General features: G+C 70.5%; 48 protein-coding genes and 1 tRNA gene (2 of these 49 only partly in view). 31 read left to right on the plus strand and 18 right to left on the minus strand.

Annotated features, from left to right (window positions below):
* The 5 genes in view from LCHO_RS15670 to LCHO_RS15690 are tightly spaced (each overlapping or abutting the next) and all read right to left on the minus strand, a layout consistent with a single transcriptional unit that may run on beyond the window.
* Positions 1-673 carry the 5' portion of a (5-formylfuran-3-yl)methyl phosphate synthase gene (locus LCHO_RS15670; RefSeq protein ID WP_012348150.1) on the minus strand. It extends 86 nt beyond the left edge of the window, so only the first 673 of its 759 coding nucleotides appear in the window; the start codon lies at positions 671-673; the stop codon falls past the left edge of the window.
* On the minus strand, positions 673-1,260 hold the full coding sequence (locus LCHO_RS15675) for a DUF447 domain-containing protein (RefSeq protein WP_012348151.1): 588 nt from the start codon (positions 1,258-1,260) through the stop codon (positions 673-675). Before LCHO_RS15675 ends, LCHO_RS15670 begins: the two co-directional genes overlap by 1 nt.
* A complete protein-coding gene (locus LCHO_RS15680; protein ID WP_012348152.1) occupies positions 1,257-2,672 on the minus strand; it encodes a DUF6513 domain-containing protein in 1,416 nt (471 codons plus the stop codon). Before LCHO_RS15680 ends, LCHO_RS15675 begins: the two co-directional genes overlap by 4 nt.
* Positions 2,651-3,304 (minus strand): flavoprotein, encoded by a 654-nt coding sequence (locus LCHO_RS15685; RefSeq protein WP_043704386.1) that lies wholly within the window; start codon positions 3,302-3,304, stop codon positions 2,651-2,653. Before LCHO_RS15685 ends, LCHO_RS15680 begins: the two co-directional genes overlap by 22 nt.
* Positions 3,237-5,354, minus strand: a complete 2,118-nt coding sequence (locus LCHO_RS15690; protein WP_012348154.1) for a sigma-54-dependent Fis family transcriptional regulator — start codon at positions 5,352-5,354, stop codon at positions 3,237-3,239. Before LCHO_RS15690 ends, LCHO_RS15685 begins: the two co-directional genes overlap by 68 nt.
* A gap of 267 nt (positions 5,355-5,621) precedes the next feature.
* Between LCHO_RS15690 and LCHO_RS15695 the strand changes: the two genes are divergently transcribed.
* Positions 5,622-6,152 (plus strand): dihydroneopterin aldolase, encoded by a 531-nt coding sequence (locus tag LCHO_RS15695; protein ID WP_012348155.1) that lies wholly within the window; start codon positions 5,622-5,624, stop codon positions 6,150-6,152.
* A 61-nt stretch (positions 6,153-6,213) separates the two neighbouring features.
* On the opposite strand, the gene fae is transcribed toward LCHO_RS15695, so the two are convergent.
* The 7 genes from fae to LCHO_RS15730 all read right to left on the minus strand — a co-directional run bounded on the left by fae (position 6,214) and on the right by LCHO_RS15730 (position 13,065).
* The gene (gene fae / locus LCHO_RS15700) at positions 6,214-6,723 is read right to left on the minus strand and encodes a formaldehyde-activating enzyme (protein ID WP_012348156.1); all 510 of its coding nucleotides are present in this window, start codon (positions 6,721-6,723) and stop codon (positions 6,214-6,216) included.
* Between the two features lie 151 nt (positions 6,724-6,874).
* Complete coding sequence (locus LCHO_RS15705) at positions 6,875-7,771, minus strand: triphosphoribosyl-dephospho-CoA synthase (RefSeq protein WP_012348157.1); 897 nt, start codon at positions 7,769-7,771, stop codon at positions 6,875-6,877.
* 1 nt (position 7,772) lies between these two features.
* Entirely contained in the window at positions 7,773-8,771 is a 999-nt protein-coding gene (locus LCHO_RS15710) for an ATP-grasp domain-containing protein (RefSeq protein WP_012348158.1), read from the minus strand.
* Between the two features lie 4 nt (positions 8,772-8,775).
* Positions 8,776-9,780: a methenyltetrahydromethanopterin cyclohydrolase gene (gene mch, locus LCHO_RS15715; RefSeq protein WP_012348159.1), complete on the minus strand. Its 1,005-nt coding sequence runs from the start codon at positions 9,778-9,780 to the stop codon at positions 8,776-8,778.
* The gene (locus tag LCHO_RS15720) at positions 9,777-11,024 is read right to left on the minus strand and encodes an ATP-grasp domain-containing protein (protein WP_012348160.1); all 1,248 of its coding nucleotides are present in this window, start codon (positions 11,022-11,024) and stop codon (positions 9,777-9,779) included. The genes mch and LCHO_RS15720 overlap by 4 nt, the downstream gene beginning before the upstream one ends.
* A complete protein-coding gene (locus LCHO_RS15725; protein ID WP_012348161.1) occupies positions 11,021-11,932 on the minus strand; it encodes an NAD(P)-dependent methylenetetrahydromethanopterin dehydrogenase in 912 nt (303 codons plus the stop codon). Before LCHO_RS15725 ends, LCHO_RS15720 begins: the two co-directional genes overlap by 4 nt.
* Positions 11,933-11,937: 5 nt before the next feature.
* Entirely contained in the window at positions 11,938-13,065 is a 1,128-nt protein-coding gene (locus LCHO_RS15730) for a GHMP family kinase ATP-binding protein (RefSeq protein ID WP_012348162.1), read from the minus strand.
* Positions 13,066-13,325: 260 nt separating this feature from the next.
* Here LCHO_RS15730 and LCHO_RS15735 point away from each other — a divergent pair, with 260 nt between their 5' ends.
* The 5 genes from LCHO_RS15735 (at position 13,326) to LCHO_RS15755 (ending at position 17,769) form a co-directional block, all read left to right on the plus strand.
* Positions 13,326-13,913: a GNAT family N-acetyltransferase gene (locus LCHO_RS15735; RefSeq protein WP_190274811.1), complete on the plus strand. Its 588-nt coding sequence runs from the start codon at positions 13,326-13,328 to the stop codon at positions 13,911-13,913.
* Between the two features lie 109 nt (positions 13,914-14,022).
* On the plus strand, positions 14,023-14,877 hold the full coding sequence (locus tag LCHO_RS15740; protein ID WP_012348164.1) for an AAA family ATPase: 855 nt from the start codon (positions 14,023-14,025) through the stop codon (positions 14,875-14,877).
* An 11-nt stretch (positions 14,878-14,888) separates the two neighbouring features.
* Positions 14,889-15,170, plus strand: a complete 282-nt coding sequence (locus LCHO_RS15745; RefSeq protein WP_012348165.1) for a hypothetical protein — start codon at positions 14,889-14,891, stop codon at positions 15,168-15,170.
* Positions 15,167-15,751, plus strand: a complete 585-nt coding sequence (locus LCHO_RS15750; protein WP_012348166.1) for a GNAT family N-acetyltransferase — start codon at positions 15,167-15,169, stop codon at positions 15,749-15,751. Before LCHO_RS15745 ends, LCHO_RS15750 begins: the two co-directional genes overlap by 4 nt.
* Positions 15,752-15,762: 11 nt before the next feature.
* Complete coding sequence (locus LCHO_RS15755; protein ID WP_012348167.1) at positions 15,763-17,769, plus strand: S9 family peptidase; 2,007 nt, start codon at positions 15,763-15,765, stop codon at positions 17,767-17,769.
* Here LCHO_RS15755 and LCHO_RS15760 read toward each other — a convergent pair.
* Positions 17,747-18,769 (minus strand): extracellular catalytic domain type 2 short-chain-length polyhydroxyalkanoate depolymerase, encoded by a 1,023-nt coding sequence (locus tag LCHO_RS15760; RefSeq protein WP_012348168.1) that lies wholly within the window; start codon positions 18,767-18,769, stop codon positions 17,747-17,749. The genes LCHO_RS15755 and LCHO_RS15760 overlap by 23 nt on opposite strands.
* 240 nt (positions 18,770-19,009) lie before the next feature.
* On the opposite strand from LCHO_RS15760, the gene LCHO_RS15765 reads away from it, so the two are divergent.
* From LCHO_RS15765 to LCHO_RS15785, 5 genes are all read left to right on the plus strand, one after another.
* A complete protein-coding gene (locus LCHO_RS15765; protein WP_012348169.1) occupies positions 19,010-20,191 on the plus strand; it encodes a vWA domain-containing protein in 1,182 nt (393 codons plus the stop codon).
* Positions 20,188-22,128 (plus strand): autotransporter assembly complex protein TamA, encoded by a 1,941-nt coding sequence (locus tag LCHO_RS15770; protein WP_012348170.1) that lies wholly within the window; start codon positions 20,188-20,190, stop codon positions 22,126-22,128. Before LCHO_RS15765 ends, LCHO_RS15770 begins: the two co-directional genes overlap by 4 nt.
* A 2-nt stretch (positions 22,129-22,130) precedes the next feature.
* Positions 22,131-26,492 carry a translocation/assembly module TamB domain-containing protein gene (locus LCHO_RS15775; RefSeq protein ID WP_012348171.1) on the plus strand — a complete coding sequence of 1,454 codons (4,362 nt, stop codon included), beginning with the start codon at positions 22,131-22,133 and terminating at the stop codon, positions 26,490-26,492.
* Positions 26,493-26,521: 29 nt separating this feature from the next.
* Positions 26,522-26,596: transfer RNA gene (locus tag LCHO_RS15780), tRNA-Arg, on the plus strand.
* A 187-nt stretch (positions 26,597-26,783) separates the two neighbouring features.
* On the plus strand, positions 26,784-28,073 hold the full coding sequence (locus tag LCHO_RS15785; protein WP_012348172.1) for a tyrosine-type recombinase/integrase: 1,290 nt from the start codon (positions 26,784-26,786) through the stop codon (positions 28,071-28,073).
* A gap of 720 nt (positions 28,074-28,793) precedes the next feature.
* On the opposite strand, the gene LCHO_RS23455 is transcribed toward LCHO_RS15785, so the two are convergent.
* Positions 28,794-29,153: a hypothetical protein gene (locus LCHO_RS23455; protein ID WP_150105495.1), complete on the minus strand. Its 360-nt coding sequence runs from the start codon at positions 29,151-29,153 to the stop codon at positions 28,794-28,796.
* Positions 29,154-29,399: 246 nt separating this feature from the next.
* Here LCHO_RS23455 and LCHO_RS15790 point away from each other — a divergent pair, with 246 nt between their 5' ends.
* The 11 genes from LCHO_RS15790 (at position 29,400) to LCHO_RS22315 (ending at position 40,540) form a co-directional block, all read left to right on the plus strand.
* Entirely contained in the window at positions 29,400-29,984 is a 585-nt protein-coding gene (locus LCHO_RS15790) for a hypothetical protein (protein ID WP_150105496.1), read from the plus strand.
* A gap of 101 nt (positions 29,985-30,085) precedes the next feature.
* Positions 30,086-30,355 carry an AlpA family phage regulatory protein gene (locus tag LCHO_RS23460; RefSeq protein ID WP_150105497.1) on the plus strand — a complete coding sequence of 90 codons (270 nt, stop codon included), beginning with the start codon at positions 30,086-30,088 and terminating at the stop codon, positions 30,353-30,355.
* Positions 30,352-31,535 (plus strand): IS3 family transposase gene (locus LCHO_RS15800; protein ID WP_223210436.1). Its coding sequence is split into 2 segments (ribosomal slippage): positions 30,352-30,622 and positions 30,622-31,535, totalling 1,185 coding nucleotides; the frame shifts between segments, so codons are not numbered across the junction. Before LCHO_RS23460 ends, LCHO_RS15800 begins: the two co-directional genes overlap by 4 nt.
* 25 nt (positions 31,536-31,560) lie before the next feature.
* Positions 31,561-31,908, plus strand: a complete 348-nt coding sequence (locus LCHO_RS15805; protein WP_150105498.1) for a hypothetical protein — start codon at positions 31,561-31,563, stop codon at positions 31,906-31,908.
* A 48-nt stretch (positions 31,909-31,956) separates the two neighbouring features.
* On the plus strand, positions 31,957-32,427 hold the full coding sequence (locus tag LCHO_RS15810) for an HK97-gp10 family putative phage morphogenesis protein (protein WP_012348174.1): 471 nt from the start codon (positions 31,957-31,959) through the stop codon (positions 32,425-32,427).
* Between the two features lie 32 nt (positions 32,428-32,459).
* Entirely contained in the window at positions 32,460-32,777 is a 318-nt protein-coding gene (locus tag LCHO_RS15815) for a hypothetical protein (protein ID WP_190274812.1), read from the plus strand.
* Between the two features lie 563 nt (positions 32,778-33,340).
* Positions 33,341-33,943, plus strand: coding sequence for a recombinase family protein (locus tag LCHO_RS15820; RefSeq protein ID WP_012348176.1), 603 nt, complete (start codon positions 33,341-33,343; stop codon positions 33,941-33,943).
* A 39-nt stretch (positions 33,944-33,982) separates the two neighbouring features.
* Positions 33,983-34,318 carry a type II toxin-antitoxin system RelE/ParE family toxin gene (locus LCHO_RS15825; RefSeq protein WP_012348177.1) on the plus strand — a complete coding sequence of 112 codons (336 nt, stop codon included), beginning with the start codon at positions 33,983-33,985 and terminating at the stop codon, positions 34,316-34,318.
* A 4-nt stretch (positions 34,319-34,322) separates the two neighbouring features.
* On the plus strand, positions 34,323-34,607 hold the full coding sequence (locus tag LCHO_RS15830) for a helix-turn-helix domain-containing protein (RefSeq protein WP_012348178.1): 285 nt from the start codon (positions 34,323-34,325) through the stop codon (positions 34,605-34,607).
* Positions 34,608-34,968: 361 nt separating this feature from the next.
* Entirely contained in the window at positions 34,969-37,059 is a 2,091-nt protein-coding gene (locus LCHO_RS15835) for a sensor domain-containing diguanylate cyclase (protein ID WP_012348179.1), read from the plus strand.
* 217 nt (positions 37,060-37,276) lie between these two features.
* Positions 37,277-40,540, plus strand: a complete 3,264-nt coding sequence (locus LCHO_RS22315) for a response regulator (RefSeq protein ID WP_012348180.1) — start codon at positions 37,277-37,279, stop codon at positions 40,538-40,540.
* Between the two features lie 33 nt (positions 40,541-40,573).
* Here LCHO_RS22315 and LCHO_RS15845 read toward each other — a convergent pair whose 3' ends face one another.
* Positions 40,574-41,503, minus strand: a complete 930-nt coding sequence (locus LCHO_RS15845) for a LysR substrate-binding domain-containing protein (protein ID WP_012348181.1) — start codon at positions 41,501-41,503, stop codon at positions 40,574-40,576.
* Positions 41,504-41,622: 119 nt separating this feature from the next.
* Here LCHO_RS15845 and LCHO_RS15850 point away from each other — a divergent pair, with 119 nt between their 5' ends.
* From LCHO_RS15850 to LCHO_RS15860, 3 genes are all read left to right on the plus strand, one after another.
* Positions 41,623-42,699, plus strand: a complete 1,077-nt coding sequence (locus LCHO_RS15850) for a tartrate dehydrogenase (protein WP_012348182.1) — start codon at positions 41,623-41,625, stop codon at positions 42,697-42,699.
* A 36-nt stretch (positions 42,700-42,735) separates the two neighbouring features.
* Positions 42,736-44,022, plus strand: a complete 1,287-nt coding sequence (locus tag LCHO_RS15855; protein ID WP_012348183.1) for a glycerate kinase type-2 family protein — start codon at positions 42,736-42,738, stop codon at positions 44,020-44,022.
* Positions 44,023-44,123: 101 nt separating this feature from the next.
* Complete coding sequence (locus LCHO_RS15860; protein WP_012348184.1) at positions 44,124-45,110, plus strand: Bug family tripartite tricarboxylate transporter substrate binding protein; 987 nt, start codon at positions 44,124-44,126, stop codon at positions 45,108-45,110.
* Between the two features lie 39 nt (positions 45,111-45,149).
* On the opposite strand, the gene LCHO_RS15865 is transcribed toward LCHO_RS15860, so the two are convergent.
* A complete protein-coding gene (locus LCHO_RS15865) occupies positions 45,150-46,247 on the minus strand; it encodes a DnaJ C-terminal domain-containing protein (protein WP_012348185.1) in 1,098 nt (365 codons plus the stop codon).
* Between the two features lie 230 nt (positions 46,248-46,477).
* Here LCHO_RS15865 and LCHO_RS15870 point away from each other — a divergent pair, with 230 nt between their 5' ends.
* Complete coding sequence (locus LCHO_RS15870) at positions 46,478-48,046, plus strand: methyl-accepting chemotaxis protein (protein WP_012348186.1); 1,569 nt, start codon at positions 46,478-46,480, stop codon at positions 48,044-48,046.
* 24 nt (positions 48,047-48,070) lie between these two features.
* Here LCHO_RS15870 and LCHO_RS15875 read toward each other — a convergent pair whose 3' ends face one another.
* On the minus strand, positions 48,071-48,799 hold the full coding sequence (locus LCHO_RS15875) for an SDR family oxidoreductase (RefSeq protein WP_012348187.1): 729 nt from the start codon (positions 48,797-48,799) through the stop codon (positions 48,071-48,073).
* A gap of 49 nt (positions 48,800-48,848) precedes the next feature.
* Entirely contained in the window at positions 48,849-49,796 is a 948-nt protein-coding gene (locus LCHO_RS15880) for an AraC family transcriptional regulator (protein ID WP_012348188.1), read from the minus strand.
* Positions 49,797-50,777: 981 nt separating this feature from the next.
* On the opposite strand from LCHO_RS15880, the gene LCHO_RS15885 reads away from it, so the two are divergent.
* The 5 genes from LCHO_RS15885 to LCHO_RS15905 all read left to right on the plus strand — a co-directional run.
* The gene (locus tag LCHO_RS15885) at positions 50,778-51,809 is read left to right on the plus strand and encodes a caspase family protein (protein ID WP_012348189.1); all 1,032 of its coding nucleotides are present in this window, start codon (positions 50,778-50,780) and stop codon (positions 51,807-51,809) included.
* 17 nt (positions 51,810-51,826) lie between these two features.
* Positions 51,827-53,236: a hypothetical protein gene (locus LCHO_RS15890; protein ID WP_012348190.1), complete on the plus strand. Its 1,410-nt coding sequence runs from the start codon at positions 51,827-51,829 to the stop codon at positions 53,234-53,236.
* A 39-nt stretch (positions 53,237-53,275) separates the two neighbouring features.
* Positions 53,276-55,210, plus strand: coding sequence for a toll/interleukin-1 receptor domain-containing protein (locus LCHO_RS22320; RefSeq protein ID WP_012348191.1), 1,935 nt, complete (start codon positions 53,276-53,278; stop codon positions 55,208-55,210).
* 80 nt (positions 55,211-55,290) lie between these two features.
* Entirely contained in the window at positions 55,291-57,315 is a 2,025-nt protein-coding gene (locus tag LCHO_RS15900) for a tetratricopeptide repeat-containing protein (protein WP_012348192.1), read from the plus strand.
* A 72-nt stretch (positions 57,316-57,387) separates the two neighbouring features.
* Positions 57,388-57,671, plus strand: partial view of a lipase family protein gene (locus LCHO_RS15905; RefSeq protein ID WP_012348193.1) — the beginning only. Its footprint extends 745 nt past the window's final position; only the first 284 of its 1,029 coding nucleotides appear in the window; it begins with the start codon at positions 57,388-57,390; its stop codon lies off the right edge, out of view.

The raw sequence follows: 57,671 nt of genomic DNA on the forward strand, positions 1-57,671 counted from the left end.
AGCCGGCGAAGTCCGGCGCCAGCCGACGCAAGGCCGGCAGATCGCACAACTGCAGCGCGCCGGCCAGGCCGATCAGGCTGCCGTGTGCACGCACCTGCGCGATCAAACCGGCCAGCTCGACGGCACCCAGGCGCTGCAACAAGGAGCCGCCGCGCTTGTCGGCGGTGTCGAGCATCACGGCAAAAAAGCGCTGGGCACAGACACGCTGCAGCAGCGCCGGCTCGACGCCGTTGTCGGCGATCAGCACCGGCACCAGCGGCAGGCCTTCGCGGTCGAGGCGGCCGAGTTCCTCGACCAAGGCCATCAGCGCTTCAGGCCCGCTGGCCGAGGCCGGATCGATGCCGACCTTGACGTGATCGACCCCACACGCTGCCACCTGCCGCACACGCTCGCGGATCTCGGCCAGCGCGTGCGCCGGCCAGTCGCCGATGGTGGCGCTGATCGGCACGCCGGGCGCCACCTCGCGCAGCGCACGCACGATCTGCGCGATGTGTGCCACCGCCAGGCCACCGAGCGCGCCGTCGTTGGGTTCCTTCAGGTCGATGAAACCGACGCGGGCCTGCGCGGCGAGTCGCGCCTCGGCCAAGTTGCGCACGCTGACCAGTGCGCGCAACGTGGTGACGGGCCCGGCCTCGTCGAGCCGCGCCGCAGGCAGTGCCGGACGTGCGCCCATCACGCTGCTCCTGTCGCTGGCGCGGCAGCGCGATGGCGGGCGATGGCCTGCTGCAGCCAGCCCCAGGCTTCGTGTTCGGCCGCGCTGGCGGTCTTGTCGATGGCGATCTGCAGGTAGCTCATTTCTCGGTCGATGCGTTCGGCACTCAGCATGTGCAGGCGGCTGACCAGCACCGCGCCTTCGATGACGGCGGCCTGGGCGCGGTTGAAGCCGAAGAATGGCGCGTGCGTCACGTCCTCGACTGCGCGCATTGTCAGCACCGGGCGCTGCGGGTCGTCGCTGACGTGTTCGAGTTGCAGCGCCAGGTGGCGCAGCGCGCAGGTCAGGCGCCGGCTGTCGATGGCGGGCACCGGCTCGGTCGGCCAGTCGCGCCGGCCGGTCACGCAGCCGGCGAACACGCGCGTGTCGGTGATGACGTTGAGCACCGCGCTGCGCCGCGCCAGGATGTTGTCGAGCGTGGTCGAGGGTTTGAAGGGCATCACCACCACGCGGTCATCGCGGTAGCGCACGCCCATCGGCGCGACGTGCAGTTTTCCTTCGGCAGAGAGCGTCGTCACGACGGTCTCGAAGATCACGTCATTCGTCATGTCGGATTGGGTTTGGTGTTGACTCGCGTGCTGCCCGGCGCGCACCAGCCGCTCAGGTCTTCGGCGCGGCGCTCCACCGCCACGCCCCAGTCGAGCGGCTGGTCCTGCACGTAGCGTTTGCCGAGTTGGTGGGCGATCTGTGCGCGTGCCAGTTCCACGCCCATGTAGAAGGCGTGGCCGGCGTCGCCCTGCAGGCCGAGCTGGGGCCAGAGTTCGAACGGGTCCTGGCCCAGCCGCAGGCCGTCGCGGTTGTAGACGTGCAGGCCCAGCGGCGAGACCTGCACGCGGAAGTTCGGGTCCTTGACCTGCGCGGCGGTGGCGGCGATCTCGTCGGGCGTGTCGGGCCAGGGCTGCTTGGCGTGCACCGTCATCAGCGCGTCGCTCAGGCCCTTGGGCAGCGTGTTCATGCGCGTGGCGGCGTGCATCACGCGGCGCGCCATGTCGGCCTCGCGCACCGCGCGGCGGGCGTGCGCGCTGACCTGGGTGGTCAGGATCGCGGCCACGTCCAGCTCGGCGGCCATGCCCAGCAGCAGCGCGTTGATGCCGCTGGTGTCGGCCTCGGTCAGCTCGGTCAGGTTGCCCACGCCCATCATGATGGCAACGTCGGGGAAGCGGTCGCGCAGGCGCTGGTAGCGCACGATCGAGCGCGTGAAACCGAAGGGGATCGGGTCCAGGATCGGGTCGGCCAGGAACGGTTTGCCGCGCCGCTGCATCTGCTCGATGGCCGCGTACAGCGCCGCCTCGTCGGCCGGCTCGCGGGCGATCAGCACCGGGGTGGACGGCACCTCGTCGGCGATCCACAGCAGGTCGGGCGGCAGGCTCAGCAGGTAGTCGGCGCCGGCCCGGCCGCCGCGCAGCAGCTCGTCGCTGGCGTGCGAGTCGACGCTGACGCGGTGGCCCGCGGCCTTGAGCGCACGCACGCTGTCTTCGAGGTGATCGAAGCGGGTGTCGGGCAGGCAGCCGAGATCGATCACGTCGGCGCCATCGGCAGCCAGGCTGGCGGCGCGCGCGACGATCGCATCGACCGACAGCCGCGGCGCATCGACGATCTCGGCAAAGATCGCCACCGCGTACGTGCTCAGGTCGACCGGCCGGGCGGCGCGCTTGAAGTGGCGTGGCAGGTCTTTCAGCTCCTCGGGCCCACGTTCGACCGGGATGCCGAAATGCTGCGTCAGCGCCGCCAGATCGCCGCGGCAGCGGCCCGGCACGATGATGCGGTCGGCGGCCACCGGCAGCGCCACGCGGCGGCGAATCAGGTCGGCGGTCATCAGCGCAGCCACCTGCAGGCCGATCTCGCGCACCTCCCAGGTGAAAGGCAAGGCGCCGCCCTCGCCCGACGCACTCATGTCGGCCAGCACCCGGCGCAGGCCCGGCTCGGCCAGCCGGCCGGTCAGGAAGACGATGTGTTCCACGCGAGCGCCAGTTCGTGCAGACGTTGATCGAGCGCGGCTTCGAGCTCGGCCGGCGAGCAGACCACGCGGCAGTGGTCGATGGCGCGCAGGCGCTCGACGTTGTCGAGCTCGATGCGGCGCGGCTTGAGCGTCACCCACTCGTGCGGGGCGCGGGTCACCACCACCGGCTCGGTGTCGCAGGCGAACACGATGCCGGGGATGCCGAGCTTGCCGGCCTGCGCGAACATGTTGGTGGGCAGGCTGTCGCTGAAGCCGTAGGCACACTTGGCCACCGTGTTGCTGGTGGCGGGTGCCACGATCACGGTGTGATAGATGTCGCTGTAGAGCGCACCCACCGGCACCGAGCTGGCGCTCTTGTCGCGAAAGACCTTGAAGCGGGCCTTGAGCGATTCGAGCCTGATCGCGTAGATGCCCAGCACCTCTTCGGCCGCCGCCGACAGGAAGATGTCGACCTGCGGCAGCCGCGCAGCGATCGCGATCGATTCATGCAGGCCGTGGCCCGAGCCGGTCAGGCACCAGGCAAAACGCGAGCGCGCCGCGGCGTCGGGCTCCCGGACCGTGACGTCAGTCGGGGTGGGAGATCCGGATGTGCAGTTTGTGCAGTCTTCGGTACAGGGTGTTGCGGCTGACATCGAACGCCTTGGCGACGTTGCTCACATTCCAACGGTGCTGTTCGAGCATCTTCAGCAGCACCTGCCGCTCGTTGGCAAGGATGGGGTTGAGTTTGAGGGGCGGCTCCTCGGCGGGCTCGTCGGCGCGGTGATCGGCAGCAAGGCCGGCGCTGTCACCCTCCGCAGGCAAGTTCGGTGCCGCGTCGTGAGGCGGTGCGACCAGGCGCGCCACAACGGCCGGGCTGGCAATCGAAGGCAGGGCGCCACTCACACCGTACTCACCGGCCGCGACGGTCTTGCGCAGCGCCAGCGGCAGGTGCTCGACCTCGATCGGCTCGCCGTCGGCCAGCGCGCAGGCCGAGCGCAGCACGTGGCGCAGCTGGCGCACGTTGCCGGGCCAGGGGTAGGCCATCAGCAGGTCTTCGGCCGCGGGCGACAGGCGGGCGTCGGTGCCACCTTCGGCCACCAGCAGGCTGCGCATCAGCTCGTGGCGATCGCTGCGTTCACGCAGGGCCGGCAGGTTGACCTCGACCCCGGCCAGCCGGTAGTACAGGTCTTCGCGGAAGGCGCCCTTCTCGACCAGATCGAGCAGGTTGCGGTGGCTGGCGCTGAGCAGCTGGAACTGCACCGAGATCGTTTCCTCAGAGCCCAGCGGCGTGACCTGGCGCTCTTCGAGCACCCGCAGCAGGCGGGCCTGCAGCTCGGGCGGCATGTCGCCGATCTCGTCGAGGAACAGCGTGCCGCCGTCGGCCTGCAGGATCTTGCCGCGCCGGCCGCTGCGCTGCGCGCCGGTGAAGGCGCCGGCGCGATAGCCGAACAGCTCGGCCTCGATCAGGCTCTCGGGCAGGCTGGCGCAGTTGACGGCGACGAAGGCGCCGTTCGCGTTCGGGCTGCCCTCGTGCACCAGGCGCGCGAAGACCTCCTTGCCCGAGCCCGTTTCACCGCACAGCAGCACGGGCGTCTGGCGGGCGATGACACGCCGCGCCACATCGAGGTGGCGCGCCAGCTGCGGGTCGGCCAGCGTGGCCACGGTGCCGGGCGGGCGCGCCGCCGCAGCCTGCGCCGCCGCGCGGGTCGCCACGCTGCGGCCGGGCCCGGCCGGGTGGATCAGCACGGCGCCCTGGCCCTGCAAGGCACCGGCCTCCAGCGCCGGGCGGCGCATCACGGCGAAAAAGCGGTTGGCGGCGTTGGCGCGGTAGGTCACGACCGGGTGGAAGGACGACAGGCTGCTGCGCTGCAGCAGGTCTTCTTGCGAGGTCTGGAAGATGTCCTCGATGCGGCGCGAGCGGATGTCGTTGACCGACTGCAGGCCGAGCTGGAACAGCGCGCTGCGGTTGGCCGCGAGGATGCGGCCGTCGTCGGACACCGCCAGCCGCCCCTCGTGCAGCGTGTAGACGAACTCCGGCCGGCTGTGGAAATGCAGCGGGTGGGCGTGGCGGAAACACTGGTCGATCAGGCGGTTCTCGATCATGCGCGCGGTCATGCCCAGCAGCACCAGCAGGTGCTGCTGCATCAGCGTGGAGCGGCTCGACACATCCAGCACCGCGGCCATCTCGCCCGAGGGGTTGTAGACCGGCACGGCCGAGCAGGTCAGGCCGGTGAACTGGGTGTAGAAATGTTCGTCGCGCTGCACCGACACCGGACAGGCGGCGGCCAGGCAGGTGCCCATGCCGTTGGTGCCGGCTTCGGTCTCGCTCCAGACCACGCCGGTGCGCAGGCCCAGCGGCGCGACCTCGCGGGCGAAATCGGGCGAGGCCACCATGTGCAGGATCACGCCGTCGGTGTCGGTCAGCACCACCGCCGATTCGTCGTCGGCGAGCTGCTGGTAGAGCGTGGCCATCTCGTGGCGGGCGCAGTCGACCAGCGTGGACATGCGGTCCAGCCGGGCCTCGATCGCGGCCGGGTCGAGCGCGCGCAGGTCGCGCGGGCGGTCGGGGTGCAGCAGGTACTCGTCCATGCAGCGCCGCCACGAGCGTGCGACGACGTCGTTGCTCTCTTCGCCGAAGCTGCCGCGCACCACGTCAAAAACACGTTCGGCGTGCCGCCCGGTTCCAAGAAGACTGACCGCCATCGTTTTGCTCCTGCAGAGGACTTCAGCCGACGATTCTGAGCGTGCCATCCATCACGAACAACGGTGTTTGCACCCAAGCCGAAGACGCACGACACCGCTCGACAGTGCCCCGCAGTGAGCTTGCTCAATCTGTCGTTCAGTTTCGTTCTCACGACGCACCCGATCGCGTCGACACCTGTGGCTCAGGCCCTGAGCCAGCAAGGGCACCGCACGACGGTGGGCGCACATCTTGCAGCCACGCCGCCCACGACACACCCGAGGAGACCCATGTCCGCCCTGCCCGCCTTGCTCGATTCCCTGCCGCCACAGCCGCACGGCCACGCGCCGGCGGCCGCGCCGATGGACCTGATCTTCATCAGCGGCTACACCGGTCAGACGGTGATCGGCATCCACGAATCCGAGCTGCACCACACCCAGCCGCTGGTGATCGACATCCACGCCGGCCTGCCGCGCGCGCGGGCCTGCGACACCGATCACATCGGCGACACCATCGATTACGGCGTGGTGCGCAACCGCCTCGACGCGCTGATGCACGACCACGGCGTGACGCTGCTCGAAGCGCTGGCCGAACGCATCGCACGCATGCTGCTGATCGACTTTGGCGCGGCGTGGGTGCGCGTCAAGGTGGTCAAGCCGCGCAAGTTCGACAACGTCGACGCGGTGGGCGTGCAGATCGAGCGTTGCCGCGCCGACCTGCGTGACGTGCCGATGGCATCGACATCAGCTGCCGCATCGACCCCACGCAGCGCGCAGATCCTGAGCTGGATGGGCTCGGGCCTGGTGCCGCAGGATCGGTAACGCGCAAGACACCGCGCGGGCCATCGGCCCGCGCGGTGAACTCGACGTCAGCGTGTGGCCGTCAATGGGTGGCGAACGGGTGCGACGAGCCGCCCTTGGCCGCAACCACTTCGGCCGCGGTGGGCTTGCCGGCCACGGCGCGCTCGATCGCCTCCTTGGTGGCGGCGTAGTTGTAGTCCTGGATCTTGCGGTCGTCGTCGGCCAGCCAGTGGATGAACACGCCCACGCAGATGAACAGGTTGTCGGCCTCGGCGACCGGGATGGTGCCGGCCTCGACGCAGTCGGCCACCGCCATCGCCACGCCGCGCTGGGCCGGGCCGAACATCTGCACCGCCTGCTTGGCGCCCTTGATGGTCACCTTGTTGAACAGCACGGTGGCCGGCTTGGTGAGCAGGTTGGGGCCCAGCACTGCCAGCAGCGAGGTGAAGCCGTCCTTGTTGTTGGTCAGCGCGTTGGCGAAAGCGGTTTCGACGGCGCTGCCACGCGGGCCGATCAGGAGGTCGATGTGCGCGACCTCGTTGCCTTCACCGACGAGCGATTCGCCCACCATCATGCGATCGATTTTGGCCATGATTGTTCAGTCTCCTAAAGCAGTTTCTGTGATCCGTCCGGACCCCGCGAGGCCCGTCCCCGAGGGCAGGTCTGCCGGTACGAAAACCGGCCACCCCGGGAGCAATAAACACGTTCCGTGCCACCTCGGCCGTCACGCGGCGCAACACGGTTCAGGCCAGCAGGCCGGCGCACATCAGGGTGAGCACGCTCAGGTCGGCGCTGGTTCCGGGGTTGATCGAGGCGCTTTTGAGGGCCTGATCCCACTGCGCGAACGCGGCATCGCCATCGAGCACCTCGCCGGCCTGCGCACGCCCGGCCCAGGGTGCGGCCTGCCTCAGGACACTGTGTGCCAGCGCGGCCCCGTGCTTGCGAACAATGTGTGAATCGAGATCCGACGCCAGCCAGGCCAGGTACACCCGCTGCACCGCCGCGGCCTGGGCCGGCGCGGGCCGCTCGGGCACCGGCTGCAGCGGATCGAAGGCCTCGCGCGCAACGATGGCCGGCAGGCCCAGATCGAACAGTTCGGCGTAACCGTCGCGGTACTGGCGCGCGATGCGGTCGCGGTCGGCGGCCAGCGCCATCGCCTGGCGCAAGGTCATGGTCGGCGGCTGGTGGACGTCCTGGTCGGGCGCATCGCCGAGCCCGCCGGGGCTGGCCATGACGATGGCGCGAAAGGCCGCCTCGGCGTCGGCCACGTCGAGCCCGGCCAGCACGTGCTGCAAGGCGTCGCGCAGGGAGGTGGCCGTCACCGCCACGCCCGCGTCGACCACGCGCTCGAACGCGGCGGCCAGCGGCGCGCACAGCAGCACGATGCCGAGGTTGGTGTTGCAGCCCACGCACGCCCAGGTGGCCGCCACCGCGCCTTCGATGCGCGCGCCCACCGTGGCGCCACGCTCGCACAGCGCCGCGGCGCAGGCCTGGGCGCTGTCGACAAACGCCTGCGCCAGCATGCCGTGGCCCGGCGAGGCGCGACTGACGTTGCCGGGCTTGCGCACCGCCACGTCCCAGGCGCAGGCGTTCAGGAAGGCCTGGCGGGCGGGCGCGCTGGCGTCGGTGGAGACCGGCACGTCACGCCCGCCGGGCCGGCGCAGCGACGGGCGCCGGTTGTCGGTCGCACCGCGCGGCCAGGCTGGTGGCCAGCTTGCGGTCGATCAGGTCGTCGACCAGGGCGCGCGCGATGTTGAACGGCGTCACCTTCTGCAACCCGCGCCAGGCGGCCACGCCGTTGACTTCGAGCACCTGGATGGTCTCGCGGCCGGCCGCAGGCATCAGGTCGACGCCGGCGTAGTCCATCTGCAAGGCGGCTGCGGCGGCTTCGGCCAGGCGGGCCAATGCGGGCGTGAGTTCGGCCGGCTCGCAGCGTGCGCCTTGGGCGACGTTGTGGACCCAGTGCGCGCTCACGCGCCGCATCGCCGCCACCGCACGGCCGCCGATCACCAGCACGCGCCAGTCGTGGCCGGGCTGGCCGGACGCGCCGATCGGCGGCACGAAACGCTGCAGGTAAGCGAGCCGGCCGTCGCCGGGCGCGAAGTCGGCGAGCGGCTGGAACACGCCGTCGACCTGGCCGATCAGCCGCAGCCCCTTGCCCTGCGAGCCGAACAGCGGCTTCATCACCACCGCGTGGCCGGCGGCCGATTCGCGCATCACGATGCGGCGCGCCTGCGCCAGCGACTCGGTCGCCCAGGTCGGCGGCGCCGGCAGCCGCGCGGCGCGCAGCAGCAGGCTGGTCATCGACTTGTCGACGCTACGCTCGATGGCACGCGCGTCGTTGTAGACCGGCACGCCGAGCGCCTGCAGCGCGTGCAGCACACCCAGCCGCTTGGTGACCTGCTCGAAGCTGCCGCCGGCCACGCCGCGCACGATCACGGCGTCGGGCAGTTCGCGACCGTAGCCGGGCAGGACCAGACCGTGCCAGGCCGCGTCGGTATCGATGTCACAGTCGGCCAGATCGATGCAGCGCCCCACCCCACCGCGCTCGCGCAGCGCGCGCTGCAGCTGGCGGGTGTGCCAGCCGATCTCGTCGGTCATGATGGCCACGCGCAGGCCGGGCGTGGATGGGATCGCCATGCGCTCAGGCCTCGCGATGCCAGTCGGCCAGCAGCAGGTCCATGTTCAGGGCCCCGGCGTGGAAGGTCTGGCCGCTGTCGAGGTGGCTGACCCACACCTCGGCCGGTGCGAACAAGGCCGGGTCGATGCGGTAGAAGTCGTATTCGGCCGCCTTGAAGACCTCGGCGAACGGCCGGCCGTGATCGCGCGAGCCGGACGACGGCAGGCGCTGCGCCAGATCGCGTGCGGCCTCGGCCGTGCCGGTCACGCACAGCCGCACCTGGCCGCCGTAGAGGATCGCGTCATTCGTGCGGCCCATCGCCAACACGCCATCGGCCACCGGCGCCGGCAGAGGCGCGCAGGCCGAGCCGTCGACGATGTGGGCCAGGTCGAAACCCAGCTCGTGCGCCTTGTGCAGCGCCACCTCCAGCGCGCGGCCGACCACCTGGGTGGTGCCGGCGCGGCTGCGGGTGGGCGTGAGAATCAGCGTCAGGCCCTCGGCGGCCAGGCCGCAGTCGCGCAGCACCTTGTCGATCACGACCTGCGGCGGCGCGCGGTCAACCTCCAGCACCAGCACGCCCAGGTCGCAACGGTCGCGGTAACCGAGCTCGTCGAACAAGGCCTCCTTGCCCGCCAGCGCGCGTGCCGGGCCGGAGCCGAGCGAGAAGAACTTCTTGCCGCCGGTTTCTTCCTTGCTGGCCGCCAGGCTCCAGCCGGCGTACTGGCTGGCCAGGCAGGCCAGCACCGGCTGCGCGCTGCTCACCTCCAGCCACACCGGCCAGCCGGCCTGCAGCCCGGTGCGCTGGCGCACGCGGCCGAGGCCGCCCATGCAGATCTCGGCGATCAGCAGGCCGGCGTCGATGCTGCCGGGCGCGTCGATGCCGGCATCGACCAGCGTCACGCCGGTGTCGGTGCGCTGCAGGCGCAGGCCGAGTTCGCCGGCGCGCGCCAGCAGGGCCTGCACCCGGGGGGCGGCGAGCGCGTTGACGCTCAGGGTGCTGCCGGCCAGCGGCGGGGCGCTCGAGCTCATCGTTCGGTCTCCTGGATCAGGTCACTCGACAGTTGCAGCGCCTGCCGCAGCCGGGCGTGGCGCTGGGCCAGCGTCTGCGCCACCGCCTGCGCATCCGGCCCGCGGGCGCTGACGGTGCACAGCGGCTGGCCGGCCTCCAGGCGCAGCGGGAACGCCGGCAGATCTTGCAGGCCGAGCGACGCGGCCAGCGCATGCAGCCGGTGCCACGGCAGTTCGTCGAGCTGCCACGGCGCGCGCAGGTAGACGACCTCGAAGCCGCTCACCTCGCCGTCGACAGGAGGGCTGCGCAAGGCCGACAAGGCGTCGCCGCGCGGGAGGCGGGCGTGCCGGCAGGCCTCGACATGCGCGCGCATCAGCCCGCCCGCGCCGCCGTACAGCGCCAGGCTGCCGGGCAGGCGCGGGTTGACCTCGAGCACCTGCAGCGTCTCGCCCTCGTCGAGCAGCGGATCGGCGATCTGCAGCAGGTCGATGCCGCACAGGCCGCGCAGGTCGAAGTGCGACACCAGCCGGTCGGCGATGCCTTGCAGCCGGGTCTGCAGCACGCCCGACCACGGCAGCGGCCCGATCAGGCCGCCGAAACGGTAGGGCCGACCCGGCGCCGGCGCCAGCAGCTGGCGATTGATGCCGAGCAGCGCGGCCTGGTGGCCATCGGCCAGCAGCGTCAGCGACAGCGGCTCGCCATCGACGCGCTGCTGCCAGTAGGCCAGCGGGGACGACGCACCTGCCACGCCCGACGCCACACCCGCTTCGACCGGCTGCACATGCGCGCCACCGCTGGTGCCGAAGTCCTTGCGCAACCAGCCCGGCAGCGTCACCGGCGTGAACGAGACGGCCGGGTGGGCGATGCCGTAGGCGTCGAGCGCGGCAAAGAACAGCGCCGGATTGCGCACCCGGGCGATCGCCTGCGGCGCGCTGCCGAGCCAGGGCACCGGCAGGTCGGCGAGCGCCGCCGCGTCGGCCTCGAAACCGCCCGTGACGGCCAGGCCGGCGAGCACCACGCCGTCCGCTGCCAGCGCGGCCAGGGCGGCGCGCAAGCTCGTGATGTCGATCTGCCACGGCGCGCCGGCCTGCAGCGCCAGCGGGTGCCAGGCAAGGCTGGCGGCGCGGGTGTCGGCATCGCCGAACAGGTCGAGCGCGATCACCGCAAAGCCGTCGCGCTGCGCCGCCTGCGCCGCGGCGCGCACGCTCTGGCCGGCGATCAGCAGGCGCGGTGCGGACGCGGCGGCGGCCGGTGCGGTGCTCATGCTGCCGCCGGCTGCGCCAGATGCTGGCGCGCCACCTCGAAAGCCTCGGCAAACCCCAGCACCTGCGGCGTGCCGGCCTCGTGCATGCGGCGCAGCAGCAGTTGCTGGGTCTGGTACTTGACGTTGCCGATCGCCAGCGCGCCGATGCCCAGCGCCTGCGTGCCGGCGATCGGCGCGCGGCTGGCCATCACGTCGACACCCGCCACGCCGGCCGGCGGCACCGCGTTGACGTCGGCCACCACGCGCAACGCGCCGGCCTGCGCCACCTCGTCGGCCGACACCACCTGCACGCCGGCGGCGGCGCAGGCCAGGATCACGTCGACCTCGGCGATCGAGGCGCGCATGGCGGCGCGGTCACCGCCGCTGACACCTTCGAGCGCCACGCCGAAACGCAACGCGGTCTGCTGCGCCGCCTCGTCGGCAGCGTCGATGCCGTTGCGGCTGGAGATCGCCACCTGCGCGCCGGCCTGCGCCGCCAGCACCGCGGCGATGCGCCCGACCGGCCCGGTGCCGCCCAGCACCACCACGCGCCGGCCCGCGAAGCCCGCGCCGGCCTGCGCCAGCAGCGCGGCCTCGACGCTGGCCACCATCGCCGCGGCGGTGGTGTAGGCGCCGCTCGGGTCGGCCATCAGCGAGACCTGGAAGGGCTTGAACATCGCCTTGCGCGCAGCCTCCAGCATGTCGGCGGCCAGCAGCGCGTCGCGCCCGCCGATGAAGATGCCGGTGCGCGCCAGGCCCTTGGGGCTGCGCGAGAAGATGGTGTCCTGCGTCAGAGCGCCGATCGCCGACAGCGCCACGTTGCAGTAGGGCGTGATGACCTGCCAGCCGGCGTCGGCGGCCATGTTGATGTCGAACGGGCTCATCTGCGAGCCGGGTGTGAACATGTGGAGGATGTAGGGGCGTTCCATGGCGTTCAGCAGTAGAGGGTCGGTCGGTGATCGGTGCGCAGGGCTGCAGGCGCGTGGCTGTCCTCGGCCGACGGCACCTCGACCACCCGCGCGCCGCGGTTCAGCGGCGTGGCGATGCGCAACTGCAGCCCCGGCGCGATCACCCCGGCGGCCTGCGCGGCGGCCATCAGCGCGCGAGCCCGGGCGGCCGAGGGCAGCAGCGCGAACGCGGTCGGCCCCCACGAGCTCTGGCCGATGCCTGCGCCGGGCTCGTCGGCACCAGCCGGATCGGCGCCCGGCACGGCCGCCGCCTGGCGCAGCCAGCGCATCAGCCGGCCGACCGCCGCGCTGGTGTAGGGCTCACCGTGCTGGGCCGGCGCGAAGTGGCCGCCCAGCACGTCCTGGACGGCGGTGAGCCCGGCGGCAGCCACCGCAAAACCGGCGCCCGCGGTGCCGGGCAGCACGCGCATCAGCGTCTCGTGGCAGATCGCGGCGGCCTGCTCGCGCGACAGCGGCGGCAACGTGGCCAGCGCGGCGCGCTCGGCCGGGCCGCAGAGGCCACGGCAGCTCGGATCGCTCACCAGCAGCACCCGCCAGGCAGCGGGCACGGCGATGCGCGACAGCAGCGGCGCCGGCGAACCGTCGGCCAGCGGCCCGCCGTCGAGCAGCAGCCCGCCGGCGTCGAAACCGGCGATGCCCACGCCCGAGCGCAGCCCGCGCCCGAGCCAGGCGGCCAGCGTGGTGGTGCTCAGGTCCAGCCCATGCCAGCGCGCGAACGCACGGCCGACCGCCAGCGCCAGCTGCGTGCCCGAGCCCAGCCCGGCGTGCGCGGGCAGCGCCTCGTGCAGCCCCAGGTGCAGCGGATCGTGCCGGCCGGTGAGCCGCTGCAGCGTGGCGAGGTGGCAGGCGGCGCGGTCGAGCTCGGCGTCGGCCACGTCGCTGTCGGCACTGAGCGTCGGGCGCCGCGCCGCGCGCAGGCTCAGCGCCGTGGACAGCGCGTCCACCGTCAAGCCCAGGCTGCCGAACGGCCGCCCGAGCGAGCCGGCCGGGTCCATGAAACCCAGGTGCAGGCGCGCCGGCGCCTCGACCCAGACGATGCGGCCGGCAGCGCCGTTGGGGCGGGCGTCGAGAGGCTGGGCGGGGCTGGGTGTCATGCGCGGGCCTGCTGGTGCGGTGGAACGGCGGAGAGGTCTGCGCCTTTCATAGCAATGCATATTCCAGTTGCGGTTTACCCGCAGTCGCAGGCGCGGATCAGGCGCCGTTGGCGCGATTTGGCGCGACCGGCGCCGCAGTCGGGCGGCCCGGCCCGTGCGCGCTGTCCCGGCGGCAGGACAGACTGTCACGGCCCGCCCGGCGTGCGCACCGGCACATTCCATTACCCGCCGAAGCCGGGCGTGGCGACACAATGGCCGGCATGTCGTCCGCAGCCGAATCGCCAGAAGGGCACACCGCCGAGGCCCGCGCCGTCGACACGCCCCTGCCCGGCCTGCAGCTGCGCCCGGCCCAGCTGCACGATGCGGCGGCGATCGCCGCCATCCTGAACCACTACATCGTCTTCACCACCGCCACCTTCATGACCGAGCCGGTGTCGGTCGACAGCCGACGCGCCTTCATCGTCGAGCGCAAGCCCGAGCATCCGATCTGGGTGGCCGAGCGCGACGGCGTGGCGATCGGCTGGGCCGCGCTGGCGCAGCACCAGCCGCGCAGCGCCTACGGGCACACGCTGGAGAACTCGATCTACCTGCACCCGGGCCACGTCGGCCGCGGCATCGGCACGCTGCTGATGAGTCAGCTGGTGGCCGATGCGCAGCGGCGGGGTTTTCACAGCCTGATCGCCGGGGCGTGCAGCGAGCAGGCCGGCAGCCTCGCGCTGCACGAGCGCATGGGCTACCGGCGCTGCGCGCACTTCCACGAGGTGGCGCGCAAGTTCGATCGCTGGCTGGATGTGGTCTATCTCGAACGGCTGCTGCAGCCCGCCAGCCACGATCCGGCGCCGCGCTGAGACGGGCAGGCCGCGGGCTCCCGCCAGCGGTCGGTCGAGGGGCCCGTCGATATACTGCCCCGCACCTCCCGCCCTGCCGCCTTGCGCCCTGCCCGGGCCCGCCCACACCATGAAATTCACCGGTTCCGACCAATACGTCGCCACGCCCGATCTGATGCTCGCGGTCAACGCGGCGATCACGCTGCAGCGCCCGCTGCTGATCAAGGGCGAGCCCGGCACCGGCAAGACGATGCTGGCCGAGGAGGTGGCTGCCGCGCTCAAGCTGCCGCTGCTGCAGTGGCACATCAAGAGCACCACCAAGGCCCAGCAAGGTCTGTACGAATACGACGCCGTGAGCCGCCTGCGCGACAGCCAGCTTGCCGGCATCGACAACTCGGCGCGCGTGCGCGACATCCACAACTACATCGTGCGCGGCACGCTGTGGCAGGCCTTCGCGTCGGAACACCCGACCGCGCTGCTGATCGACGAGGTCGACAAGGCCGACATCGAGTTCCCGAACGACCTGCTGCGCGAACTCGACCGCATGGAGTTCTACGTCTACGAGACGCGCGAGCTGATCCGGGCCAAGCACCGGCCGCTGGTGATCATCACCAGCAACAACGAGAAGGAGCTGCCGGATGCCTTCTTGCGGCGCTGCTTCTTCCACTACATCAAGTTCCCCGAGGCCGAGACGATGCGCCGCATCGTCGACGTGCATTTCCCCGGGCTCAAGCAGGAGCTGCTGGCGGCGGCGCTGAAGAACTTCTACGACGTGCGCAACCTGCCGGGGCTGAAGAAGAAACCCAGTACCAGCGAACTGCTCGACTGGCTCAAGCTGCTGGTGGCCGAGGACATCCCCACCACCGCGCTGCACAGCGGCGACGACAAGGTGGTGATGCCGCCGCTGGTGGGCGCGTTGCTGAAGAACGAGCAGGACCTGACGCTGTTCGAGAAGCTGGTTTTCATGCAGAGCCGTAATCGCTGAGCGGAGACACGATGGATGCACAACTGAAGAACGCCCTCGCCGAAGGCGTGGTGGACGCACTCGGCTTCGTCGCCGGGGCGATGGCCGGCGGCCTGCTGGCGCGGGCGCTGGGTTTCGATTTTCTGGGCGAAGAAGGCTGGGGCGGCACGTCGATCGCGGGCATCCTGCTGGTCGGCCTGGGCGCCGGGCTGGGCCGCGCACTGGCGCGCAAGCTGCTGCGGCGTGCGCCGGCCACCGCCGTGCCGGACGCAGCACCCGGCAAACCCGCATCGAACGGAAAGAACCGCCGATGAGCTGGCCCGACCCCGTCTCGCTGATCGGGCGGCACGTGCAGCTGGTGCCGCTGGCACACGCGCATGCGCACGGCCTGATCGAAGCCGCACGCGAGCTGCAGCCGCTCTGGTACACCGCCGTGCCCGACCCCGAGGCGATGGCCGAGGAGATCGAGCGGCGCCTGGGCTTGCAGGCCACCGGTTCGATGCTGCCGTTCACGCTGCTCGACGCGGCCGGCGTGCCGGTCGGCATGACGAGCTACATGCACATCGACGCCCGGCACCGCCGGCTCGAGATCGGCTCGACCTGGCTGACGCCGCGGGTGCAGCGCAGCGGCCTGAACACCGAGTCGAAGTGGCTGCTGCTGCGCCATGCGTTCGAGCAGCTCGACTGCATCGCCGTCGAGCTGCGCACGCACCGCCTGAACCTGCAGAGCCGGCGCGCCATCGAGCGGCTGGGCGCGCAGCTCGACGGCATCCTGCGCCACCACCAGCGCACCGCCGACGGCAACCTGCGCGACACCTGCGTCTACAGCATCACCGCGCCCGAATGGCCGACGGTGAGCACCCACTTGCGCTGGCTGCTCGAACGGCGGCGCTGAGGCGATGAGCCATGGCCAGACACCCGCACTTCAGCGTCGACAGCCTCTGGCAACTGCAGCGCATGGGCCCGCCCAGCCTGTGCCCGGACGGCGCGCAGGCGGTGGTCTCGGTGACGCGCCACGACATGGCGCACAACCGCTCGCACAGCGCGCTGTGGCTGCTGTCGACGCTGGGCGGCGCGCCGCGGGCGCTGACCCATTGCGGTGACAAGGACGGCCAGCCGGCCTGGAGCCCGCACGGCGACCTGATCGCCTTCATCGCCCGGCGCGACCAGCAAGGCGCGAAGGACGAGGAGCCGCAGCTCTACCTGATCGCCCCCGACGGCGGCGAGGCGCAGCGCGCCGCCGTGCTGCCGACCGGCGTGGAGGCGTTCAAGTGGTTTCCGGACGGCAAGCGCATCGCCTTCATCGCCTGGGTCTGGCCGGATGCGCGCGGTGCCAAGGCGCAGGCGCTGCGCATGAAGGCCTGGCGCGAGCGCAAGGAAAGCGGCTACGCCACCAGCGAAGCGCTGTACCGCTGGTGGGACCACAACCTGCCGCAGGACCGCGTGCCGCACCTGCTGGTGCTCGACATCCGCAGCGGCCGGGTGCGCGACCTGTTCGAGGGCACGCCGTTCGAGCTGTCGCGCACCGAGCTCGACGGCAGCTGTTTCGACATCTCGCCCGACGGCCTGAACATCGCGTTCATGCACGACCCGGCGCCGCACAAGCGCATCGACCACTGCCACGCGCTGGCCGAGATCGACCTGCGCAGCGGCGCGGTGCGCACGCTGGTGCAGGACGCCGGCTGGCACCTCGAAGCGCCGAGCTACAGCCCGGCCGGCGACCGCATCGCCTTCACGGCCAGCCACCGCGGGCTCAAGCACACGATGCCGCGCCAGCTGGCGCTGTGGGACAGAGAAACCGCCACCTGGTCGGTCGAGAGCGCGCAGTGGGATCACGCGGTCAATGTGCCGCTGCACTGGGAGGACGACGGCCAGTCGCTGCTGTTCACCGCCGAGGATCGTGGCGAGCAGCCGCTGTGGCGCTTCGACCTGCCCGACCGGCGCGCCGAGCGGGTGCAGGCACACGGCTGGGTGTCATCGTTCGACAAGCGCGCCGGCACCACGCTGATCCAGCTCGAAAGCGTCAGCCACCCGCCGCAGGCCTGGGTGCTGCCGCCGGGCGAGCCGGCGCGCCGCGTCGACCGCTTCAACGACTCGGTGCTGGCCAGCCACCCGATGGGCCGCAGCGAGACGCACACGATCACCGGCGCGCTCGGCGACGGCGTGCAGATCCGGCTGATCTACCCACCCGGCTTCGACCCGAGCCAGCGTTACCCGGTGCTGCACCTGCTGCACGGCGGGCCGCATTCGGTGTTCGGCGACAACTGGCACTGGCGCTGGAACCAGCACGTGTTCGCCGCCGCCGGTTACGTGGTGGCGTGTGTCAACTTCCATGGTTCGAGCGGCTTCGGCTACGCCTTTCTGGACTCGATCACGCACCGCTGGGGCGCCCTCGAACTGCAGGACATCGAGGCCGCCAGCGACTGGCTGCTGGCCCAGCCCTGGGCCGACCCGCAGCGCGTGTACGCGGCAGGCGGCAGCTACGGCGGCTTCCTGGTGGCGTGGATGAACGCCCAGGTGCACAGCGGCCGCTACGCCGCCTACGTCTGCCACGCCGGCTGCTACGACTGGCAGGCGATGTACGCCGATGACGCCTACCCGTGGCATGCCCGCGAGCTGGGCGCCGACTACTGGGTCGACCCGGTCAAGGTGGCGGCGCAGAGCCCGTCGAGCTTTGCCGCCGACATGCACACGCCCACGCTGGTGGTGCACGGCGCGCTCGACTACCGCGTGCCCGATGCGCAGGGCCTGGCCTTCTACAACACGCTGCAGGCGCGTGGCATCGCCTCACGCCTGCTGTGGTTCCCGGACGAGAACCACTGGATCCAGAAGCCGCGCAACAGCCGGCTCTGGTATCAGGAGCTGCTGGCCTGGCTGGGCACGCACCGGCTCACTTCTTCGACAGGGCCGTGATCATCGACTTGATCGCCATCATCTGCAGGCCGGACTGGGTGGCGTAGTTGCCGCCGGTGTAGCCGAACCAGTCCCAGCAGCCCTGCGGGTTGAACGGCAGCTGCGACTTGTCGACCTGCGGGTAGAGCACCAGCAGGCGGTTGTTCTCGGCCCATTCGTTGTAGCCGGTGTCGGCGACGAAGTCCTTGCCGAGCGACTGGGCCGACTGCATGCAGCCGTGGATCGCGACGTGGACCTTGCAGGTCTCGCCGGCATCGCAGGACTTGGGCACGTAGAGAAAGGCCTCGTCGGCCATGCCGGTGATCGGCGCGGCAAAGGCGCGCTGATCGAAGGTCACCAGCCGGCCCGACAGGCTGGTCGCCTTGGGCTGCAGCGGGCCGTAGATGTGCACCAGCAGCGCGCCCGACTGGTCGTAGCCCTGGCCGTCGACCTCGCAGTGGCTGATGTAGGGCGAGGCATTGGCGGGGCAGTCGTTGCCGTAGCTGGGCGTGATGACGGCGTGGCCGGCCGGCACCTTGTTGACGTAGGCCAGGTTGGCCGCGGGCACGCCGGCCTGCTGGAAGAACGCCACCGTGGCGTCGACCGCCGGCTGGCGCACCACCGAATCCTGCGTGCCGCTGAAGACGTAGATCCGGCGCTTCCGGAGGTTGCTCAGGGCGTCGATCTGCCGGGCCGCCGCGAAGCGCTTGGCGGCGCTCACCATCAAGGCCGGATTGGGCGGCAGGAACGTCACCTGGCCCATGCAGATGCTGGCGTACATCATGTTGCCGGCGGCGCAGTAGTACGGCCCGCCCGCCACCACGCCGGCGCCCTTGATGCTGGCCGAATAGGCCACCTGCAGCTGCACCGCCATGAAGGCGCCCGACGACAGGCCGGACACCGACGTCTGCGTCGCATCGACCTTGAACGACGGCAGCTTGTCGGCCGCCTGCACGCCCGCACACAGCAAGCCGCCGAGCAGCAGCGCCGCCGCAGCGGCCAGGGAACGCAAAGTGTTCATGACCTCTCCTGATATCGATCCGGGCTGCGACGACCACCGATCGCCGCGTCCCCATCTGAAAAATATAGCAAAACCACCCGACAATTGCTGCGCTGCACAAAATCTAACAACCACGCAGATCGGTCGATGGCAGGTGTCATCACCGGATGGACGGGCAACCCGGCGGCACGGCGCAAGCGGGGTGTCATCACGCATACTTGTCCGCCACGCACGACGCCCGTCTCCACCCGCCGATTCACCATGCTGATCGACTTCTTCTACACCCTGCGCGCGGCCCGGCTGAAGGTCACGGTGACCGAGTTCCTGAGCCTGCTCGAAGCCCTGCAGGCCGGCGTGATCGACGATGACGGCGGCCCCACGGTCGACAAGTTCTATCACCTGGCCCGCCTCACGCTGGTCAAGGACGAGGCCCATTTCGACCGCTTCGACCAGGCCTTCGGCGCCTACTTCAAGGGCGTGGAGATGCTGACCGACTTCGCCCGCGAGGTGCCGCTCGACTGGCTGCGCCAGACGCTCGAGCGCGAACTCAGCGCCGAAGAACGCGCGCGCATCAAGACGATGGGCTGGGACGATCTGATGGAGACGCTCAAGAAGCGCCTCGACGAGCAGAAGGAGCGCCACGAAGGCGGATCCAAGTGGATCGGCACCGGCGGCACCAGTCCGTTCGGCCACGGCGGCACCAACCCGCAGGGCGTGCGCATCGGCGGCGCCGGCAAGAACCGCAGCGCGGTCAAGGTCTGGGAGCAGCGCAGCTTTCGCGACTACGACGACACGCTCGAGCTCGGCACCCGCAACATCAAGGTCGCGCTGCGCCGCCTGCGGCGCTTCGCGCGCGAGGGCGCGGCCGAGGAGCTGGATCTGGAAGACACCATCCACAGCACCGCGGCCAACGCCGGCATGCTCGACATCAAGCTGGTGCCCGAGCGCCACAACAAGATCAAGGTGCTGCTGCTGATGGACGTGGGCGGCACGATGGACGAACACATCCCGCGCGTCGAGGAACTGTTCTCGGCCGCCAAGAGCGAGTTCAAGCACCTCGAGTTCTATTACTTCCACAACTGCGTCTACGACCACCTGTGGCGCAACAACCACCGCCGCTACGCCGAGAAGTTCGACACCTGGGACGTGATCCGCAAGTACAACCGCGACTACAAGCTGATCTTCATCGGCGACGCCACGATGAGCCCCTACGAGATCGTGCAGGTGGGCGGCAGCGTCGAATACAACAACAAGGAAACCGGCGCGCAATGGCTGCAGCGACTGACCCACGCCTTCCCGAAATTCGCCTGGATCAACCCCGAGCCGCAGGGCGTGTGGCAGTACCGGCAGAGCATCGCCATCGTCGAGCAGCTGATGAGCGCACGCATGTTCCCGCTCACGCTGTCCGGGCTCGAACAGGCGATGCGACTGCTGTCGAAGTGAGCCGGCGCTGGTTCGCGGGGCTCGGCGCAGGTCTGTGCCTGAGCCTGGGGGCCCTGGCGCAGGAAGCGCCCGCCGGCACCACGCCTCAGGACGGCAACGCGGCGGGCACCTTGCTAGAACGCGCGGCGCCGGGTGCGGCCGGTGGCGACGACGCCGCTGCTGCGGCCGAACAGCGCTCGGTGACCTGGCAGCTGCGCATCGATGCGCCCGACAACCTGCGCACGCTGCTCGCGCGCTACCTCGACCTGGCGCGGTTCCAGCCGATGGCGGCGTCCGAGCGCATCACCCGGGTCGAGCTGGCGCGCCTGCTGGCCGCGGCGCCGCAACAGGCGCGCGGCCTGCTCGAGACCGTGGGCTATTTCAACGCCCGCATCACCTCGCAGACCACGGGCGGTGAAACGGCCACCCCACCGGCCGATCCGGCGCGGCCGATCGACCTGCAGATCACGCTGACGGTCGAGCCCGGCCCGCAGACCACGGTCGGCCAGGTGCGGCTGGAGATCGAAGGGCCGCTGTCCGAAACCGGCGACTCGGGCGATGCGGCATCGCGCGCGCTGATCGAGCGCATGCGCGCCGGCTGGACGCTGCCCGCGGGCCAGCCCTACACCCAGTCCGCCTGGTCGGCCGCCAAGGCCGCGGTGCTGGTGGCCGCACGCGCCGAGGGCTACGCGCTGGCCACGCTGAGCGGCAGCGTCGCGCAGGTCGACGCCCCGGCCAACCGCGCCGACCTGTTCATGGTGCTCGACAGCGGCCCGCTGTTCCGCTTCGGCGACCTGAAGTTCGAGGGCCTGAACCACGTCCGGCCCGATGCCCTGCGGGCGATGGTGACGTTCACGCCCGGCGAGCCGCTGCGCGAGCAGCTGCTGCTCGACTACCAGGACCGCCTCGTCAAGTCGAGCCTGTTCGACACCGTGGCGGTGCTGTTCGAGCCCGACGCCGACCAGGCCGGCGCGATGCCGGTGACGGTGCGGGTGCACGAACTGGCGCTGCAGCAGGCCACGTTCGGTGTCGGTGCCTCCGACACCACCGGCCCGCGCATCACGGTCGAACACCTGCACCAGCAGGTCTTCGACCTCGGCTGGCAGGCCAAGAGCCGCCTGCAGCTGGGCCGCGACACGCAGTCGGCATCGGTCGACCTGACCTCGCATCCGCACCCCGGCCCGTACCGCAACCTGGCCAGCGCGGCGGTCGACCGCACCGAGGCCAGCGGCCTGCGCGTCACCAGCGAGCGCGTGCGGCTGGGCCGCACGCAGGACACCGAGAAGGTCGAGCGGCTGTATTTCGTCGAGTGGCAGCGCGCGCTGACCCGCAACGTCGCCGACGGCATCCTGACCGACGACTCGTCGGCCGTCACGCTCAACTACCACTGGATCTGGCGCCGGCTCGACGACCCGATCCTGCCCACCCGCGGCTACAGCCTGTCGGCCGAGACGGCGGTCGGCCGCTCGTTCGCCAGCACCGACAGCAGCGGCTTCTTCGGCCGTGCCGCCGGCCGCCTGACCGGCTACTGGCCGCTCGGCCAGTCGTGGTACGGCCAGGCACGGGTGCAGCTCGGCCAGGTCTACGCACGCGACGCGGTGGCGGTGCCGTTCACCTTGCTGTTCCGTGCCGGCGGCGACGACTCGGTGCGCGGCTACGGCTACCAGACGCTCGGCCCGAGCTCGGCCGGCAACGGCAGCGCGGTCGGCGGCCGGGTGGTCGGCACCGGCAGCATCGAGCTCGCCCGGCCCTTCAGCCGCAACCTGCCGGCCTGGTGGTGGGGCGTGTTTCTCGACGGCGGCAACGCGGCCGCGCGCTGGGAGGACTTCAGCACCGTCTACGGCTACGGCCTGGGCCTGCGCTGGCGCAGCCCGGTCGGGCCGCTGCGCATCGACCTGGCCTATGCCGACGAGCTGCGCAAGATGCGCCTGCATTTCAGCGTCGGCGTGACGTTCTGAGCATGAGCGACACCGACTCACCGATCCGCCCGCCCACGCCGGCCCGCCGCCACCCGGCGCGCTGGCTCGGCGCGGCACTGCTGCTGGCCGTGCTGACGCTGGCCGCGCTGATCAGCCTGCCGTTCAGCGCCACCGGCACGCGCTGGCTGCTGGCGGGACTGCAGCACGGCATCGGCCTGGAGGTCCAGGCCAGCCGCGGCGCGCTGCTGGGCGGCGATTTTTCGGCGCAGCGGCTGCGTTATGCGCTGTCGCCGACGCAGACGCTGCTGATCGAGCAGCCGGCCTGGCAGGGCCTGCGCTGGCAGCGCCCGGCCGGCGGGCCGCCGCTGGGCCACCTCCACCTGCAGCGCCTGAGCGCCGCGCGCATCGACCTGCAAGGCGCCTCCGCCGACACGCAGCCGCTGCGCCTGCCGACCGCGCTGAGCCTGCCGATGGCGATCGACATCGAGGCCATCGCCGTCGGCGAGCTGGTGCTCGACGCCATCCGCGAACGGCCGGTGCACGACCTGGCCGTGCAGCGCCTGAGCCTGGGCGCGGGCAGCGCCGGCCGGCATCGGCTCGACGCCCTGAGCCTGCAATGGGACCGCATCGCGCTGCAGGGCCGGGCCGAGCTGGCGGCGCAACCGCCGGTGCTGCAGGCGCAGGCCCAGCTGCAGCCGCGCCCGGATGCCGTCGGCAGCGCAACGGCCGGCACCGCGCCCGGCGTTCCGGCCGACTGGCGGGTCACGCTGCAGGCGCAGGGCCCGCTCGCCGACCTGGCGCTGCAGGCCGGCCTGAGCGCGCGCGGCCAGTCGCTGCAGGCGGATGCGCGGCTGCGGCTCGAAGAGGCGATGCCGCTGTCGCAGCTGCAGGCGCAGCTCGAGGCGCTCGACCTCGCGCCGCTCGCCAGCGGCCTGCCGCACACCGCGCTCAGCGGCGCGATCGACCTGCAGCTCGATGCCCGCGGCACCGGCCCCGCCGCCCAGCCGCTGTCGGCCCGGGCCTCGCTGCGCAACGACGCCGCAGGCGCGCTGGCGGCCGGCCGCATCCCGCTGCAAGCGGTCGAGCTGACCGCACACGGCGACCTGCGCGCACCCGACCGGGGCCGGGTCGACACGCTGCAGCTCACGCTCGGTACCCGGCAGGAACCGGCCGGCAGCGTCAGCGCCAGCGGCAGCTGGGCGCTGGTCGGACAGGGCGCGGCCCGGCGCATCGACATCGACCTCGAAGCCCGCGTCGCCGACCTGCGCCCGCAGCGCCTGCACCCGGCCAGCCCGGCGCTGCACATCGGCGGCCCGCTGGCCTGGCAGCTGAGCCAGCCGCTGCCGGCGGCCGGCGCCGCTGCCCCGGCCGCCGGTTTCGAGACCCGCCTGCGCACGCGCCTGACCGGCCGGCTGATCGGCGCCAGCCTGCCGGCGGTGACGCTGGCGCTCGATGCCAAGGCCGATCCGGGCCGGCTGCAGGTCGACAACCTGCAGGCCGACGCGGGTGGCGCCCGGCTGTCGGGCAAGGGCAGCGTGGTGCGCCGCAACGGCAACCTGCTGCTCGACTGGTCGAGCAGCCTGCAGGCTTTCGACCCGGCGCTGTGGTGGCCACGGCCGGCGCCGCGGTCCGAGCCCGGCACGCTCGACCGGCTGCTGGCGGCCGGGCCGCACGAACTCAACGGCCAGCTCGGCGCCCGGCTGCAGTGGCCCGCCAAGGCGCCGCGCAGCATCGACGGGCTGGCGCAGCTGCGCGGCCAGGCGCAGTTCGACCTGCAACCGAGCCGGCTGGCCGGCCTGGGCCTGAGCGGGCAATGGCAGCTCAACGCCATCCCGAGCGCCGCGTCGGCGCAGCCGCATGTCGACACCCGCCTGGCCTTGCAGCTCGGCCCGGGCACGGCGGCGACCACGCTGTCGCTGCAAGGCGTGCTCGATCCGGTCGGCAGCCGCGACCAGTGGCAGCTGGCCTGGAACAGCGCCGACCTGGCCCAGCTGGCGCCCTGGCTGCGGCTGCTGCAGCCGGACCAACCGCCCGAACTCGACGGCCGCAGCGACGGCCAGGCGCAGTTCGACGGCCGCTGGCCGCACATGCGCAGCAACGGCCGCGTCAACCTGCCGGCGCTGGGCTGGCGCGGCGCCGACCGCCGCCTCGCCGTGCAGGACCTGAGCGGCAGCTGGCGCGTCGGCAGCGGCGCAGACGATCCGCTCGAGGTCGACGCCCGGCTCGAGCGCGCCGACCTCGGCGGCTGGCAGCTGCGCGGCCTGACCGTGAAGACCCGCGGCAGCGCCGCCGCGCACCGACTGCGGGCGGAGCTGGCCGAACTGGCCCCCGGCGGCACGGCGGCGACCGTGGCCACCGGCGCCACCAAGCCCGACGGCAACGGCAACGGCAGCCGCGCGATGCCGCCGCTGGCCGGCCTGATCGAAGCCGGCGGCGCCCTCGAACACGACTTCGGGCGGTCGCTGGTGGGCTGGCGCGGCCGGATCGAGCAGTTCGAGCTGCGCGAAAAAACCCTCGCCACCGCGGTCGGTGCGGCCGCCAGCACGCCGAGCGGCCCGGCCGCGCCGAGCGGGTTCACCCGGCCGGTGCGGCTGGTGCTCGACCCCACGACGCTGAACCTGACGCACTCGCCCGCGACCACCACCGTGACGCTGGGCGCCACGCGGCTGCACCTGAGCGAGCTGCACCTGGCGCTGCAGCAGTTCGCCTGGCAGCAGGACCGCAGTGGCGAGCACAGCGCCGACCGGCTGGCGCTGCAGGGCCGGCTCGACGCCATCGACGTGGCGCCGCTGCTGCGGCGCGCCCAGCCCGATTTCGGCTGGGGCGGCGACCTGCGCATCGGCGGCAGCATCGACGTGCAGGCCACGCCCGAGAACTTCAGGCTCGCCGCCAGCCTGCAGCGCGACAGCGGTGACCTGCAGGTCACCGACCCCGACGACCCCAGGAACCCGCAGCGCCTGGGCCTGGTCGACCTGCGGCTGGGCCTGTCGGCGCATGACGGCAACTGGCGCCTGACGCAGACCATCAGCGGCGGCAACCTCGGCCGGCTCGAAGGCGAACAGGGCCTGACGGCGCCGCCCGCGGCGATGTGGCCGCCGGCCAGCGCCGCGGTCGCCGGCAAGATCGACCTGCAGGTCGCGCAGCTCGGCAACTGGGGCCGCTGGCTGCCGGCGGGCTGGCGGCTGTCGGGCCAGCTCGGCACCGAGGCGCGCATCGCCGGCCAGCTCGGCGCGCCCGAGCTGAGCGGCGAGCTGGTCGGCCGCAACCTCGCGGTGCGCAACCTGCTGCAGGGCGTCGACTGGCACGACGCACAGCTGCGCGTGCGCCTGGACGGCAGCACCGCGCGGGTCGAGACCGCCAGCGTGCGCGCCGGTGACGGCCAGCTCAGCGCCACCGGCGAGATCGCGCTCGGCGCCGCGCCACGGCTCGACCTGAACGTCAGCGCCGACCGTTTCGCGGTGCTGCAGCGGGTCGACCGGCGGGTGGTCGCCAGCGGCAGCGCGCGGCTGCTGCTCGATGCCACGTCGACGATGCTGACCGGCGAGGTGCGTGCCGACGAAGGCCGCATCGACTTCAGCCAGAGCGACGCGCCCAGCCTGGCCGACGACGTCGACGTGCAGCGCCCCGAAGACGCGGCCGCGCGCGAACGCGCCGCCGCGGCTGCGCGCAGCCAGCGCCGCACCGTGCTCGACCTGCGCGCCGACCTCGGCCCGGCCTTCACGCTCAAGGGCCGCGGCCTGGCCACCCGGCTGGCCGGCGAGCTGCGCCTGACCAGCCCGGCCAACAAGCTGGCGATCAACGGCGTGATCCGCGCCGAGGACGGCAACTACGCCGCCTACGGTCAGAAGCTGCAGGTCGACCGCGGCCTGATCACCTTCATCGGCGCGGCCGACAACCCGCGCCTGGACATCGAGGCCACCCGCCCCGATCTCGAAGACGTGCGGGTCGGCGTGATCGTCACCGGCACCGCCCAGGCGCCGCGCGTGCGGCTGTTCAGCGAGCCCGCCATGAGCGACACCGACCGGCTGTCGTGGCTGCTGCTCGGGCGCGCCTCCGACGGCCTGGGCCGCACCGACCTGGCGCTGCTGCAGCGCGCCGCCTACGCGCTGCTGGCCGGCGAGAGCGACTCGCCATCGATCGTCGAGCGCATCGGGCTCGATCAGCTGTCGGTGCGCCAGAACGACACCGGCGACACCCGCGAGACCGTCGTCTCGCTGGGCAAGCAGCTCAGCCGGCGCTGGTACGTGGGCTACGAACGCAGCCTCAACGCCGCCGCCGGCACCTGGCAGCTGATCTACCGCGCCGCCCAGCGCTTCACGCTGCGAGCCCAGTCGGGCACCGAAAACGCGCTCGACCTGATCTGGACCTGGAAGTGGGACGACAGCGGCACGCGGGTCGACTGAGTCCGCGCCCCTACAATGCCGCGCAGCTTCTCGCCGTAGTTCAATGGATAGAACGGCCGCCTCCTAAGCGGCAAATACAGGTTCGATTCCTGTCGGCGGGACCAGAAAAGCGTTCAAGGACGTTCGTCGACGTCCATCAGGCCCGCCTCTTCCCTATGAGAGCGGGCTTTTTTCTTCCACCGACGTGCGCCGAAGTGCGCCACCATCCAAGCCCGACTGCAGTAACTTTCGCAGTAACTTTTCTCCGGGCCACTGACGGCCGAAAAAGTTACTGCATTTCAGGGGGCAAACGTGGCGACAGCACAGATCAAGAGCGACACCGGCTTGCGGGCCGAACTCAAGGCGATCGTGGACGGCAAGAAGCCGGCGCGGCGCATCGGCGACGGCGGCGGGCTGTACCTGCTGCCGCTGGTCAAGGGCGGCGCCCACGGCTGGCGGCTCGACTACACCTTCAACGGCAAGCGCAAGACCCTGAGCTTGGGCACCTACCCCGACACCGGCCTGTCTCTGGCCCGCAAGAAAGCCGCCGAAGCGCGCACGCTGGTGGCCGAAGGCACCGACCCGAGCGAGCACCGCAAGGGCGTCAAGGAAGAGCGCGAGCGCCAGCACCTGGCCGGCCAGGAAGCCGCGCAACGGGCCGCGGCGGGGCTGGCCGAACCCGGCAGCCTCGAAGCCGTGGCCGCCGACTGGCTGCAGCACCGCGCAGGCGCCTGGACCGAGGGCACGCGGCACAACATCGCCGGATCGCTGAAGCGCTACGTGTTCCCCACGCTGGGCCGCCGGCCGGTCGGCGAGATCGCGCCCGGGGAGATCCGCACCTGCGTGCAGCGCATCGAGGCCAGCGGCGCAGCCGAGACCGCCGGGCGGGTGTTCCAGCGGCTGCGGGCGCTGTACCGCTACGCCGTGGCGCACGAACTGGTAGCGGCTGACCCGACGTATCCGCTCAAGCCGTCGGAGATCTTCCGGCCACGCGACACCAAGCACCGGCCGGCGATGTCAGCGCAAGAGGCGCCGGCCTTCCTGCGCAAGCTGGCCGACTACGGCGGCGACCCGACGGTGCGCAACGCCCTGTTGTTGCTGGTGTTGACGGCCGTTCGGCCTGGCGAGCTGCGGGCCGCAGAGTGGACCGAGATCGACGAAGCCGCCGCGCTGTGGCGCATCCCGGCGGCGCACATGAAGATGAAGGCCGAACACCTGGTGCCGCTGTCGGTGCAGGCCCTGGCCGTGCTGGAAGAGATGCGGGCGCTGACCGGCACGCAGGCGCTGATCTTCCCGAGCCCGTTCTACCCGGGCCGCCCGTTCAGCGAGAACACCATGAACAGCGCGCTGGCCCGCATGGGCTACAAGGGCGAGGCCACCGCCCACGGCATGCGCACCCTGTTCAGCACCAGCGCCAACGAGGCCGGCCACCGAGGTGACGTGATCGAACGCCAGCTGGCCCACGAGGAACGCGACGACGTGCGCGGCGCCTACAACCGGGCCGAATACATGGCAGAGCGTCGCCGGCTGATGACCTGGTGGGGCGAGCGTGTGGACAGCATGCGGCGCGGTGCCGAGGTCATCCCCTTCAAGGCCGCCTGATCGCCCGCCCTGCGCCCCTGGTGCCCTGCTGCTGCGGCACCTGAGCACACCACCCCCACGCACACCACCAGCCCGGCCATGAGCCGGGGTTCGTCCATCTGGCTGCGTGTGCCTGGCCAGGTGCTGCGGTGTGCGCCTGCGGGTGTGTTCGGCCATGCCAGTGACCCGGGCCGCAGGGGGGCGGCGCGGCGGCTACTTCTTCGCGCGACGTTTGGCGGTGGCACGTCGACTCGCACCAGCGACAACACGCACGCGAGCGCCTGGTCGGTGCTGCGCGGGCCTGTTGGCGTGCCGGAAATCTGGCCGGCGTGCACGCAGCAGTGGGAACACCGGGAACACGGCGGGCGAATCGGCCGCAGAACAAGCAACGGCGCGGGTTTGCGCCAGATTGGCCAAGTGGGAACAGGACCGGGAACAGATCGGGAACAGCGGGAACAACATAGAGATGAGAGAGAGGAGACTCCATCACATCAACTTCTTCTGTTCGGCCTTCGTCACCATGGTTTCGGCTGGGCGAGCCGATCAGCAAAAATAGCTTTCGACTATGACTGGTACCAGGGGCGGGTCGAATCTCTGTGCCCCCATACCCGGAAACCGACTGGTTAACCAGATTCTTGCGCGCGCGGGTTTCTGGGGTGGGGGGGTCGATTGATGCAGGCTATGAAGCAACTCACCAACACCTCGTGCCAAGCCCACCCGGATTGATGCCGCGCGCTGGCGTCAGCAGCACTCGATCGCAAGCCCGAAGCCCTGGCGCCGAGCATTTGCACGTCTGCGGAAACTCGGCGCGATTGAGCATCCCCGTGCCCCGCCAAACCGGGCGGCGCGGGTGTTGTTGCCGATCTTGTGCAGGCGCCTGCAATCGGTGGGCATCACGGCCGACGGCTCGCCCGCCTGATCGAGCTCAATGCCCACGCCGCCAGCCAGCTGCTGCCCGTCTGCTGGTGCACCTGGTCGGCGTCGAGCTGATGCCCGCATCGTCGGCACCGCCGCCAGCGCCACGGACGGCACGTGTTCGCCTTCAACGCCGTGCCCCTGGCCAGGCCATCGGCTCGCCGCCTGGTCGCGCTCGATGCCCATGCCGCCGGCCAGCTGCTGCCCTGCTGCTGGTGCACCTGGTCGACGTTAAGCTGATGCCGGCCACGTCGACGCCGATACCACCAGCGGTCGGTTATCCCGCCTGGTGGCTCAGTCGATGAGCCACCAGAAAAGCCGGTGCGACAATGAAGCGTCGCGCCAGGCTGTGATTGATCCCCACGGCTTGCCCAGTGCCCCCGCTGGGTGGCGCGGCGCCTTCGGGCGGGGGCGTGCGCATGGGGGCATGCGATGGCTGAAGACGAATCTTCACCTGCGGGGCTGGCCGGCGCTCTGGTGCATGGGCCAGGCCGCTACGAATGGTCTGCTGCTCGCTTGGTAGAGCGATTGAAATCGTTGCGATCGTCAGGCTATACGCCTATGCCGACCAGAAATGGACTCCGTGAAATCGCCGAAAAGCTCGGCGAGGTGGTGTCTTTCCTTGAGCTGGACGGCATCGTGCAATCCGAGATAGAGGATGCGCACGGCGAACTGTTCGGCGAGACGGGCGAGGCCCAATGGACGGCCTACGGATCGACCCTGAGACAGATGCGCGAACTGCTGGAAAGCATCGACTACGCGGAATCACGCCTACCAAATTCGCGCCAACGCTCTGCGTTACCGTTCGCTGCCGATGTCTTTGTGTTCTTGCGTTTCCGTTTCGGCTTCGCGCAACCGATGTTGACCGATGACGGTCCGGACGTACGTGAGTTCGAGTCGATCTGTACCAGGGCTGGAATTGTCTTGTCGAGAACCGCACTTCGTGGCGCGCTTTCAAAAGCGCGGAAGGCGTTCGATCCGTTTCTTTTCCATTCATGGCAGGACGACTTTGTCTAGGTTAATTTGCCATCCGGTTTGAGGTGCGCAAGTTAACGTTTCTTTCCGCCAACGCTTAGGAAGAATGGCTCTTGATCCTCAGAAGGAACAAGGAAGCCACGATGGAATCACGCCTGACGCCCACCACCGCCGGTAGCCTGGAAACGGCCCGGCCCCCCGGACCGGCCGAACCGCCGATTCAAGTCACCCTGTCAGATGCGCAGATGTCTCGCGTGAAGCGAGCCGAGCGCCTCTTACGGTTGGAGGCCGTTGAATTGCTCACCGGGCTGAAGAAAAGCTCTCTGTATGCACTGGCGAAAGACGAGCCTTTGTCATGGTCTAATTTTCCCGGACACCTCGATAGGTGGAATCCACCTGGACGAGGAACATGAGCAAGAGAGAACGAAGGACATTCAACGCGGAATTCAAGCTGCAAGTGGTGCAGATGATTCGCGAGCAGGGCTTGAGCGTGGGCGACGTCTGCCGCGACATGAAGCTCGGCGAGACGGCCGTGCGGCGATGGCTGGCGCAAGCCGATGAAGAGGCTGCAGGCCGCCCCGGCATTGGCAAACCGCTCACCGCCGAGCAGCAACGCATCCGCCAGCTTGAGGCCGAGAACAAGCAACTGCGCGGCGACGTCGACATCTTAAAAAAAGCATCGGCCTTCTTTGCCCGCGAGCTTCGATGAGCTACCAGTTCGTCGAGCAACTGCACAAGAAGGCCGTCACCGTCGAGCGTCTATGCCGCGTGCTGGGCGTCAGCCGTTCGGGCTACTACGGTGCCCGTCAGCGCGCCAAGCTCGCGCCCAAGGCCTGCTTGGTCAGCACGCAATTGAAGGCCGAGTTCGCCGCCAGCGGCCGCGTCTATGGCAGCCGTCGCCTGTGCGCAGTGCTGCGCGCTCGGGGGCTGGGCATCGGGCGCCACCGGGTGCGACGTTTGATGCGCGAGAACAGGTTGCGGGCCCTGTGGCGACGCAAGTTCATGCACACCACCGACAGCGGTCATGCGCTGCCCGTCTCTGACAACCTGCTGGCACGGCGCTTCAATCCGAGCCGCCCCAACCAGGCCTGGGTGAGCGACATCACCTACATCCGCACGCGCAGCGGCTGGCTGTACCTGGCCGTGGTGCTGGACCTGTACGCCCGCAAGGTCGTGGGCTGGGCGATGGCGCCGACGATGCATGCCGAGTTGGTGTGCGCAGCGCTGCAACTGGCCATTGCGCAGCGCCAACCCGCGCCAGGGCTGATTGTTCATTCCGACCGAGGCAGCCAGTACGCCAGCGCGTTGCATCAGGCGCTGCTGGCGCGCCACGGCCTGGTCGGCAGCATGAGCCGCAAGGGCAACTGCTGGGACAACGCGGTGATGGAACGCTTCTTCCTGAGCCTCAAGACCGAGCGGGTCTGGCAGCGCGACTACGCCAACCATGCCGAGGCCATGACCGACATCGCCGACTACATCGTGGGCTTCTACAACAGCGTGCGGCTGCACTCCAAACTGGGCAACCTGCCACCCAATGCCTTCGAGCAGCAATCGGCAATCAAACAACCTATCGTGGTGTCCGAAAAAACTTGACCAGCACACCTGGTGCAACCGGGCGATGGACGATCACCGACCTAACACCGCGTTGCGGGCCGGCTTCAAGCGGTTCGTGGATGAGCAAGGCCACCCGGTGAAGTTCGACAGCGCCACCGACTACAGCGACGCCCGCGCGCCAGTGGGGGGCCGCAGCACGGATTCCAGCCTGGTCGAGTACCTCGTGTTCCCGGAAGCCTTCAAGACCGAGCTGTGCAAGGGGCTGGATTCCGGCTTCGTGGCGGGCGTGCTCAGGGATGCCGGCTGCCTGAAGCACGAAAAAGGGCGGCTGACCAACAACCAGCGGCTTCCGGGCATGGCCCTGACGCGGGTGTTTCACATCCTGCCGACGATCTTTGCCGATGTCGATTGAAGCCGGCGCACGGCATCCAACCCACACACCACCTGAAAGGAACGATCCATGTTCAAGGCCACCCCTCGCGGGATTCCCGAGCTGAAACAAGCCCTGCGCGATTTGATGAAGGAGCAACGCAGCGCGACCCGCGCGGCTCTGTACCGTGCCGCACAAGTGATCCGCGATGACGCAAAACTTCGGGCCCCGGTTCTGTCGGTCCCGATCAGGAACAAGAAGGGCGGCTTGAAGCGAAAGCCGGGCACCGTGAAGAAGGCGATAGGCATCACGCAACTCAAGCCCCAGTCGGGATTGTTGCGGGCAGCGGTTCGTGTGCGGCCGGCTCCACCAGCGAAGCGGGGCGCCAACAGTCCGCATGACCCGTTCTACTGGAAGTTTCTCGAATTGGGCACGAGCAAGATGAGGCCGCGGCCGTTCCTTCTGCCTGCGGCCCGGAGCCGGTTTGCTGCCGCGGTTCAAGCCTTCGAGGATGAGATTGCCAAGCGCCTGCGCGCGTTCCTTGGGAAAGGGAAGTTGTGACCGGTCGGCCCGGCGGGCGGCCCCGTTCAGAATTGAGCCTGGCGGTGATGGACGCGGCCCGGACCCTGATTGCGGAAAGCGGCCCGGTGTCCTGTTGCGACATCGCGGCACGGGTGCCCGGCATCAACCCGGCCGCGCCGTCTGAAATGAGACAGGTCCGCTGGACGGTCGAGAACCTGAGTCGCTCGGGTGAACTGGTGAAGGCCGGCACCCGGACGGTGAACCGCGGGCGCAAGCCGCATCGTCTGTACCTGGTGGGCGATCCCCATGGACCGAAGCCCGAGCGCGACAAGGCCCGCAGCGGCGCAGCACTGGCCGAAATGTTGGCGGCGTGGGATCGGATCCTGTAACGCCCGGCCTGCCTGCGTGAACAGGCCGGTGTCAGGCCCGGTCTGAGCCGTGATGGTGACATGACCTCAACCTGACACCTTGACGGCCCGGGCATCGTGACCAAGCGGTGGTGTCAACGCACACGGGGACGTGGTGAGCGGATGCCGATCGACATGCACTGACCCCACGCAAGGGGTCGGCAAACCGCAGAACGGGGCGGTTTTTCCTGATTCCGGCCACGTCCTGCACTTCCCTGGACAAAGTGTTCCCGGTGTTCCCGCACCGGGAACAGCCAGTGGGAACATAAATCACAAGGCGGGACAAGGACTTAGCGCCGTGTTCCCGTTGTTCCCGGTGTTCCCACATGCATTTACACGGCTGTGAATTCAGAGCGCGCCGAAAACCGCACCGATGCGCGGCCGCCAGGCGCCAATGTGTCAGGCTGGGGTATAGCCCAACATGACACTTTGCCTTGACACTTTTCACGGCCCCAAAGCGTCCGTCTAGGGTTGCTTTCATATTTTCTTGACACATCCGACAGAAGGTCTAGAGTTCAACCTGACACTTTCGACAGGGGAACACCATGAAGACGACACCGACCACGCAAGCCCAGGCAGACGCTGGCCACCGCGTGGGCTACATCCGGGTTTCGAGCGTCGACCAGAACACGACCCGTCAGCTTGACGGCCTGGTGCTGCACAAGGTGTTCACCGATCACGCCAGCGGCGGCACGACGAACCGCCCGGCGCTGGCCGAAGCGCTGGCCCATGTGCGGGCGGGTGACTGCCTGGTGGTCCACTCCATGGATCGGCTCGCCCGCAACCTGGACGATTTGCACCGCATCGTGCGCGAGCTGACCGACCGTGGCGTGTCGGTCGAGTTCGTCAAGGAAGGGCAGACATTCACCACTGAGGGTGTCAACCCGATGGCCAACCTGATGCTGTCGATGCTGGGCGCGTTTGCCGAGTTCGAGCGTTCACTGATCCGGGAGCGCCAGCGGGAGGGCATCGCCATCGCGCGCGGGCAGTCCGACAAGTACCGGGGCCGGGCGCCGGCCCTGACCGCGGAGCAAGCCGCGGATCTGCGCCAGCGCGATGCGGCGCAAGGCGGCAAGGGCCGGGCGGCGCTCGCTCGTGACTTCGGCGTGTCGCGCCAGACGCTGTATCAGTACCTGGCGAAGGACTGAAGGCCGACCGCATCTAATCCAATGGATTAGACTGTGCCGATGTTGACCGTTGCCGAGCTGCCCGAATACCAGCGCCGGGCCGCCAAGCTGCTGCCTGACGAGGATCGCCGGGCCGTGGTCGACTACCTGGCCGCACATCCCCGCGCAGGCGACCTGATCGAAGGCACCGGCGGCGTGCGCAAGCTGCGATGGGGGCGCGACGGCCGCGGCAAAAGCGGTGGCGTGCGGGTCATCTACTACGTGCACAGCGAGGCCATGCCGTTGTATCTGCTGACGATGTTCGCCAAGAACGAGCGGGCGAACATCAGCAAGGCAGAACGCAACGAGCTGGCCGGCCTGGTCGATGTGCTGGTGCAAATCTGGTTCGAAAGGTGAAGACATGAGCACGGCATTCGAGAGCATCCGGCAAGGCCTGAAGGAGGCCACCGCCCACGCGCGCGGTGATGCCGCAGGCGTCAAGGTCTACGAACCCACCGCGGTGGACGTGGCCGCGGTGCGCGCCCGGCTGGGGCTGACGCAAGCCCAGTTCGCGGCCCGCTTCGGGTTTTCTGTGGCGACGCTGCGCCACTGGGAGCGCGGCGACCGCCGGCCGCAGGGTCCGGCCCTGGTACTGCTGAACCTGATCGAGCGCGAGCCGGCGGCCGTGATGCGGGCGCTTGCCTGAAGATCGACTAGGATTTCGAATCGCTGGCCTTCTCACCGCTGTTGGTGGGTTGGCGATAAGCTGACGCAGTAACTTTTGCAGTAACTCGACACTCTTAGACCCGCTCGCCATAGGGAAATGTGATTCCTGTCGGCGACCAGAAAAGCGTTCAAGGACGTTCGCCGACGTCCATCAGGCCCGCCCTCTCCCTATGAGCGCGGGCTTTTTTCTTCCGGCGCCGAGCACGCCTGAAATCAAGTTCGGCCGGTTCGCGCCGAAATGACAGCACGCGTCGATTCGATCCGCCGAGTCGATGCCGGACCGCCGTGCGCGAGGCTGACGCCGCCCGGCATTTCGATCGATGCGTCGCTCCAGGCCCGACATGAACTCCCCCGTGATGGACACCGATCTCTTCTTCGACGAAGCGCCTGCGGCCCGGCGGATGGCCTGGCGCGACACCCTGCGCGGCCTCAGCCCGGGCCGCTGGTTCGAGACCCTGAAGATGCGCCTGGCGGTCGGCGCGCTGGCGGGCCTGTTCGCGGGCATGGCGTTCACGGCCTGGTACATGGGCGACGTCGCGGAGGCCCAGCTGATCCAGCGCGCCCGCGAGCGCGAGCACGTCGAGGCACTGCGCACCGCGAAGGTCATCAGCCGGCGCATCGTCGAGCTGCAGCGCGCCCTGCAGGTCGTCGGTGAACAGCTCGACCGCACGACGCTCCAGGATCCGCTCAAGCTGGCCGCCTTCTTCGAGCAGCGACCGGTGCTGCGCTCGATGTTCGCCAACGTCTTCGCCACCGGCGCGGACGGCCGGGTGCGCATGCTCATCGACCCGGCCGGCACGCGCACGCCGCTGACGTCGATCGCCGACCGCGAGTACTTCAAGCGGGCCGTCGCGACCCGCCTGGCGGTGATCTCCGAACCGATCCGGGGACGCATCTCCAACGAGCCGGTCATCATGCTGGTGCATCCGGTGAGCGATGCCGCGGGCGTCTGGGGCGTCATCGGCGGCAGCCTGCGGCTGGCCAGCCGCGACCTGATCGAGGATCTGGCCGATACCCAGGTGGCCGACCTGTCGACCACGATCGTGGTGTCCGACGCAGCCGGCCGCATCCTGGCTCATCCGCAGCGCACCCGCCTGCTCGACAGCGTGGCGGCCGAGCCGCACCTGGCGGCGGCGGTCGCGCAATGGAAGCTGGACGCCGCCACGCACGCCTTCGAATCCGGCACCTGGATCGACGCCAAGGGCCTGGTGACGATGGCCGGCGATGCATCGACCGGCTGGCGCGTCTGGCGCACGATTCCGCGCGACGCGCTGATCGCGCCGCTGGTGCAGGCCCGTTCGCATGCGCTCCAGGTCGCGGCGCTGTTTGCCGTCGTGATGGCCGGTGCGCTGGGCGCCTTCATTGCCTGGCAGCTGCGCCCGCTGGCGCGCCTGGAACATCAGGCCGCCCATCTGCTGGCCGGCGACGAGGGCCTGGCGTGGCCGGACTTCGACGGCGAGATCGGCCAGCTGGCGCGCACCTTGCGCCACCTGCTGGCCGAGCGGGCACAGGTCGAACGCTTCAACGCCCAGGTGCTGCAGAAGCTCAGTTCGGTGCTGTCGGCCTCGCCGGTCGGGCTGGCGTTCACGCGCCATCAGCGCTTCGAGCTGGTCAGCGCCGAATGCTGCCGCCTGCTCGGCCGCAGCGAGGAGCAACTGGTCGGCCAGCTGGCGCAGGTCATCTACGCCTCGAACGAGGACTACGTGAACCTGGGGCCGCTGGTGGGCGCCGCATTCGCGGACGGCCAGCCGTACGTCGGCGAATGGCAGCTGCTGCGCGCCGACGGGACGGTGTTCTGGGCCTGCCTGCACGCACGGCCGGTCTCCGTCGACGACCCCTCGGCGGGCACGATCTGGAGCCTGTACGACGTCAGCGAGCAGGTCCAGGCCCGGCGCCAGCTCGAACATGCGGCCGACCACGACCCGCTCACCGGCGTCGTCAACCGCAAGGGCTTCGGGCGGGCGATCTCGCAGGTGCATGCCCGCCAGCCCGACACGCGCCCGGCGTCGGTGCTGATGATCGACCTGGACCACTTCAAGCCGATCAACGACACGGCCGGGCACGCCGCCGGCGACGCGATGCTCAAGGCCGTGGCGCAGATGATCACCTCGCAGGTGCGCGCCAGCGACACCGTGGCCCGGCTCGGCGGCGACGAGTTTGCCGTGCTGCTGCCCGGCTGCGATCAGCGCCGTGCACTGCAGGTGGCCGACAAGGTGCAGGGCGCCGTGGCCGACCTGAGCCTGACGTGGGAGGGCCGTGCCCTGCGCGTGGGCACCAGCATCGGTGTCGCCGAGCTGACGTCCGCCCACGACAGCGACGCGGCCTGGCTGGCCGCTGCCGACGCGGCCTGCTACGCGGCCAAGCATGGCGGCCGAGGCCGGGTCTGTGCCGCCTCGCCGGTCAAGCTGGTCGAACGGGATCGGGCGGCCTGATCCTGCCGATGCCCGCTCGCGGCGGCTCGGCCGAGTCTTGCGTTTCGGCAAGGGACGCGACAGGCGCCCACTTACACTCGAAAAGCGATCTGCAGTCGATCACGGCAACCGGAGCGTCACGCGCACTGGCATGGTGTCTGAACAAAAGTCTCTCACGGCAGCCGACCCGCATGCGGGAGCCTCGACGACGCCCCGCAGCGTCAGGCGCAACGCCCGCATGAGCCTGCGAGGGCGCCTCATCCTGCTGCTGGCCGGCGCCTTCGCGGTACTGGGCGCGCTGCTGGGCTGGCACCTCGTCAAGGATCGGGACCGCCAGATCGCCCACGCCAAGGAGAGCCTGCTCGACGAGGTGCGGCTGATCGCGGCGCGCCAGGAGGTGCTGGTCGAGCGCGCCGACGCGATCCTCAACGGCCTGATGCTCAATCCGGCCTGCGACGTCGCGACCCTGACCCCGGCCTGCCAGCTGCAACTCGCGCAGCTGCTCACACGCGAGCCCGACTACGTGCAAGTGGGCGTGGCCCGCCCTGGCGGCGACATCGCCAGTTCCGGTGTCATGGCCACCCGCCCGGTCAACCTGGCCGATCGCGACTGGTTCCGGCGCACCCTGAAGGCCCGCGACATCGTGGTCGGCGACGTGGTCGTGAGTCGGATCGTCGGCAAGCCGGGCATCACCCTCAGCAAGGCCAAGCGCGATGCACAGGGGCAGGTGAGCGGGATCTACTACGTCGGCCTCAGCCTGGACTGGATGGCCCGCGCCCTCGCCAGGATCCACGTGCAGGACGACGCACGGCTGACGGTGATGGACGGCCAGGGGAGCATCGTCGCGCGCTTTCCCGACCCGGAAAAATGGACCGGCACGCCCGCCAGGACGCCGGCCGCCCGCAAGGTGCTCGAGGCCCGCGTCGACGGCACCCTGGAGGACAGCGACCGGGCCGGAGAACGCAAGCTGATCGCCCATGCCCCGCTCCTGACCACCAGCTCGGGCAGCCGGTACAAGCTGCTGCTGGCCGTCCCCAGGGACGCGATCCAGGCGTCGGCACACCGCGATGCGATCGTCACGCTCGGCGCCCTGGCGCTGGTGCTGATCGGCACGGCCGCGGCCTTGCTGGCCGGGGTCGACCGATGGGTGCTGCAGCCGATCCTGACGCTGGCGCAGACCGCCCATCGCCTGCGCTCGGGCGAGCTCGATGCGCGCAGCGGCCTGCCGCACAACGGCGACGAGATCGGCACCCTGGCGCAGGCGCTCGACGAGTCGTCGTCGGCGATCGAGGATCGCGAGCACCGCCTCGCCTATGCGAACCGGGCGCTGCGGGTGGTGTCGGCGGGCAACCACACGCTGCTGCACGGCCATCGCGAGCGCGAGCTGCTCGAGCAGATGTGCCGCGCGATCGTCGAAGCCGGCGGGTTCCGCATCGCCTGGATCGGCTACGCCCAAGGCGACCGGCAGGTGCGCCTGATGGCCTCGTGCGGCGCCGTCCCCGGCCTGCTCGAGAACCTGCACGTGACCTGGGACGAATCGGCCACCGGTCGGGGCCCGGTCGGCCGGGCGATACGCCAGGGCACGATCGAGGCCTGGAGCAGCACGCAGGAGCACCCCGACGATGCCGTCTGGCGCGAGGGCGCGCTGGCGCGCGGCTGCGCCGCGACCCTGACCCTGCCGGTGCGGCTGGGTGACGAGGTGATCGGCGTCCTGAACATCTGCGCCGCCGAGCCGGACGTGTTCGACCCGGGCGTGATCGAGGTCCTGACCGAAGCCTCGCGCGATCTGGCCATGGGCATCAGCGTCGCGCGCACGCAGGTCGAGCGCGAGAAGGTCGACGAGCAGCTGCGCCGGCACCGCGAGCAGCTGGAGGAGCTGGTCGCCGAAAGAACCGCCGCGCTGGCCGTGGCCAAGGATGCCGCCGAGGTGGCCAACCAGTCCAAGACCGCCTTCCTGGCGAACATGAGCCACGAGATCCGTACCCCGATGAACGCCATCATCGGGCTCACGCACCTGATGGCGCGCGACAGCCGCGACGCGCTGCAGCGCGATCGGCTGCGCAAGGTCGACGGCGCCGCCCGGCACCTGCTGCAGATCATCAACGACATCCTCGACCTGTCCAAGATCGAGGCCGGCAAGATGGGACTCGACGACATCGAGTTCTCGCGCGACGAACTGCTGTCGGGCGCCCTCGAGATGGTCGGCGAGGTGGCCGACGCGAAGGGCCTGGAACTCGCGCTCGATGCCGGCAACCTGCCCGAGCGCATGCGCGGCGACCCGAAGCGGCTGGCGCAGGCGCTGATCAACCTGCTGGCCAATGCGGTCAAGTTCACCGAGCACGGCTGGGTGCGGCTGCGCGGCGAGCTGCTGGCCGACCAGGGCGGGCGGCTGCAGGTTCGATTCGAGGTGCGGGACTCGGGCATCGGCATCTCGCCCGAGCAGCAGGGCGTGCTCTTCAATGCCTTCGCGCAGGCCGACGCATCGACCACCCGGCGGCACGGCGGCACCGGCCTGGGCCTGGCGCTGACACGCCACATCGCCGCGATGATGGAGGGCGAGGTCGGGCTGGTGAGCCAGCCCGGCGAGGGCAGCAGCTTCTGGTTCACCGGCTGGCTGCGGCGCGCCGCCGGCAGCATCGCGATGCGCGGCGAACCGCGCCTGCAGGGGCTGCGTGCGCTGGTGGTGGACGACCTGCCGGAGGCGCTGGACGCGATCACCGCCACCCTGGGCGCGCTGGGGCTGCAGGTGGACGCGCACCTCACCGGCCGCGCGGCCGTCCGCCGCGTGCAGGACGAGGCCGCCGAAGGCCGGCACTTCGACGTGATGCTGGTCGACTGGCGCATGGCGCCGCTGGACGGCCTGGCCACGCTCGGCGAACTGCGGCGCGCCTGCGGCGACCGCATGCCGCCCTTCGTCCTGCTGGCGGCGTTCAACGATGCCCAGATGCGCCGCCAGGCCCGCGAGGCGCGGGTCGATGCGGTGCTGGTCAAGCCCGTCACGCCATCGGCCCTGCAGGAATCGCTGCTGCAGGTGCTGCAGGGCCATCACAAGGACTCCGTCGCCGCGCCGCTGGACGAAAGCGAGGCCGAGAGCGAACTCAGGCGCCGGCACGCCGGGCAACGGGTGCTGCTGGCCGAGGACAACCCGATCAACCAGGAAGTCGCCCGCGAGCTGCTGGCATCGGTGGGCCTGACGGTCGACGTCGTGGCCGACGGCGCGGGCGCGTTGGCACAGGCCCAGGAAGGCCGCTACGACCTCGTGCTGATGGACGTGCAGATGCCGGGCATGGACGGCCTCGAGGCGACGCGACAGATCCGCGCCCGCATGGGCCACGGCCTGCCCATCATCGCCATGACGGCGAACGCCTTCGGCGACGACCGCCTCGCCTGTCTCGACGCCGGCATGAACGCCCACATCGGCAAGCCGGTCGACCCGGCGCTGCTGTACGCCACCGTCCTGCGCTGGCTGCCGCCACCGGGGGCGGCACGGCCGCACGGCTGATCGATCGATCGCGCAGGCCACCGATGACCGGGCTCACGACGGGCCGGTCGCCGCCTGCTGCCTGAACGACAGCGCCACGAAGTCGACAAACGCCCGCACCCGCGCCGCCAGCTGATGGCGCTGCGGGTAGACCGCATGGATGTCGGCATCGGGCGTATAGCACTGCGGCAATACCTGCACCAGGCGGCCGCTTTTCAGGTGGCGCTCGATGTCCCACTCGGCCCGCATCAGGATGCCGTGGCCGTCGAGCGCCCAGTTGACGGCGATCTCGCCGTCGTTGGTGGTCAGGTTGCCGCGGGTCTTGATCGCCTCGGTGGTCGCGGCCTTGCCGCGGCCGCTGGTCAGGCGCCACACGCCGTAGGCTTCTTCGCCCTGGCGGATGCCGATGCAGTTGTGGCGGCTCAGGTCGTTGGGCACCTTGGGTGTGCCGTGTTTGGCCAGATAGGCCGGTGCGGCGCAGAGCAGCCGCCGGTTCGGCGCGATGTGGCGCGCGATCACGCGCGCATCGGGCGGCGCACCGAAGCGGATGCAGACGTCGAACGAGTCTTCGGTCAACGGCGGCGGATTGACCGACAACTGCAGCTGCACCTCGACCTGCGGATGCTTGCGCACGAAGCGCGAGATCAGCGGCGCCACGTGGCTGCGGCCGAAACCGAGCGTCGCGTTCACCCGCAGCAGCCCCTTCGGCGTGGCCTTGGAGACACCGAGCAGCGCCTCCATGTCGTCGATCTCGCCGAGGATGCGGCGCGCGTGTTCGAGGTAGAGCTCGCCCTCGGGCGTCAGGCTCATGCGCCGCGTCGTGCGGTTGACCAGCGACACGCCCAGGCGCGACTCCATCAGCGCCAGGTGCTTGCTGACCGCAGGTGTCGTGATGCTCAGTTCACGCGCCGCCGCACTCAGGCTGCCGGCACTGGCCAGCGCGGAGAAGAAGCCCAGATCGGCCGGTTGGATGCCCGCGGTCATGGTCGATCGATTGTTGAGTTCAGGTAAACGATGGATTCACTTTAGCGGTGCGCGCGCGCACCGTCCAATTCCTACAGTCCCGTCATCGCCCACCCATCACCGACTGACGGAGACAGACCATGAAGACCTACTCGATCGCCACCATTCCCGGAGACGGCATCGGCAAGGAAGTTGTTCCTGCCGGCCAGCAGGTGCTGGAAGCGCTCGCCGCGTCGAGCAACCGCTTCGGCTTCGCGTTCGAGAACTTCGACTGGGGCGGCGACTACTACCGCGCGCACGGCGTGATGATGCCGGCCGACGGCCTGGACGCGCTGCGTGGCAAGGACGCGATCCTGTTCGGCTCGGCCGGTGATCCGGCCATCCCCGACCACATCACGCTGTGGGGCCTGCGCCTGAAGATCTGCCAGGGCTTCGACCAGTACGCCAACGTGCGCCCGACGCGCATCCTGCCCGGCATCGACGGCCCGTTGAAGCGCTGCAAGTCGGAAGACCTGAACTGGGTCATCGTGCGCGAGAACTCCGAGGGCGAGTACTCCGGCGTCGGTGGCCGCGTGCACCAGGGCCACCCGATCGAAGCCGCCACCGACGTGACGATGATGACCCGCGTCGGCGTCGAACGCATCATGCGTTTCGCCTTCAAGCTGGCGCAGAGCCGGCCGCGCAAGCTGCTCACGGTGGTCACCAAGAGCAACGCCCAGCGCCACGCGATGGTGATGTGGGACGAGATCGCGCTGCAGGTCTCCAAGGAGTTCCCGGACGTCACCTGGGACAAGGAAATCGTCGACGCCTGCACCGCCCGCATGGTCAATCGCCCGGCCACGCTGGACACGCTGGTGGCCACCAACCTGCACGCCGACATCCTCAGCGACCTGGCCGCCGCGCTGGCCGGCAGCCTGGGCATCGCGCCCACCGGCAACATCGACCCGGAGCACCGCTATCCGAGCATGTTCGAGCCCATCCACGGCTCGGCTTTCGACATCATGGGCAAGGGCCTGGCGAACCCGGTTGGTACCTTCTGGTCGGTCGTGATGATGCTGGAGCACCTGGGCGAGCTGGATGCCGCCAAGCGCCTGATGCAGGCCATCGAGAGCGTCACCGCCAACCCCGCGCTGCACACCGGCGACCTGGGTGGCAAGGCGACCACCGCCCAGGTCACGCAGGCGGTCTGCCAGCAACTGGCCGGCAACACGCGCTGAGCGGCCGACCGCTGCGACCCTGCCGGTCTGACGATCGTGAAAACACCCGACCCACGCAGCCTGCTGCGCCACCTGTTCGATGCCGCGATTGCCGCCGCGCAACCGGCGCTGTGCGGGCCTCGCCACCTGCCGGCTGCGCCCAAGGGCCGGCTGGTCGTGATCGGCGCCGGCAAGGCCTCGGCCGCGATGGCGCGTGCGGTCGAACAGCATTGGCCCGGCCCGCTCTCGGGCCTGGTCGTGACGCGCTACGGCTACGCCGTGCCGTGCGAGCGCATCGAGATCGTCGAGGCCGCGCACCCGGTGCCTGACGCGGCTGGCGAGGCCGCCGCCAAGCGCCTGCTGCAACTCGTGCAAGGGCTCACCGCCGACGACCTCGTGCTGTGCCTGATCTCGGGCGGCGGCTCCTCGTTGCTGCCGCTCGCCTTGCCGGGCCTGACGCTGGCCGACAAGCAGGCGCTCAACCGCGCCCTGCTGGCCAGCGGCGCCAGCATCAGCGAGATGAACTGCGTGCGCCGCCACCTGTCGGCCATCAAGGGCGGGCGCCTGGCCGCCGCCTGCCATCCGGCGCGGGTGGTGAATCTGCTGCTGTCGGACGTGCCGGGCGACGACCCCATCGACATCGCCTCCGGCCCGACCGTGCCCGACCCGAGCACCTGCGCCGACGCGCTCGCCATCCTGCGCCGCTACGCGATCGAGGTGCCGCCGCGGGTGCGCGCCCTGCTCGAAAGCGGCGAAGGTGAATCGATCAAACCCGGCGACCCGCGCCTGCCGGCGATCGAGACCCGTTTCGTCGCCACGCCGCAGATGGCGCTCGAAGCCGCAGCGGCCGTGGCGCGCGATGCCGGCTACGACGCGCACATTCTGGGCGATGCGATCGAAGGCGAAGCCCGTGACGTCGCCAAGACGCTGGCCGGCATCGCGCGGCAGGTGGCGCGCCGCGGCCAGCCTTTTCAGGGCCCGTGCGTGCTGCTGTCCGGCGGCGAGACCACCGTCACGCTGCGTGGCCAGGGCCGCGGCGGGCGCAACGTCGAGTTCCTGCTGGCGCTGGCCGTGGCACTGAACGGCGAACCCGGCATCCACGCGCTGGCCGGCGACACCGACGGCGTCGACGGCCAGGACGAGATGGCCGGCGCGCTGCTCGCCCCCGACACGCTCGAACGCGCCTGGGCGCTCGGCCTGCGCCCGCGTGAACGCCTCGATGACAACGACGGCCACGGCTTCTTCGAGGCGCTCGGCGACTCGATCGTGACCGGCCCGACGCTGACCAACGTGAACGACTTCCGGGCCATCGTCATTGCGGCCGGCCTGCCATCCCACTGTTGATTCGAAGTCAAAGCCGGATTCACTTTGGTGGTGATTCCGATCTATCCCCGACTCCCAGAGTTCGGTTCACACAGCGCACAAAGCGCCATCAGGAGACAAGCATGAGCAGCATTCACACCCTCACCCGCCGTCGCATGGTCCAGGCCATCGCACTGACCCTGGCCGTGTCCGGCGGCAGCGCCATGGCGCAAGCCTGGCCGGCCAAGCCGATCACGCTGATCGTGCCCTTCCCGGCCGGTGGCACCACCGACGTGCTGGCCCGCGCACTGGGCGAGAAGCTGCAGCAGAGCCTGGGCCAGCCGGTGATCGTGGAGAACAAGCCCGGCGCCGGTGCCACGCTCGGCGCCGACTACGTCGCCAAGTCCAAGCCCGACGGCTACACGCTGCTGATGGGCGCGGTGCACCACACCATCGCGCCGGCGGTCTACAAGAAGATGGCCTACGACTTCCAGAAGGACTTTGCGCCGATCACCACGGTCGCACTGGTGCCCAACGTGCTGGTGGTCAATGCCGCAACGCCGGCCAGGAACGTGGCCGAACTGGTCGCGCTGGCCAAGGCCAAACCGGGTGAGTCGACCTACGGCTCCAACGGCAACGGCACGGCGCAGCACCTGATCGGCACCCAGTTCCAGAACCTCACCGGCGCCGACCTGGTGCACGTGCCCTACAAGGGCAGCGGCCCACTCGCCACCGACCTGCTGGGTGGCCAGATCACGATGTCGTTCGACACCATCACGCCGGTGCTGCCGCACATCAAGAGCGGCAAGCTGCGTGCGCTGGCGGTGACCACGAGCAAGCGCTCGGCCGCGCTGCCGGATGTGCCGACGCTCGACGAAGCGGGCCTCAAGGGCTTCAACATCGGCACCTGGTTCGGCGTGCTGGCGCCGGTGGCCACGCCCAAGGAGGTCGTGGCACGGCTCAACGCCGAGATGGTCAAGGTGATCCAGTCGGCCGACTTCCGCAAGCGCATGGACGAGATCGGCGCCGAGCCGATCGGCAACAGCGCCGAGCAGATGGCCCAGCAGATCAGGGGCGAGACCGAGAAGTTCGCCAAGCTGGTCAAGGATGCGAAGGTGACGATCGAGTGATCGGGTGTGCATCGACACCCGGCGCCGCGACGACCCGGATCAGCCCGGCGCCTGCTGACCTTTCCACGCCCCCAGCGCCTCGCTCCACCCCCGCAGCCGTGCGTCCGACGGCTTGCCGTCGGTGCCGGTCGTGGTGGCGATCAGCTGGTCGATCAGGATCTGCTGGTCCGCCGTCATGCGCTGCGGGAAGACCGGCTGCAGGGTGATCAGCTGATCGCCGCGCGCACCGCGGCGTTCGACCGGAAAGCCCTGCCCCACCAGCCGGTGGACCACCTGGTCGCGCTGCAGCTGGAGGGTCTGCAGGCCGCCGAGGGTGGGCACGGCGAGGGTGCGGTTGGCCAGCCACGCGAAACCGTCGACCGGCATGTCGCATCGCACCGTGCCGTCCGGGTCGAGCTGGAACAGCGCATGGGGCAGCACCTCGACGCGGATGCTCAGGTCGCCGGGTGGCGCGTCCGGCCTGCCGCGGCGCCCGGCCACGCCGAGCACGTCGCCATCGCGCACGCCTTGCGGGAAACGCACCGTCACCTTGTAGCGCCGGGTTTCGGTCTTGCCGCTGCCGGCGCAGGCCACGCAGGCCTGGCGCGCGATGCCGCCACCATGGCAGGCGTCGCACTCGGCCGGCACGCCGACCCAACTGAACCACATCGGCTGGCGGATCGCACCCGAGCCGTGGCACTGCGGGCAGTGCCCGCCCAGCACGCGATAGCCCGCGCCGTTGCAGTCCGGGCAATCGTCCGTGACCTTGCCGCGCAAGACCTTGGTGCAGCCGAAAGCCGCTTCCTCGAGCGTCAGCCTGACCCGGCGGTGCAGCGTCCGCACCGGTGCCTCGGGATCGTCGCCGGCCGACGTTGCACGGTCGTCGGATGGCTCGCCTGCACGGGATCGGGCGGCGGCAGCAGGCGCCTGGGCCGTGTCGCCAGCGCCGCCCGGCGCCGCGGCCTTGCGTGCGCCGGCCTGCCGGATGGCTTCGAGGGCGCGGTTGATGCGCTGCATCCTGGCCACCGCGTCGGCGCCGTTGTTGCGATCCGGGTGCCACCGCGAGACCAGCCGGCGCCAGGCCGCCTTGACCTCGCGTTCGGTCGCGTCGGGGGTCAGGCCCAGCTCGGCGAACGCCTTGTCGATGTCATGTTCCACGGTCCGGTCCTGTTCAAGCGCCGTGCTTCAGCAGGGAAGGCCGTGCACGGCCCGCCATCATGCTGCGATGCAGCAAATTTGCAGTCTACCCGGCTGCGCACGGCGGGCCGCTCCGCTCTTATCCCAGTTAAAGGATTTTTCAATCTCCTGCCGATCCGGCGGCCGGCGCTCTCAAGGCGTTTTCAGCCGGGCCGATGAGCCGGGTTCTGTTCGGTCTTGAAAGGGATGACATGAACCTCGCAAACACCCGCATCGGCGTTCGACTCGGCGTGAGCTTCGCCATCCTCATCGCCGTGATGGTGCTGGCCATCGGCGTCGCCATCACGCGGTTCTCGAGCCTGCAGGCGGCCAGCAGCAGCCTGATCGACAAGGAGTGGGTCAAGGCCGATCTGACCCACGTGATCGACGCGACGGCCCGCGCCAACGCGCTGCGCACCATGGAGCTGCTGATCACCACCGACCCGGCGCACAGCCGCCAGATCCGCAGCCGCATCGACGCCAACAAGCGCACCATCGACGACGCCCTGCAGACGCTCGATCGCCTGGTCTATCTGCCCCGGGGCCAGCAGCTGCTGGCGCGACTCAAGCAGGTGCGCGCCGCCTATGTGGCGTCGTTCACCCAGGTGGCGGCGCTGATGGCGCAAGACCGCAAGGACGAGGCGGTGCGCCTGATGAACGAGCAGACGCTGCCAGCCATCGAGGTGATGCAGGGCGCCATCCAGGAGCTGGCGGCGTTCCAGAAATCGATCGTCACGACGGCCTCGACCGGCATCGGCGACGAGATCGCGTCGGCCCGGACGCTGATGATCGGCCTGGCCCTGGCGGCCATGCTGCTGGGCGCGGTGCTGGCCGCCTGGATCACCCGCTCCGTCACCCGGCCGATCCACGATGCCGTGGCGGTGGCCAGGACGGTGGCCGCCGGCGACCTGACCGGCCGCATCGACGTCCGCTCCACCGACGAGACCGGCCAGCTGCTGATGGCGCTGCGCGACATGAACGACGGCCTGTCGAAGATCGTCGGCGACGTGCACAGCGGCTCGGCCGCCATCTCCACCGCGACCAGCCAGATTGCCGCCGGCAACCTCGACCTGTCGCAACGCACCGAGGAGCAGGCCGCCGCGCTGGAGCAGACCACCGCGTCGCTGCACGAGCTGGCCCACGCCGTACGGCACAACTTCGAGAGCGGCCGGCAGGCCAACACGCTCGCCAGTGCCGCCGTCGACGTGGCGGCGCAGGGCGGTGCGGTGTTCGCGCGCGTGATCCGCACCATGGAGGCGATCGACGCATCGTCCAAGCGCATCGCCGACATCATCGGCGTGGTCGACGGCATCGCCTTCCAGACCAATCTGCTGGCCCTGAACGCCGCCGTCGAAGCCGCCCGCGCCGGCGAGCAGGGGCGCGGCTTTGCGGTCGTCGCCAGCGAGGTGCGCACCCTCGCCGGCCGATCGGCCGAAGCCTCCCGGCAGATCCGCGCCCTGATCGGCGAATCGGTCGAGAACGTCGACAACGGCTGCAAGCTGGTCGAGCAGGCCGGCAGCACGATGGACGAGATCGTCGTCAGCGTGCGGCGGGTGGCCGACATCATGGGCGAGATCGCGACCTCCAGCGAATCCCAGTCCGCCGGGCTGGAGCAGATCAACGCGGCCATGGGGCAGATGGACCAGGTGACGCAGGGCAACGCCGCGCTGGTCGAGGAATCGGCCGCGGCGGCCGAGTCGCTGGCCAGCCAGGCGCGCTCGCTGGTGGGCCTGGTCAGCACCTTCCGGGTCGGGCAGGCCGACGGCCTGGCGATGGCCTGAGCGACCACCGGCCCGACCGGATGCTCAGAGATCGAAGTGGGTGGGCATCATCACCACGTCGCGGATGGTCATGCCGCGCGGCCGGGTCAGCATGAAGGTCACCACCTCGGCCACTTCGCCGGCTTCGAGCAGGCTGCCCGATTCCCGGGCTTCCTGCAGCTTCTCGGGCGGCCAGTCGGCGAGCAGCGCGGTGATGACCGGGCCGGGCGAGATCGAGCCGACGCGGATGCCGTGCTTGAACACCTGGCGCCGCACCGTCTGGACGAAGCAGTTGATCGCCCATTTGGACGACGCGTAGACCGGCTCCCACGGTGTCGGGAAATGGGCCGCCAGGGAGCTGGTGACGATGATGTCGCCGGTGCGCCGCGCGATCATGTGCGGCAGCACGTCGTGCACGTTCTTCATCACGACGTTGACGTTCAGGTTCAGCATCCGGTCGATCGCGTCGTTGTCGTTGTCGACCAGATCGCCGCCGACATACGCGCCGGCATTGGCATGCAGGATGTCGATCTGGCCGGCCAGCTCGAGCGCCCTCGGCACCAGCGTCGCGCAGTCCTTCGGGTCGAGCAGGTTGATGCGCAGCGGCATCACCGCGTCGCCATGCCGGCCGCGCAGGGCCGCCATCGCCGCCTCGTCGCGGTCGACCATCACCACGCGCGCACCCGAGGCCAGCAGGGCCTCGGTGCTCGCCAGTCCGATGCCCGAAGCGGCCCCGGTGACGACCGCCACCTTGCCATCGAGTTGTCTTGCCATGTCTCTTGCTCCTTGTTGGGTGCCCTGAACTCGCCGGCACCCGATGGCGTCACTGACCCTGCCGTCCGGGCGGACTGTCGCCGCCCAGTCGGTCCATGCTCTGACGGCGAAACTCCTTCGGCGTCATGCCCTTCACTTCGCGAAAACGCCGGTTGAAATTGGCCACGTTGTTGAAGCCGACGGCGTAGCAGATGCTCGAGATCTGTTGATCGCTGTGCATCAGCAGCTGGCAGGCCTTGTGAACCCGGACGCGGTTCACGAAAGCGGTGAACGTGCTGTCGGCGGCCTTGCTGAAATAGCGCGAGAAGCTGCTCTCGCTCATGTTGACGCGTGCCGCAACGTCGGCGACGGACATCGTCTCGGCGTAGCTTTCGTTGACGTACTCGACGATCCGGCTGATCGCCGAGCGGGCATCTGCCGGCCCGGCGACGATCGCCTGGTCGGACGACAGCAGGCGATAGTCCTCGCAGCGATTGAGCAGGCACAGCAAGGCGGCGAACTCGGCAAACCGCTCCAGGCCGTGGCTGCGCCTGATGCGATGGAACCGGTCCCGGACGCTGTCGCTCAGGCCGAGGAACTCGATGCCCCGGCGCGCCCGCTCCAGCAGCGGCCGAATCTCCTCGAGCTCCTTGATGGCGCGCATGCCGTCGCGCAGCGGCTCGTCGCGGAACTGGATCACCAGGCTGCGCACGCCCAGGCCGTCGGGCGGCAGGTCGGTCGAGATCCAGTTGTGCGGCAGGCGCGGCCCGGTGAGCACGAGGTGGCCGGGCTCGAAGTGGCCGACATGGTCGCCCACGAAGGCACGCCCCCGCGCGCCGACGATCAGCTGCAGCTCGTACTCGTCATGGCAATGCCAGCGCTCGAGCGGCGTCGGGCTGCCGTGCTCGATGCAGCGCACGAACTCCGCGCCGTCCGTCGGCTCGTAACCGAGCCGCGGATCGCGGATGAGGTCATGCTCGAACTCCGGGGTGAGCTTGCGGCGACTGCTGCTTCCCATCGCGGATGTGCTCCTTCAGGCCTGAAACGACCGCAACGATAGACAAAGCCGCCGGATCCGGTGATATCGATCGGTTCCGTTCCGATACTTTTCTGCGCTGACGTCTGAAGGGCAGCCCCCCGGACCTGCCGGAAGGTGGTGGTCGAGTCCCTCACCTTCCACGTGGCGCTGCAAGCGCTGCAGAGGCCGGGACTGCGTGCCATCGAAGTGGCGCCCCATGTGCACGAGGGCATCGATCTCGGCCGTCTGGCAGGTGATCGAACTCCACCGCCCGAAGGCCTGCCGGCCAAGGCCTCTGACCGCCGCGGTCTGGTGCTGACGGCTCGTCGTTCTCCAAGTGCCTGGCTGCGGGTTACCGCGTCGGATGGGCCACACCCGGCAGGCTGACGCCGACGATGTGGTGCTGACGCTGGTGCTGCCGATCCGGGCTGCCGGAGCTCGTGAAGCGCCTGCATGTGGCGCTCGCAGATCCGCGGCTGCGCTGATGCGCCACCACGATCGCGGTCAGGGCGTGGGCACTCCTTGCGCCCGCCGCTGGCGTTTGCCGCCTTGCGCGGGCAGCTGCAGGCCTGACTGGCCAGCCGGGATGACGGAGGCAACCCGTCATCCAGCCCGCCTGAACGTGACGCATTGCGCGTTTCACGTGTCAACCGGACCCAACGCGAAGGATGCGCGCGGCCGGCGATCGGCTCAAACTGCACCTTCCGGAAAAACACGACGGCGCGCCAACTCGCACAAGCCACCGGCTTGAACGGCCAGCGCCAGGAGGAAGGGCATGCGAACACACCACGTCTGCATCGGGTGCCGAACCCGCCGTTTCCTGGCCGCGCCCGGATACGTCCGGATACCCCGCCGCGCTGGACACGGATGCGCCCTTGCGATTTACTCCGCGCCACAGTTTTTTCACCTTCGGACGATTTGACGCACGCTTGCGTGTGCTCACCTGCGCCCGAACATCCCCCGCACATCATGGAGACCGGCATGCCCAGCACCACCCCCTCGAAGACCCCAGCGCCGACCTCGACTGCCGCCAAGCCCGCCACCAAGCCGGCCGCGAAGGCGGCCAAGACGGCCAAGGCGGTGACGGCCACTGCGGCGGCGGTCGTCGTCAAGCCGGCGGCCAAGGTGACGCGCAAGCCGGTCGGGCTGTCGCTGCACCTGGGCCTGAACGCGGTCAGCCCGCAGCACTACGGCGGCTGGACCGGCGACCTGGCGGCCTGCGAGTTCGATGCCAACGACATGGCCGCGCTGGCTGCCGCGCGCGGCATGAAGCCGACCGTGCTGCTGACCAAGGCGGCCACCCGTGCCAAGGTGCTGGCGGCGCTGCGCAAGGCCTCGGGCACGCTCAAGGCGGGCGACTATTTCCTGCTGAGCTTCTCGGGCCACGGCGGCCAGGTCGATGACGTGACCGGCGAGGAGGACGACAAGCTCGACGAGACCTGGTGCCTGTTCGACAGCCAGCTGATCGACGACGAGCTGTACCTCGAACTGAGCCGCTTCGCTGCCGGCGTGCGGGTGCTGGTGCTGTCGGACAGCTGCCACAGCGGCACCGTGACACGCGCCGCGCCTCCCGGCGTGGGCGCCGTCGGCCCGCGTCCGCGCATGATGCCGCCGGCCGTGGCACGCCGCACCTATCAGGCGCACCAGGCGTTCTACGACAAGCTGCAGAAGGACATCGCCCAGTCGGCCGGCAAGGCCGCGGTGGCCGACCCCGACGCGGCGCTCGCCTCGCTGGGCACCGCCAGCGTGCGCCTGACCGAGATCGTCAGCCGGTTCAATGCCGCGGTGGTGCTGATCTCGGGCTGCCAGGACAACCAGACCTCGATGGACGGCGAGCAGAACGGCGCCTTCACCGAGCAGCTGCTGCGGGTCTGGCGCGAGGGCCGCTTTGCCGGCAACCACCGCCAGTTCCACGCCCGCATCCGCGCCGGCCTGCCGGCCACGCAGTCGCCCAACCTGTTCGTGCTGGGCAATGCGGGCGTGATGCTGGCGCAGACGCCGTTCACGGTCTGAGCCCGGGAGCTGCGCGCGTGTCCAAGGCTGCCCTCAGCGAACCGAGCATCGACGACCCGCACGGCGCAGCCGGCCCGACGGCGGCCCCCCGCAGCCGCTCGCACCCGTGGCGGTCGGTGCTGGTGGCCGTGCTGCTGGTGGCGGGAATGGGCGTGGCGGGTTACGTCGGCCACGACGTGTTCCTCGACCGCGCCGCGCAGCACCACCTCGACAGCGCCCGGATGGCGCACTTTGCCGCCACGCCCGATCTCGACCTGGCCCGCCAGGAGTACCTGCTGACGCTGCAGGCGCGGCCCGAGCTCGGCACGGCGCATTTCTACCTCGGCCACCTGCTGCTGCGCACGCGCGAATTCGACGCCGCCCGGGCGCACTTCGCGGCGGCGCTGCGGGACCACGAGGGGCTGCCGGCCGCCTACCGGCCGGACGCCCTGCGCCTGCTGGCCGGGCTCAATGCCGACGGCGAGCCGGCCGCCTTGCAGCGCACGACCGAAACCCTGGCGGTCCGGCCCGCCGACGCCGCCAGCGCGAACGACGCGGCCAGCCTGCTCGTGATCCCGAGCGAGCCGACCGCGGCCGGCCGGCCGCTGGCCGCGGGCAAGGCCGGCCGGCTCGACATCGTGCACGCGGCGGCGGCGGCCGAGCGCGCCGCGCTGGCAGCCCAGCGGCCGGCGCCGTCGCCGGATTTCCTGTTCGCCGACCACTCGCAGGCGATCGCCACGCTGGCGCTGCGGGTGCCGGCCTCGTCGGACGTGCAGCGCGAGGTCAACCGCCAGCTCGAAGCGCTCCATGCCGGCGACGTGCAGCGGCGCCTGAGCGCGGCCAGCACGCTGGCGATCGCGCCGGACCTGAACTCGGACGCGGTGCCCGGCGCGGTCGAACGGGCCGAGTCGAGCATGCTGCAACAGCGCGCCGCGCCGGCGGTGGCCGAGGCCACGCAGGTGACGCTGGGCCTGCTGCAGTCGGCCAGCCCGCTGACGCTGGCGCTGAACCGCCAGGCGATCCTGCGGCTGGTCGAGGCCGCCACCGCGCTGGGCCCGGATGCCAGCCAGGCCGCCGAACAGGTGCGGCAGCGGGTGGTGGCCATCACCAGCGTGCCACGGCCGGTGGTCTACATCCAGATTGCCAGCGAGGCCCAGCGGCCGGTCGCCCTGCAACTGGCCAGCCGCCTGACCGAGGCCGGCTGGGTCACGCCCGAGCTCGAGCTGGTCAACGAGCGCGCCCCCGCGCGCACCGAGGTGCGCAGCCAGGGCACCAGCCACCAGGGGCTGGCGCGCTGGATGCGACGGCTGGCCAGCGAAACCACCGGCCAGATCGCCGATCTGAGCAATCTGCGGCGGGCCGCGCCGAGCGGCGACGTGTACGAGCTCTGGCTCGACCGGGATCTCTGCGTGGCACCCGAGCGGCTGGTGCCCGGCTGCCCCGGCTGAAGCCGCGACCGGCAGGATCAGAACAGCACAGGACCCGAGATGGCCGACCCCCGACCCGCACCGGACCGCCCGGCGCCATCCACGCGCAAGGCCATCTTCATCAGCTACCGCAGCGCCGACGGCAAGAAGGACGCGGCGCGGCTGGCCGAGGACCTGCGCGACATCTTCGGTGCGCCGCAGGTGTTCTTCGACAAGCACGACCTGCAGGGCGGCAGCTCCTGGCGCGAGCAGATCGGGCAGGCGCTGGGCCAGCAGCCGGTGGTGCTGCTGATCATCAGCGAGCAGTTCTTCGGCGCCCGGAACGAGCAGGGCCTGCGCATCGATCAGCCCGACGACCCGGTGCGCATGGAGGTGATCGACTCGATGCGGGTCGGCGCGCGCCTGCTGCCGCTGCTGTGCGAAGGCGTGCGCATGCCGTCGAGCGCCAGCCTGCCGGTCGAGCTGCGCAGCGTGCCGGAGGCGCATGCGCTGAAGCTGCGCACCGAAGACTGGCGCGCCGACCTGCTCAAGCTGGCCGACCGGCTGGTGGCGCTGGGCATCGCGCCGCTCGATGACGACTGGCGCGAGCAGTTCACCGCACCACCGGGCACGGCCCGGCGCGGGCGGCTGCGCCAGTCGCTGGGGGTCGCGGCGGTGCTGCTGGCGCTGGGCGGCGGCGGGGCCTACTGGTTTCACACCGAGCAGCTGCAGCGCGAGGCCGCGGCCGTCGAAGCGCGCCGCCTGCGCGCGCTGCAGCACGTCAGCGACGGCCTGGCGGCCGATCACGGCAAGGACGTCAACCTCGAGCTGGCACGCCGCAAGTACCTGGCCGCGATCGAGGAACTGCCCGACTACGGCCCGGCGCACTACTACCTGGCGCAGGTCTACGCCACCCAGACGCTGCGCGCCGATGCGCTCGGCCACTACCGCACCGCACTGGCGCACCCGAACGGCCTCGACCGCGCCCAGCTGGCCGATGCGCGCAGCCGGCTGGCCGCACTGGAGAGCAGCGCCGCCGAGCCCGAGGCGGTGGGTGCGCCGCCGATCGTCGGTTCGGCCGCGCCGACGCGCCCGTCCACCGGCCAGGTGCAGCCCGCCCCGGTGCCCAGGCCGGCCCCGATGCCGGCGCCCGTGGTGCGGCCGCCGCCGGCGGTGGTCGCCGCCGCACCGGACGCGTCGGACAAGGCCTTGCTGGACGCCCCGGTGGCCGGTGCCGCACCACCGCCGCGGGCGACCTCGCTGCCGCGCCTGCCGATGACCGATCCGCAGCCCACCCAGGCCGTCGACCTGGTGCACCGGGTGGCGCCACTGCCCGATCGTCAGCGCCAGGCCCAGGCCCAGGCGGCCGCGCTGTTTGCGGACGATCCGGCCGAACGCCTGGCCGCCGCCACCACGCTGGGGGTCGAGCAGAACCTGGCCGCCGACGTGCTGCCGCTGGCGCTGGCGCGTGCGCTCGCGGCGGCGCAGCGCCAGGCCGACAAGGACGGCGACCGCGCCGGCCTGATCGCCACCTGGCGGCTGGTCGGCCAGGCCAGCCCGCTGAGCCTGCAGGCCGAACGGGCCGCCATCGAGGCGCTGTTCCAGGCCACCGGCCCGCTCGACACGATGATCAAGCTGCAAGGCGGCGTGATCGGCGCGATGGAAAAGCTCCGTGCTGCCGGCGACCTGCGGCCGCGGGTCTACATCCAGATCGCCAGCAACGCGCAGCGGGCCTTCGCCACCCGGCTGGCGAGCCGGCTCGAGCGCGCCGGCTACGACGTGCCGGGCATCGAGAACATCGGCGCCAAGGCGCCCCGGCAGACCGACCTGCGCGCCCAGGGCGCCAGCAATCCGGGCCTGGCGCGCTGGATGCGCAAGGTGATCACCGAAACCACCGGCGCGCCGGTGGCGCTGCGGGTGCTGCAGCGTGCGCAGCCGGCGATCGACACCTACGAGATCTGGCTCGGCCAGGACCTGTGCGTCGCCGCCGACGCACAGCCGAGCGACTGCCGTTGACCCCCGCCGCGCGCCCTGCCCCGCCCGCCTGCGAACCCGTCCGACCCGCCACGCCGCCCCGTCCGGCAGAAAGCACCGCCATGCGCCCGCACGCCTTCATCGCCATGCCCTTCGGCACCAAGCCGGGGCCGGACGGCACGCCGATCGACTTCAACCGCATCTATGCCGAGCTGATCCAGCCGGCGCTGAAGCTGGCCGACTGCGCGTGTTTCCGGGCCGACCAGGAACTGCGCGCCGGCGACATCCGCGCCGACATGTTCCAGGAGCTGCTGGTGGCCGACCTGGTGATCGCCGACCTGACGATCGACAACCCCAACGTCTGGTACGAACTGGGCGTGCGGCATGCGCTGCGCGCGCGTGGCGTGGTGCTGATCCAGGGACCGCGCAACGCCAATCCGTTCGACATCTACACCGACCGCAAGCTGGTCTACGCGCTGCGCGCCGACGGCACGCTCGACCCGGCGCTGCTCGACGCCAACCGCCGCTCGCTGGCCGAGATGGTCAAGGCCACGCTCGACACGCCGACGCGGCGCAAGGTCAGCCCGGTCTACAGCCTGCTGCCGCACCTGGAGCAGCCGCAGTGGCAGAAACTGATGCTCAGCGAGGCCAACGAGTTCAGCGAGGCGCACGCCGCCTGGGCCCGGCTGATGGAGAACGCCCGCCAGAAGCACCGCCCCGGCGACATCCTGCTGCTGGCCGGCGAAACCCCCACCCGCGCGTTGCGCACCGAGGCGCTGCGCACGGCCGGCAACGCGCTGCTCAAGCTGCGCCACCACGACTTCGCGCTCGAGCAGTTCGAGGCCGCGCTGGCGGTCGAGCCCGACGACCTGCCCAGCCGCGAGAAGAAGGCGATCTGCCTGGGCCTGCTGGGCCGGGTCGAGGAAACCCAGACCTGGGTCGACATGCTGACCCAGTCCCAGCCCGACAGCCCCGAGGTCTGGGCGCTGGCCGGGCGGGTGGCGCGCGAGCTGTGGATCCGCCGCTGGCACCCGGCACCACCGACCGCCGAGCAGGACGAGACCGCCGCGCCCTCGGCCGGCCCGCCCCCCGACAGCACCGCGCTGCGCGCCGCGGCGGCCGAGGAGGACGCCAGCCTGGAGCGCGCGATCGAGCCCTACCTGACCGCCTTCGTGGCCGATGCGCGGCATTTCTATTCGGGCATCTGCGCGCTCAACCTGATGCTGCTGCGCCAGCACCTGGGCGGCACGGTCGATGCCGATGCGCTGCAGTGCCTGATCGGCGGCGTGCGCTGGGCCTGCCGCAGCGCGATCCAGAGCCGCGGCAAGACCGACGCATCCGACTACCGGCTGATGGCCAGCCGGGCGGAGCTGGCGCTGCTGCTCGAACCGCTGGCGGAGGTGCGCCGGCACTTCAAGGCCGCGCTCGCCACCGCCGGGCGCGACTGGTTCGCGCTCGACAGCACCCGCCAGATGCTGCTGCTGCTGCGCGACCTGGGTTTCCGCCCCGAAGAGACCGCCGCCGCGCTGAACCTGCTCGACAAGGAACAGGCGCTGCTGCGCGCGCCGGTGCGGCCGCGCCAGGTGTTCCTGTTCTCGGGCCACATGATGGACGCGCCGGACCGCGCCAGCCCGCGCTTCCCGCCGCAGATGGAGGCGGCCGCGGCCGAGCGCATCGCCAAGGCGCTCGACAGCCAGGACGCCGGCCCGCAGGATCTGGCGCTGTGCCAGGCCGCAGCCGGCGGCGACCTGATGTTCCTGGAGGCCTGCGTCGCCCGCGGCATGCACATCCAGATCCTGCTGCCGTTCGACGAGGCCAGCTTCGTCGAGAACTCGGTCAGCCAGAGCGCTGCGCCGCTCACCGGCGACGACTGGCCGATGCGCTATTACGCGGTGCAGTCCAGGCTGCGCACGCCGCCGCGCGTGATGCCGCACGAGCTCGGCCCGCTGCCCCGTGGCGCCGACCCCTACGAACGCTGCAACCTGTGGCTGCTCGACACGGCGCTGTCGTGGGGTGTCAAGAAACTGCGTTTCATCACGCTCTGGAACGGCGGCGGCGGCGACGGCCCCGGCGGCACCGCGCACATGCTGCGCGAGGTCAAGCGCCGCACCGGCCGCGTGACCTGGATCGACACGCGCAAGTTGTGAGCCCCCCGCTTCGTGTTCTTTCACTTTGCGCTGCGTCATGCCATGATGAATTCGAGCTTCGAGTAACCGACCATGACGCTGCACGAAGAGTCGATCCCCTTCACCGCCGGCGACGGCCTGGCGCTCAACCTGAAGCGGGTGCGCAGCCGCAGCAGACCCCCCTCGCGCGGCCCGGTGCTGCTGGTGCATGGCGCCGGGGTGCGTGCCGACATCTTCCGCCCGCCGCTGCCGGTCACCTTCGTCGACGCGCTGGTGGCCGCCGGCCACGACGTCTGGCTCGAGAACTGGCGTGCCAGCATCGAGGTGCCGCGCAACGAGTGGACGCTCGACCAGGCCGCCCGGCACGACCACCCGGC

The organism is Leptothrix cholodnii SP-6, from assembly GCF_000019785.1.
GTDB classification, from domain to species: domain Bacteria; phylum Pseudomonadota; class Gammaproteobacteria; order Burkholderiales; family Burkholderiaceae_C; genus Sphaerotilus; species Sphaerotilus cholodnii.

Excerpts from the sequence above, each read along its gene's own strand:
- LCHO_RS15675 (WP_012348151.1), bottom strand. The coding sequence starts at position 1,260 with ATGACGAATGACGTGATCTTCGAGACCGTCGTGACGACGCTCTCTGCC.
- LCHO_RS15685 (WP_043704386.1), bottom strand. The coding sequence starts at position 3,304 with ATGTCAGCCGCAACACCCTGTACCGAAGACTGCACAAACTGCACATCC.
- LCHO_RS15690 (WP_012348154.1), bottom strand. The coding sequence starts at position 5,354 with ATGGCGGTCAGTCTTCTTGGAACCGGGCGGCACGCCGAACGTGTTTTT.
- LCHO_RS15695 (WP_012348155.1), top strand. The coding sequence starts at position 5,622 with ATGTCCGCCCTGCCCGCCTTGCTCGATTCCCTGCCGCCACAGCCGCAC.
- fae (WP_012348156.1), bottom strand. The coding sequence starts at position 6,723 with ATGGCCAAAATCGATCGCATGATGGTGGGCGAATCGCTCGTCGGTGAA.
- LCHO_RS15710 (WP_012348158.1), bottom strand. The coding sequence starts at position 8,771 with ATGGCGATCCCATCCACGCCCGGCCTGCGCGTGGCCATCATGACCGAC.
- mch (WP_012348159.1), bottom strand. The coding sequence starts at position 9,780 with ATGAGCTCGAGCGCCCCGCCGCTGGCCGGCAGCACCCTGAGCGTCAAC.
- LCHO_RS15720 (WP_012348160.1), bottom strand. The coding sequence starts at position 11,024 with ATGAGCACCGCACCGGCCGCCGCCGCGTCCGCACCGCGCCTGCTGATC.
- LCHO_RS15725 (WP_012348161.1), bottom strand. The coding sequence starts at position 11,932 with ATGGAACGCCCCTACATCCTCCACATGTTCACACCCGGCTCGCAGATG.
- LCHO_RS15730 (WP_012348162.1), bottom strand. The coding sequence starts at position 13,065 with ATGACACCCAGCCCCGCCCAGCCTCTCGACGCCCGCCCCAACGGCGCT.
- LCHO_RS15735 (WP_190274811.1), top strand. The coding sequence starts at position 13,326 with ATGTCGTCCGCAGCCGAATCGCCAGAAGGGCACACCGCCGAGGCCCGC.
- LCHO_RS15740 (WP_012348164.1), top strand. The coding sequence starts at position 14,023 with ATGAAATTCACCGGTTCCGACCAATACGTCGCCACGCCCGATCTGATG.
- LCHO_RS15745 (WP_012348165.1), top strand. The coding sequence starts at position 14,889 with ATGGATGCACAACTGAAGAACGCCCTCGCCGAAGGCGTGGTGGACGCA.
- LCHO_RS15750 (WP_012348166.1), top strand. The coding sequence starts at position 15,167 with ATGAGCTGGCCCGACCCCGTCTCGCTGATCGGGCGGCACGTGCAGCTG.
- LCHO_RS15755 (WP_012348167.1), top strand. The coding sequence starts at position 15,763 with ATGGCCAGACACCCGCACTTCAGCGTCGACAGCCTCTGGCAACTGCAG.
- LCHO_RS15760 (WP_012348168.1), bottom strand. The coding sequence starts at position 18,769 with ATGAACACTTTGCGTTCCCTGGCCGCTGCGGCGGCGCTGCTGCTCGGC.
- LCHO_RS15765 (WP_012348169.1), top strand. The coding sequence starts at position 19,010 with ATGCTGATCGACTTCTTCTACACCCTGCGCGCGGCCCGGCTGAAGGTC.
- LCHO_RS15775 (WP_012348171.1), top strand. The coding sequence starts at position 22,131 with ATGAGCGACACCGACTCACCGATCCGCCCGCCCACGCCGGCCCGCCGC.
- LCHO_RS23455 (WP_150105495.1), bottom strand. The coding sequence starts at position 29,153 with ATGGGCATCGAGCGCGACCAGGCGGCGAGCCGATGGCCTGGCCAGGGG.
- LCHO_RS15790 (WP_150105496.1), top strand. The coding sequence starts at position 29,400 with ATGGCTGAAGACGAATCTTCACCTGCGGGGCTGGCCGGCGCTCTGGTG.
- LCHO_RS23460 (WP_150105497.1), top strand. The coding sequence starts at position 30,086 with ATGGAATCACGCCTGACGCCCACCACCGCCGGTAGCCTGGAAACGGCC.
- LCHO_RS15805 (WP_150105498.1), top strand. The coding sequence starts at position 31,561 with ATGGACGATCACCGACCTAACACCGCGTTGCGGGCCGGCTTCAAGCGG.
- LCHO_RS15810 (WP_012348174.1), top strand. The coding sequence starts at position 31,957 with ATGTTCAAGGCCACCCCTCGCGGGATTCCCGAGCTGAAACAAGCCCTG.
- LCHO_RS15820 (WP_012348176.1), top strand. The coding sequence starts at position 33,341 with ATGAAGACGACACCGACCACGCAAGCCCAGGCAGACGCTGGCCACCGC.
- LCHO_RS15825 (WP_012348177.1), top strand. The coding sequence starts at position 33,983 with ATGTTGACCGTTGCCGAGCTGCCCGAATACCAGCGCCGGGCCGCCAAG.
- LCHO_RS15830 (WP_012348178.1), top strand. The coding sequence starts at position 34,323 with ATGAGCACGGCATTCGAGAGCATCCGGCAAGGCCTGAAGGAGGCCACC.
- LCHO_RS15835 (WP_012348179.1), top strand. The coding sequence starts at position 34,969 with ATGAACTCCCCCGTGATGGACACCGATCTCTTCTTCGACGAAGCGCCT.
- LCHO_RS22315 (WP_012348180.1), top strand. The coding sequence starts at position 37,277 with ATGAGCCTGCGAGGGCGCCTCATCCTGCTGCTGGCCGGCGCCTTCGCG.
- LCHO_RS15845 (WP_012348181.1), bottom strand. The coding sequence starts at position 41,503 with ATGACCGCGGGCATCCAACCGGCCGATCTGGGCTTCTTCTCCGCGCTG.
- LCHO_RS15850 (WP_012348182.1), top strand. The coding sequence starts at position 41,623 with ATGAAGACCTACTCGATCGCCACCATTCCCGGAGACGGCATCGGCAAG.
- LCHO_RS15860 (WP_012348184.1), top strand. The coding sequence starts at position 44,124 with ATGAGCAGCATTCACACCCTCACCCGCCGTCGCATGGTCCAGGCCATC.
- LCHO_RS15870 (WP_012348186.1), top strand. The coding sequence starts at position 46,478 with ATGAACCTCGCAAACACCCGCATCGGCGTTCGACTCGGCGTGAGCTTC.
- LCHO_RS15875 (WP_012348187.1), bottom strand. The coding sequence starts at position 48,799 with ATGGCAAGACAACTCGATGGCAAGGTGGCGGTCGTCACCGGGGCCGCT.
- LCHO_RS15880 (WP_012348188.1), bottom strand. The coding sequence starts at position 49,796 with ATGGGAAGCAGCAGTCGCCGCAAGCTCACCCCGGAGTTCGAGCATGAC.
- LCHO_RS15885 (WP_012348189.1), top strand. The coding sequence starts at position 50,778 with ATGCCCAGCACCACCCCCTCGAAGACCCCAGCGCCGACCTCGACTGCC.
- LCHO_RS22320 (WP_012348191.1), top strand. The coding sequence starts at position 53,276 with ATGGCCGACCCCCGACCCGCACCGGACCGCCCGGCGCCATCCACGCGC.
- LCHO_RS15900 (WP_012348192.1), top strand. The coding sequence starts at position 55,291 with ATGCGCCCGCACGCCTTCATCGCCATGCCCTTCGGCACCAAGCCGGGG.